Genomic DNA, 57671 nt, shown 5'->3' on the forward strand with positions numbered 1-57671 from the left:
TCAAGGCACTCAACGACTCGATTTGATCAGCGATCAGACGATGAGTGACATCCCGACCCCGCTGGCCGTCCCGATGGTCTATGGCGTGTACACCGGGGTGAAGCTCGATGTGCAGGACCCCGATTCGATTCCGCGGGCGGCCCAGCTCGGACTCGAACCACCCCGCTACTGCGGACAGTGTGGCCGCCGGATGGTTGTTCAGGTTCGCCCGGACGGCTGGTCGGCACGCTGTTCGCGGCACGGTACCGTCGATTCGGTGGAGCTGTATAAACGTTGACCGACAGGGTTCGGTCTGCAGGTTTTGTTTCGGCGGGTGTGGTGCTCGTCGGGGTTTTGTGGGGTCTGATCTGGGGTTTTCTGACCCCGGGCATCGAAGGCCGGGTGGTCGCGCCGGATCGCGCCGTCGCCTCGGGTGACGGCACCGCCGAGTTCGCGGCCATCGGCCTGTTCTTCTCGGTGGCCCTGATCGCCGGTGTGGTCCTGGCGGTGCTCTTCTGGATGCCGCCGCGATTTCGGGGTCCGGCCGGTGTCGCCGGTTTGGCGTTCGGGACGATCGCGTCCGGTGTGGTCGCGGTGTGGGTCGGCGACCTGGTGGCGCGTCTGCGTTTCCCGGGGCGCGACGGGGTGGCCATCGGCGACGGGTTCACGCAGGCACCGAGCCTGCGGATCACCGGTGCCTACCTGGACTTCGGGAGCGGGATCGGATTCTCCTGGGCCTTGTTGGTCGTCGCGCCGATGGCCGCAATGCTGACCTATGTGGTGTTCGTGGTGATGAATCGGTCCGGTGATCTGGGATTCCCGGACGAGGTGGTCCCGGTCCAGACGCCGCCCGCCCGGGTCGGATGAACCGGGCGGATAGGTGACCCGCCGCACTCGCACCAGCTGAGCAGCAGCACAATTGTCGGGTGACCTCAGCAACGGTGCTCAGTCCCCGCCGGAAGACCGCAATTCTGGTCACCTGCTGTCTGAGCTTGTTGATCGTGTCGATGGACGCGACCATCGTCAACGTGGCGATCCCGTCGATCCGTGCGGATTTCGATGCCAGTGCCTCGCAGCTGCAATGGGTGATCGACGTCTACACCCTGGTGTTGGCCAGTCTGCTGCTCCTGTCCGGCACGATGGCCGACAAGTTCGGTCGTCGCCGTGTGTTCCAGATCGGCCTGGCAACCTTTGCGCTCGGTTCACTGCTCTGCAGTCTCGCGTCCAGTATCGAGGTGCTGATCGCGGCCCGCTTCGTCCAGGCCATCGGTGGCTCGATGCTCAACCCGGTTGCGATGTCGATCATCACCAACACCTTCCCCGGGCGGGTGGAGCGGGCCCGCGCTGTCGGCGTGTGGGGTGCGGTGGTGGGCATCTCGATGGCGCTGGGGCCGATCGTCGGCGGGACCGCGATCAACCTGTTCAGCTGGGAAGCGGTCTTCTGGATCAACCTGCCGATCTGCGTCATCGCAGTCGTCGCAACGGCACTTGTTGTGCCCGAGTCGAAGTCGCAGCATGTGCGCAGTCTCGACCCGGTGGGTCAGACACTGGCGGTGGTGTTCATGGCAGGTTTGGTCTTCGGCCTGATCGAGGGTCCCTCGATGGGCTGGACCGATCCGGTGACGATCGGGATCTTTGCGATCACCGTCGGGGCGTTCGGGGCGTTCTGTCGGTACGAACTGCGGCACCACGACCCGTTCATCGACCTGCGATTCTTCCGCAGCATCCCGTTCTCGGCCGCCACGGTGACCGGTATCTGTGCGTTCGCGGCCTTTGGGGCCTTCCTGTTCGTGGTGTCGATCTACCTGCAGAGCATTCGCGGCTACAGCCCGATCGAGACCGGGCTGATGTTCCTGCCGCTGGCCGCCGGAACACTGCTCTTCTCGCCGCTGTCCGGACGACTCGTCGGGCGCTACGGCACCCGGCCCTCGCTGGTCGTGGCCGGGACGCTCCTCGCGATTGCGTCGATGCTGTTGTCCACCGTCGACGACGTCACCCCGAACTGGCAGCTGCTCATCATTTTCGGGATCTTCGGTATCGGTTTCGGAATGGTCAATGCGCCGATCACCACCGGTGCGGTCAGTGGCATGCCGCGGGACCGGGCCGGGGCCGCTTCGGCGATCGCATCCACGAGTCGGCAGATCGGCGTCAGTATCGGTGTGGCGTTGTCGGGTGCGATGGCGGGTTCGGTGATCGCGGCCGACCAGGGAACGTCGTCGGCTTCGGACATGGCGCCGCTCTGGTGGGTTGCTGCCGGCCTCGGTGTGGTCATCCTGCTGGGCGGGATCTACTCGACCACGAAGAAGTCGTTGGCGACCGCATCGAAGGTCGCCGACCTGTTCGCAGAAGCGGGGGAGAAGCCGTTGACCCGCCCGGTCGGCAACTGACCCAAAGTTGGCAACCGTTGACCGTGCCGAAGTTGCTTGTGGTCCAGCATTTTCGGCACGCTCGATGGGTAGATTCCAGTGATCGTCGCAACACCATCAATCCGCTGAATCTAGCAGCGCAGCCATCGCCTCGTTTGGTGTCCTGAAATCGAGCGCCTTCCGCGGCCGATTATTGAGAGCCTCAGCAACCTCATCGAGGTACGCGGCAGAATGAACAGACAGATCCGTACCCTTCGGAAAATATTGGCGTAGCAACCCATTGGTGTTTTCGTTGGTGCCACGCTCCCACGGCGAGTGCGGATTGCAGAACCAGACCGACAGATCATGATCAATAGCGATATCACGATGTGCCCCACGCATTTCCGAACCCTGATCCCACGTGATCGACCGCTTCAACGTCGTCGGCAACTCGCCGATCGCAACGCGCATCGCATCACGCATCTCCTCGCCGGTGCGCGTGTGAGGAAGGTGCAGCAAAATCGCATATCGGGTCATCCGGTCGACCAACGTTCCGATCTGGGACTGATTGTCTTTGCCGACGATGCAGTCGCCTTCCCAATCGCCAGGCAGTGCCCGGTCTTCAACATCGGGCGGGCGATTGGCAATGAGTAGCTCCTTAGGAACTATGTCGCGGCGCCCATCAGCCTGACGATGGGGTTTACGGATCGTCCTGCCGGTCCGTAAACACCGTTTGACCTCAGCTTTAAGTTCCCCGCGGGGGAAAACATAGAGGCTTTGATAGATCGTTTCCGGGCTGATCCGCATAGATTCATCATCCGGGAAATCGAGCACCAGGCGGGTACTGATCTGCTCCGGCGACCAGCGTTGCTGGCAGCTGAACTTCTCCCACACGTACTGCCCCAACCGAGCGTTGGTGACCACTTTGCGGGGTTTCGGTCGCGGTAATCGTTGTTCAGCGAGGCGTTGAGCTGCGCCGGCGGCATACCGTTTATGGCTCATCGTGTTGCGGTTGATCTCCCGGGAAATCGTCGACGGACTACGCCGAAGATCCCGGGAGACCGCCCGAATCGATAGCCCCCCCAGTGCGTTTGCCCGCTATCAAGTCTCGTTCGTCCAATGACAGATAACGTCCAGCAGGACCCGAGCCGCAGTCGGAGACAATCTGAGGTAGCACCACAGTGGGGATCACCCCACCATGCTTGTGCACCAACTTCCCGCCGTATCGGACCGAAAACCCAGCGCGTGTCGCAGCCCGCGCCGTGGACCACCCAGCGGCTTTCAAATGCCAAAACGTTCGAACCTTCAACACCGGCACCGGTGGCGTACCCATCGACATCACCCCATATCGTCAGGGTGTTGCAACGACTCCTTGAGCCCAAGATGGTGATTTCGGCACGCTCGGCGGGGGGTTATGGGGGCGGGCGCAGGGTTGCGAACTCGTCGGTGATGCGGAGTTGTTTGTCGGCAAATCGGTACAGGGCGGGCGGTCGTCCACCCGAGGGGCCGGTTCGGCCGACGGTTCCGGTCGCGGTGATCACGCCGCGCCGCGAGAGGATGCGCAGCAGATTGGTCGAGTCCACCGGATAACCGAGCGCCGCGCAGTAGATGTCGCTCAGGGCTGACATCGAGAACTCGGCGGGGGCGAGGGCGAACGCGATATTGGTGTACGACAGCTTGGCGGCCAGTCTGGAGCGCGCTCTTTCGACGATCCTGGAGTGATCAAAACTGATCTCCGGCAGGTCTGAGACCGGGTGCCAGCGGGTGTCGGGCGGCAGGTTGGGCTGCGAATCCGACGGCACCATGCCCAGGTAGGACGACGCGATCACCCGAGGGCCGGGGATGCGATCGGGTTCGGAGAACACCGACAGCTGCTCGAGGTGGGCCACCTGGCGAAGGTCGACCTTCTCGGCGAGTTGCCGCAAAGCCGACGACTTGAGGTCCTCGTTGTCCTGCAAACTGCCGCCCGGCAACGACCACGAACCGGCCTGTGGATCAAAAGCGCGCTGCCACAACAACACCGAGAGGACCGGCGGCTCGCCGACCTGGTGTTCGCGAACCTGGAACACGGCACAGAGGACTTCGTGGAAGACACTCGGCGACGGCATGGCTGCGAGTGTAGTGGGTGGGCGCGCGGGCGCCGGACCAGGCGCGAGGAGGCCATCGCGGGCCGGAGTGTGAGGGCGCGCACATGCCGGGTGCTAGGATCAGACGAGGTTTTCGATCTACAGTCGAAAACCTCTCAGCCCATAGCCCAGGCCGGCCATCGACGACCGGCGCCACGAACAGGAGGTGGTTGTCATGACAACCACGTCACTCACTCTCGGATCGACCGAACCCCTGTACACGGGGGTCGAGCCGACTCCGGAATGGTTCGCCGAGATCAAGAGTCTCGCCAAGAAGCGCAACGCCACGTTGCTGGCGCACAACTACCAGCTGCCGGCCATCCAGGATGTCGCAGATCACGTAGGGGATTCGCTCGCTCTGTCGCGGATCGCGGCAGAAGCCGAAACCGACGAGATCATCTTCTGCGGTGTGCACTTCATGGCCGAGACCGCCAAGATCCTGAGCCCGGACAAACGGGTGCTCATCCCGGACGAGCGGGCCGGCTGTTCGCTGGCCGACTCGATCACCGCCGATGACCTGCGGGCCTGGAAGGCCGAATACCCCGATGCGGTGGTCGTCTCATACGTCAACACCACCGCCGAGGTGAAGGGCCTGACCGACATCTGCTGCACCTCGTCCAACGCGGTGGACGTGGTCGCCTCGATCGATCCCGACCGGGAAGTCCTGTTCCTGCCGGACCAGTTCCTCGGCGCTCACGTCAAGCGCGAGACGGGTCGCGAGAACATGCAGATCTGGGCGGGCGAATGCCACGTTCACGCCGGCATCAACGGCGACGAACTGACCGCCAAGTCGCGGTCGCATCCCGACGCCGAACTGTTCGTCCACCCCGAATGCGGTTGCGCCACCTCCGCTCTGTACCTGGCCGGCGAAGGCTTTGTGCCTGCCGACAAGGTGAAGATCCTCTCCACCGGCGGCATGCTCGACGCCGCGCGGGCGACCGGGGCCAAGCAGGTGCTGGTGGCCACCGAGGTCGGCATGCTGCACCAGTTGCGCAAGGCTGCACCGGATGTCGACTTCCAGGCGGTCAACGACCGTGCGTCGTGCCCGTACATGAAGATGATCACGCCTGCGGCGTTGCTGCGCTGCCTGCGTGAGGGCAAAGACGAGGTCCATGTGGCCCCCGAGGTGGCCGAGAAGGCGCGTCGCAGCGTTCAGCGGATGATCGAGATCGGCAACCCGGGGTCGGGGGAGTGACCGGCAATCCGGCCGGTACCGCCGAGGTCAAGGCGCTGATCGCCACCGCGCTCGATGAAGATCTGCGTTACGGACCCGATATCACCACGGCTGCAACGGTTCCCGAGGGAGCGGTGGCAACCGCGGTGCTCTCGAGCCGCCGGCCCGGTGTGCTCGCGGGTCTCGATGTGGCGCTACAGGTGTTCGATGAGGTCATCGGTGCCGGTGACTACGAGGTCCTCGACCGTCTCGACGACGGCGCACAGCTCGAGGCCGGTTCTGCGGTAGCCACGTTGCGTGGGCCGGTCGCCGGATTGCTGGTGGCCGAACGTACCGCATTGAACCTGCTGTGCCATCTGTCCGGGATCGCCACCGCCACTGCGGTGTGGGTGTCCGAGGTCGAGGGAACGAACACCAAGGTCCGCGATTCGCGAAAGACGCTGCCGGGCATGCGGTCTCTGCAGAAGTACGCGGTGCGCTGCGGTGGTGGACAAAACCATCGGATGGGTCTCGGTGACGAGGCTCTGATCAAGGACAATCACGTGGCGGCCGCCGGGTCGGTCACCGCGGCACTCAACGCAGTACGTGCCGCAGCACCGGACATCGTCTGCGAGGTCGAAGTCGACAGCCTCGAGCAACTCGACGAAGCGCTGGCGCTGAACGCCGAACTCGTTCTGCTGGACAACTTTCCGCTCTGGCAAACCCAGATGGCCGTGCAGCGGCGCAACACCAGGTCGCCGTCCACCAAACTCGAGAGCTCTGGTGGACTGACCATCGACGTCGCCGAGGCGTACGCCCGCACCGGTGTCGACTACCTCGCCGTCGGCGGACTCACCCATTCGGTGACCGCCCTCGACATCGGGTTCGACTGGATCGGCGACTGACCGTCGACAAACCCGCGTGGGCGGGGACTGTGGTGCACGTCGCATTCGTTAGCCGAGGACATATGCGTATGTACGCTTGAATACGCGGTTCAACACCGTGATCCCCACATTCTCGGAGGTATATTTTGCCGACCATCAACGCCTACGCCGCTCCGTCCGCGAAGGGTGCGCTGGTCCCGATGACGATCGAGACCCGTGACGTGGGCCCGGCCGACGTGCGGATCGCCATCGCTTTCGCCGGTATCTGCCACTCCGACATCCACACGGTGCGCGACGAATGGGGACAGGCGCAGTATCCGGTGGTACCCGGTCACGAGATCGCGGGCACCGTCGCCGAGATCGGCTCGGAAGTGACGAAGTACAAGGTCGGCGATCATGTCGGCGTCGGTTGTTTCGTCGATTCCTGCCGCGAGTGCGAGCCCTGCTTGCAGGGAGAGGAGCAATACTGCGACAAGGGCATGATCGGCACCTATAACGCTGTCGGCCGCGACGGAAAGGTCACCACCGGCGGCTACGCCCAGGAGGTCGTGGTCGACGAGAGCTATGTCCTACGCATCCCCGAGGGGCTGCCGCTGGACGTCGCGGCGCCGCTGCTGTGCGCAGGTATCACCACGTACTCACCGCTGCGTCATTGGAACGCCGGACCCGGCACGCGGGTCGCGATCATCGGACTCGGCGGCCTGGGCCACATGGGTGTGAAGATCGCCCATGCCATGGGTGCCGAGGTCAGCGTCATCTCGCAGTCGCTGAAGAAGATGGAAGACGGACTCCGGTTCGGTGCGCGGAACTACTACGCGACCGACAATCCCGCCACCTTCACCGAACTCCGGGGGAAGTTCGATCTGATCCTGAATACGGTCTCTGCCAACTTCGACATCAACAAGTACCTGTCGATGCTTGCTGTCGGCGGCACTTTGGTCGAGCTGGGCCTGCCCGAGAACCCGATTTCGGTCGGGGCCATGTCGTTGGTATCCAAGAGGCGTTCGCTGGCCGGGTCACTGATCGGCGGGATCGCCGAGACCCAGGAGATGCTTGATTTCTGCGCCGAGCACAACCTGGGTGCCGAGATCGAGGTGATCAATGCCTCACAGATCAATGAGGCCTATGAGCGGGTGGTGGCCTCGGACGTGCGGTACCGGTTTGTGATCGACACCGCAACACTCTGACCGCACGCGAGGCCTCAACGATCCTGACGGTCGGGGACCAGTGCCCCGAGCAGGAAGTTGACGATCGAGATGACGATCGAGCCACCGACCGCGGTCCAGAATCCGTCGACGCTCAGACCGAAGTCGGTGGTCTCCGTGACCCAGGCCGTCAGTAGCAGCATCAATGCGTTGATGACCAGGGTGAACAGGCCCAACGTGAGGATCAGCAGGGGCAGTGACAGCAACTGCACAAACGGCTTGATCGCGGTGTTGACGATCGTGAAGACCAGTGCGATGAACAGCACCACCAGGATCTGAGCACCGGTGTCGCGGCCGTCGGTGGCGATCGAGATCCCGTTGATGAGAGCTGCCGCGATCCAGATGGCGACAGCGTTGATGAGGAGGCGTGCGGCGAAGACCATGATCAGATCCTAGGGGCGCTGGTAAAAACTGCTGGCCGGAACGCATATCCTTAGAAGTAAGTCCGCAGCGGCCAATCCAGGGGCGTCTGCGGATCGCCAACGATTCGTCAGGAGTTCGTGCTCATGCTTGCCCGCACCGACCTTCGCGGTGCTGATGCCACCACCGCTCAACTACGCCGGACCCTTCCGCGCGGCGCCACCGACGTCGACACGGTCTTGGGCCAGGTCAAGCCTGTGATCGACGCGATCCGCGAGCATGGTGCCTCCGCGGCGCTCGATTACGGCAAGAAGTTCGACGGGGTGGCACCGGAGACCGTACGGGTCCCCGGCGAGCAGATCGAGAAGGCCCTGGCCGAGATCGATCCCGACGTGCGCGCCGCGCTGACCGAAGCGATCGACCGGGCCCGACGGGTCCACGCCGATCAGCGTCGTACCGACGTGAGCACCGAGGTCAGCGCCGGCGGAACCGTCACCGAACGCTGGATCCCCGTCGGCCGGGTCGGGCTGTATGTGCCCGGTGGCAACGCGGTCTACCCGTCGAGCGTGGTCATGAACGTGGTGCCCGCCCAGGTCGCCGGAGTTGATTCCCTGGTGGTCTCGTCGCCGCCGCAGGCACAGTTCGACGGTCTTCCGCACCCGACGATCCTGGCGGCGTGCGCGTTGCTCGGTGTCACCGAGGTCTGGGCGGTGGGTGGCGCACAGGCCGTCGCGCTGCTGACCTACGGCGGCACCGATACCGACGGCGCCGACCTCGACCCGGTCGACCTGATCACCGGTCCGGGCAACATCTACGTCACGGCGGCAAAACGGCTGTGCCGCAGCGTCGTCGGCATCGACTCCGAGGCCGGGCCCACCGAGATCGCGATCCTGGCCGACAGCTCGGCCAGTCCGGTCAACGTGGCCGCCGACATGATCAGCCAGGCCGAACACGACGTGATGGCCGCATCTGTCCTGGTCACCGACAGCCCCGAGCTCGCCGACGCCGTCGATGCCGAGATCGAGGTCCAGGTGTCCCGGACCAAGCACGCCGACCGCGTCCGCGAAGCCCTGGCCGGCCCGCAGTCGGGAATCATCTTGGTCGACAACATCGATCAGGGTCTACAGGTGGTCAACGCCTACGCCGCCGAACACCTCGAGATCCAGACCAGGGATGCCGCTGCGGTGGCTGCCCGGGTCCGCAGTGCCGGTGCCATTTTCGTCGGCGACTACTCGCCGGTGAGCCTGGGCGATTACTGCGCCGGTTCCAATCACGTTCTGCCCACCTCGGGTTCGGCGCGATTCAGCTCCGGTCTGTCGGTTCAGACGTTCCTGCGCGGCGTCCACGTCATCGACTACGACGAGGCCGCGCTCAAGGAGGTCTCCGGGCACGTACAGACATTGGCGAAGGCGGAGGACCTGCCCGCGCACGGTGAAGCCGTCCGGCTGCGGTTCGCCGGTTCGGAGGACCTTCGGTGACTTCATCGACCCCCACCTCCTCGACCAGAAGGATCGGGCTTGAGGACCTGCCGCTGCGCGAGACACTGAAGGGCCAGTCGCCTTACGGCGCACCGCAGCTCGACGTGCCGCACCGCCTCAACACCAACGAGAACCCGCACCCGCCGTCGCAGGCATTGATCGACGACGTCGCGGCGTCGGTGCGCGAGGCCGCCGCGCAGCTGCACCGGTATCCCGACCGGGACGCGGTTGCCCTGCGCACCGATCTCGCCTCCTACCTGAGTTCGGCGACAGGCGTCGCGCTCAGTGCCGAAAACCTCTGGGCAGCAAACGGTTCCAACGAGATTCTGCAACAGTTGTTGCAGGCCTTCGGTGGTCCGGGCCGTAGTGCGATGGGATTTGTGCCGTCGTACTCGATGCACCCGATCATCTCCACCGGCACCGACACCACCTGGATCGAGGGCAAGCGCAACGCCGACTTCTCCTTCGACCTCGACGGCGCACTCTCGGCCATCGCCGAGCGCCGGCCCGATGTGGTCTTCCTGACCTCACCCAACAATCCGACCGGCGGATCAATCCCACTCGACGACGTGCGCGCCGTCGCGGCGGCGGCCCCCGGCATCGTCATCGTGGACGAGGCCTACGGGGAGTTCTCCGCGGCGCCGAGTGCGGCCGAACTGATCGAGGAGTTCCCCGCCAAGGTTGTCGTCAGCCGGACGATGAGCAAGGCGTTCGCCTTCGCGGGCGGTCGTCTGGGCTACCTCGCCGCCGATCCGGCCGTGATCGATGCGTTGTTGCTGGTACGACTGCCATATCACCTGTCGGTGGTCACCCAGGCCGCCGCCCGCGCGGCACTGCGGCATGCCGACGACACACTTGCCGGGGTCGCCGCGATCGTCGCCGAACGGGGGCGGGTCACCGCAGAACTGACCCGGCTGGGCTACTCGGTGGTCGACTCCGACGCCAACTTCATCCTGTTCGGCCCGTTCATCGACGCCACTGCGAGCTGGCAGAACTACCTCGACGGTGGCGTGTTGATCCGGGACATGAAGATCGAAGGCCATCTACGTGCCACCATCGGATTGCCCGCCGAAAACGACGCGCTGCTGGCCCGCAGCGCCGAGTTGGCCCGCACTGACCTAATAGGCCCGACAGACTTGATCGGAGAGCAGAAATGAACACACAGCCGCGCGTGGCCCGCATCGAGCGGACCACCCGGGAGTCCTCGATCGTCGTGGAGATCAATCTCGACGGCACCGGGCGCACCGACATCTCCACCGGCGTGGCGTTCTACGACCACATGCTCACCGCATTCGGTGCGCACGGCAGCTTCGACCTCATGGTGGCGGCCAAGGGCGATGTCGAGATCGAGGCCCACCACACCGTCGAGGACACCGCGATCGTGCTCGGTCAGGCCATCGCAAAGGCTCTCGGTGACAAGAAGGGCATCCGCCGTTTCGGCGACGCCTGGATCCCGATGGACGAGACCCTGGCCCAGGCCATCGTCGATGTCTCCGGTCGTCCGTACTGCGTGTTCACCGGCGAACCCGAGCACATGCTGACCACAACCATCGGCGGCAACCCCGGTGTGCCGTACCACACGGTGATCAACAAGCACGTCTTCGAGACGCTGGCGATGAACGCACAGATCGCGCTGCACGTGCGCACGATCTACGGCCGCGATCCGCACCACATCACCGAGGCCCAGTTCAAGGCCGTCGCGCGCGCACTGCGGGCGGCGACCGAATCCGATCCACGTGTCAGTGGTGTGCCGTCGACGAAGGGAGCCCTATGAGTGAGAGCAACGGAGATCGCACAGTTGCGATCCTGGACTACGGCTCGGGCAACCTGCGTTCGGCGCAGCGCGCCCTGGAGCGGACCGGTGCACAGGTCACGGTCACGTCCGACCCGGCTGTGGCATTGGAGGCCGACGGTCTCGTGGTGCCCGGCGTCGGCGCCTTCGCGACCTGCACGGAAGGTCTGCGGGCAGTCAAGGGTGACCGCATCATCGACGACCGGCTGGCCGGTGGACGCCCGGTGTTGGGCATCTGTGTCGGCATGCAGATCCTGTTCGAGCGCGGCGTCGAGTTCGGTGTCGAAGCGCAGGGCTGCGGACAGTGGCCGGGCACGGTCACTCAGCTCCAGGCCGAGGTGCTGCCGCATATGGGCTGGAACACCGTTGAGGCAGAACCTGATTCGGTGCTCTTTGCGGGCATGCCCGAAGACGAGCGTTTCTACTTCGTGCATTCGTATGCCGCGCAGAGCTGGGAGTTGCCTGCGGATGCACTGTTCAAGGCGCCCAAGTTGACCTGGGCCACCCACGGCGGACGGTTCCTCGCCGCGGTGGAGAACGGCCCGTTGTGTGCCACCCAGTTCCATCCGGAGAAGTCCGGTGATGCCGGAGCCCGGCTGCTCAACAACTGGGTCGGGTCATTGACGTGACCGTCGCGACAAGCCCTGCGCCACAATGGTGACTGCACCGCGGTTCTCGTTTGCCCGGCTGGCTCTGGCCACCGTGGGTGCCGGAGTCGTGGTGCTGGCCGTGTCGGCGGTGATCGTGATCGGACTGGCGCAGGTATCGCCGGTCGCCGCACTGATCGTTGCGCTTCTGGCGCTGATACTGGCAATTGTCGCAATGGGTATTGTTGCCAACCGGATGGTCGACCGCGTGGCCCGCGCGATGCGCGAAGAAGCAGACCAATCAGAAATCGAAGGAGATTGATCCCCAGCATGAGTGCACGACTTGAACTGCTCCCGGCGGTCGATGTGGCCGACGGCCAGGCAGTACGGCTGGTGCAGGGTGCCGCCGGCAGCGAGACCTCTTACGGTTCGCCTCGCGACGCGGCCCTGACCTGGCAGCGCGACGGCGCGGAGTGGGTGCATCTGGTCGATCTCGACGCGGCCTTCGGTCGCGGCAGCAACCGTGAACTGCTGGCCGAGGTGATCGGCGAACTCGACGTGAAGGTGGAGCTGTCGGGCGGAATCCGCAACGACGAATCCCTCAAGGCTGCGCTGGCAACCGGTTGTGCCCGGGTCAATCTCGGCACCGCCGCACTCGAAGACCCGCAGTGGTGCTCGCGTGCCATCGCCGAATACGGCGACCGCATCGCGGTCGGCCTCGATGTTCAGTTGGTCGACGGGTCGTACCGTTTGCGGGGCCGCGGCTGGGTCTCTGACGGTGGCGATCTGTGGGACGTTCTCGAGCGCCTCGAGCGTGATGGCTGCAGCCGGTACGTGGTGACCGACGTGACCAAGGACGGCACCCTCACCGGACCCAACCTGGAACTGCTGCGCGAGGTCACCACCAAGACGAATGCGCCGGTGGTTGCCTCCGGTGGTGTCTCCGCCCTTGATGATCTTGTTGCGATCGCCGGACTGGTGGGCACGGGCGTCGAAGGAGCGATCGTCGGCAAGGCGCTCTACGCCGGACGCTTCACGCTGGTCGAGGCGCTTGCGGCGGTCGCGTCCGCGTCATGAGTTCGGCGCCCGGAGGGACCCTTCCACCCGATCTCGATCCGCAGCGGCTGCTGGCCGACGCTGCCGCGATCCTCGATCAGAGCACCGACCGGTTCCTGTCGGGTGTCGGTGCACCCAGCGCGGTGTCCAAGGGCCACAACGACTTCGCCACCGAGTTCGATCTCGAGCTGGAACGCACGATCTCCGCGGAGTTGGAGCAGCGCACCCAGATCGCCGTCCACGGCGAGGAATTCGGTGGGCCGGAGCTGACCGAGGGCACGGTGTGGGTGGTCGATCCCATCGACGGCACCTACAACTACTCGGCCGGACTGCCGATCGCCGGCATGTTGCTGGCGCTGGTACACGACGGCCTGCCGGTGCTCGGGCTGACGTGGCTTCCGTTGTCCGGGCTGAACTACCAGGGTTTCGTCGACGGTGAGTTGCTCTGCAACGGCGTCCCCGTGCCGCCGATGCCCGAGCAGAAGCTCAGTGAGGCGATGCTGGCGTTCGGTGCCTTCAACATCAACGGACGCGGCCGCTATCCGGGCGCATACCGGGTCGAGATGCTCGCTGAATTGAGCCGCCGGACAGCGCGTCTGCGATTGTTCGGCAGTACCGGATTCGACCTTGCGCTCACCGCGGGCGGACAACTCGGTGGCGCGATCAGCTTTGGGCACCACGCCTGGGACAACGCAGGCGGTGCCGCACTGGTCCTGGCGGCCGGCGGTCAGATCAGCGACATCGAAGGCCGGCCATGGTCGGTCACATCGCCGTCGATCGTGGCGGCCAACGCCGGGGTCCACGACGAGCTGATCGATCTGATCGGCCGGCTGGGTGATCCCCGGGCCTTTGAACCTCCGAAGGAGAAGTACACATGACGGTCGCGGTTCGGGTCATCCCATGCCTGGATGTCGACGCCGGCCGGGTGGTCAAGGGCGTCAACTTCCAGAACTTGCGTGATGCCGGAGATCCGGTGGAACTCGCCGCTGCCTACGACAAGGCCGGTGCCGACGAACTCACCTTCCTCGACGTGACCGCGTCGAGCGGCAATCGCGGCACGATGTTGGACGTGGTCAAGCGCACCGCCGATCAGGTCTTCATCCCGCTGACCGTCGGTGGTGGCATTCGTACCGTCGCCGACGTCGACCGCCTGCTCCGCGCCGGCGCCGACAAGGTCAGCGTCAACACCGCGGCCATCGCCAATCCCGACGTGCTCGGTGAGATGAGCCGGCATTTCGGATCGCAGTGCATCGTGCTGTCGGTCGATGCCCGCACCGTGCCGGCGGGTCAGCCCCCGACGCCGTCGGGATGGGAGGTGACCACGCACGGTGGTCGCGAGGGCACCGGTATCGACGCCGTGGAGTGGGCACTGCGTGGCCAAGACCTCGGGGTGGGGGAGATCCTGCTCAACTCGATGGATGCCGACGGCACGAAGAATGGCTTCGATCTGAAGATGATCACCGCGGTGCGCGCTGCGGTGCAGGTGCCGGTCATCGCCAGCGGCGGCGCCGGCGCGGTGGAACATTTCCCGCCCGCTGTGCGTTGCGGAGCAGATGCAGTGCTCGCGGCCTCGGTCTTCCACTTCGGTGAGCTGACCATCGGAGAGGTCAAGGACGCGTTGCGGGCCGAGGACATCCCCGTCCGTTGAGACGGGTTTTCGCCGGTTCGCACTGCACCAACAGTTTTCGTCAACGGGAGTGACAACAATGCCGCTGGACACCGGGATCGCCGAGCAGCTCAAACGCAATGCCGACGGGCTGATCTGTGCCGTGGTGCAGGAAGTCGGTACCGGGCAGGTGCTGATGGTTGCCTGGATGGACGACGACGCCCTGGCCCGCACCCTCGAAACCGGTGAGGCCACCTACTTCTCGCGGTCGCGGGGCAAACAGTGGATCAAGGGTGAGACCAGTGGCCACACCCAGAAGGTGGTCGAGCTGCGCCTGGACTGCGACGGAGACACCGTCCTGATGACGGTCGAGCAAACCGGCGCGGCCTGCCACACCGGCGACCACACCTGCTTCGACGCCAACGTGCTGTACACCGCGCCCACCTGATCACCCCTCCGTCGAGCGTGCCGATATCACCGTCGAGTGGGCCTTTATTACCGTCGAGCGTGCCGAAAATGCTTGCGGTTGACTAGTTTTCGTGGTTTGTCGGTGGGTGTTGATGGAACTGTTTCATGGCGTCGGGGGTGGCAGATCTGATCGACCGTATCGAGGGCATGGCTTTGGATGCGGAAGAGATCGTTGCTGTCCGTGAGGTTGTCCCGCAGGCTCGTTGACGTCTCGTTGACGTCTCGTTGGCGAACTTGCCCGACAAAGACACTGTGGAACTGGCCCAAGTGGTGGAGATGCAGACCCGCCGGGACGAGTTGGTGAAAGTGCGGGTCGCGGTGGAGTTGCGGGAGCGGTCCGTGGCTGCGAAACAGGGGTTGAAGCACAACAAGTTCCTGCGGCATCATCTGCGGATTTTCGCGGCCCAGGCCAGTGCCCGGTCGAGAAGGGCTGAACGCGTCGGCCACTGGCATGCTCCCACCGGTGAGGTGATCGCCCCGATCTATCGGCATACCGCCGCAGCGATGCGTGATGGTGCGATCGGGGTGGGCCATTACAACGTCATCGATGAGGCGCTGCGGAATTTGCCCGGCAGCATCCGCAGCGATTTACCGACCTGGTCTGAGGGTGAACGGTTGATGGCCGAGGCCGCCCGGACGATGGACCCCGACGAGCTGAAACAGGTGGGCCTGCACCTGCATGCGCATCTGAACCCCGACGGTGAGTTCGACGACACCGACCGCGCCCAGAAACGGGAGTTGTCGGTCTCCAAGCAGGGCGCCGACCATATGGCCGGGATCAAAGGCACCCTGGATCCGGCGACCAAAGCACTGTGGGAATGTGGTCGCGGCGAAGTGGGCGGCCAAGGGGATGAACAACCCGAACGATCCGGACTCACCGACCGGCATCGCCGACAAGGCGGAGAAGGAGGCCCTACGTGCGGCGGCCGAGCGCGATACCCGCACGGCTGGGCAGCGTAATCATGATGCGTTCAAGAAGTTGATGGAGATGGTGGTCGGGCAAGGCAAGCTCGGTACCCACCGCGGGCTGCCGGCGCAGGTCATCGTGACGATGACGTTGGAGCAGCTCGAACAGGAAACCGGTCTGGTCACCACCGCCTCCGGCGGAGTCGTGAGTATCAAGGATGCCTTGACGTTGGCTGGGGTGAGCCGGAAGTTTTTGGCGTTGCTCGATGACAAACACCGCCCGCTGTATCTGGGTCGGGAACAACGCCTGGCCACCGCCGATCAGCGACTCGCTCTGACTGCCGCCGAGCGGGGCTGTTCACGGCCGGGCTGTGATGCCCCGGCCTCAGAATGCGCGGTCCACCACATCCGGGAGTGGGCCAAAGGCGGACGTACCGATATCACCGTGTTGACCCTGGTTTGTGGACCTGATCATGCCCAGGTCACCGACGGTGATACCGGCTGGATCACCGAGATCATCACCGAAGGCAGCGGCCCGCCGGGCTGGCAGGGCCGGGTCGGGTGGCGTCACCGCGGATCCTTGGAACCTTTGCAGCCCAACAACACTCATTTCCCGGACAAATACTTCACCAACCCGGAAATGTGGAATCCCGACAGCGACGCCGACGCCGAATGGTTCCTGCAACACGCACGGTCAGTCTTGGAGGAAGAGACCGTCCAGGCACAGGTATTCGCCGTCGACTTCGGCTGGAAGAAGGCGACCTACCACGCTGCCTGACAGGTGTCACCGCTCGCGCCACGAGGACGATCTGTCGCACCGACCATCTCCGATGACGGCCCGGTTCGTGCACTCCGGTAACCGTGCACCGCGCGTGGCAGAGTTGTTCTTATGCCACTCATCCAGATCTCCCAGACACCCGGCCTCAGTGACCGGGTCAAGCGTGAAACCATCGCCGCGGTGACCGAGGCCTACGCCCGTGCGACCGGGAAAAACCCCGATTCGGTGTGGGTGACGATCACCGAGATTCCGCGGTCGCACTGGGGTGTGGGTGGGGAGCCGCTGGGTCAGTAGCGAGAGACTGGGACAATCGGAGACGATGGCAAACAAGACCACCGCCGCAGCCACTGCAGGCGACTTCACAGACACCACAACGCTGGCCCAGTTCCTGGAGCTCGCGGCCGACCATCGGGTTGTGCCGGTGACCCGCAAGGTCCTGGCCGATTCGGAGACCCCGCTGGGTGCGTACCGGAAACTCGCCGGTGACCGGCCCGGGACCTTCCTGCTCGAGTCCGCCGAGAACGGCCGCTCCTGGTCCCGATGGTCGTTCATCGGCGCCGGCTCGCCCGCTGCGCTGACCTCGGTTGATGGTCAGGCGCAGTGGTGGGGGACCCGGCCTGCCGGCGCACCGTCGGGAGGCGACCCACTCGTCGCACTCGCCGAGTCGTTACGGATCCTGGCCACCGATCGGCTGCCGGACCTGCCGCCGCTGACCGGTGGTTTCGTGGGCTTTCTGGCCTACGACGCGGTCCGCCGCCTCGAACGATTGCCCGACACCACGGTGAACGATCTCCAATTGCCGGAGATGCTGATGCTGCTCGCGGCCGACATCGCCGCCGTCGACCACCACGAGGGCACCATCACCCTGATCGCCAACGCGGTGAACTGGGACGGCAGTGCCGATCGAGCCGACGAGGCGTACGCCGATGCGGTGGCCCGCCTCGACACGATGACGGCCGCCCTGGCCGCGCCCGCTCCGTCCACCGTCTCGACGTATCACCCCGCGGAACCGGACTTCACCGCTCAGCGCACCCGCGAGGAGTACGGGACGATCGTCACCAGCCTGGTCTCGGAGATCGAGGCCGGTGAGGCGTTCCAGGTGGTGCCGTCGATGCGATTCGAGATGCAGACCGACGCTGATCCCATCGATGTCTACCGCGTGCTGCGGACCACCAACCCGAGCCCGTACATGTACCTGCTGCGGGTTCCGGGTAACGGTGGACCGGACTTCACGATCGTCGGATCGAGTCCTGAAGCGCTTGTCACCGTGAAAGATTCGGTGGCCACCACCCATCCGATCGCGGGCACCCGCTGGCGTGGGGAGACCGAGGCGGACGACCTGCTCCTCGAAAAGGATCTCCTCGCCGACGAGAAGGAGAACTCCGAGCACCTGATGCTCGTGGATCTCGGGCGTAATGATCTCGGCCGGGTGTGTGAGCCGGGCACGGTGAAGGTGTCGGACTACCGGCACATCGAGCGCTACAGCCACGTCATGCACCTGGTGTCCACGGTCTCGGGGCAACTACAGGACGGCAAGACCGCCCTCGACGCGGTGAATGCCTGCTTCCCGGCCGGCACCCTGACCGGTGCGCCCAAGGTGCGGGCGATGGAATTGATCGACGAACACGAGAAGACGCGGCGCGGCCTGTACGGCGGCATCGTGGGTTATCTCGACTTCGCGGGCGACGCCGACACCGCCATCGCGATCCGTACCGCGGTCCTCAAAGAGGGACGTGCGTACGTGCAGGCCGGCGGCGGGGTGGTGGCCGACAGCGAGGCCGACTACGAGTACAACGAGGCCAGCAACAAAGCGCGAGCGGTCCTCAAGGCGATCGCGGCGGCCGAGACGATGACACCGATCGCGGGTACCGATGATGAGTGAGAGCAGGTCCGAAGACCAGGCCGCGACGGCCGGTCGGGGAGCGAGTGGTCGCGGCCGGCGACTGGCGGTCATCACCGTCCTGCTCGGGCTCGGTGCCCTGGCCTTCTGGGCGGCCTCCCGGATGACCTGGGCCGAACTGATCGCTGCCGACGGCATGGCGCCGCCGCGGACATTCACGGTCAAGGGCTCGGACTGGACCCCGCTGTTGACCCCGCTGGCGATCGTGTTGCTGGCCGGCATCGCGGCCGCGGCATCACTGCGCGGCTGGGCCCTGCGGATCACCGCGTTCGTCGTCGCGGCAGTCGCGATCATCGGGATCCTGCCCGCGTTGACGTTGCTCACCGGAGACGACCACGTCAGCTACGCGGTCGACGTGATCGAACTGCCGTCGCGGTACGAGGCACTCGAGGCCGACACCAACACCTTGCCGGGGCTGCTCGTGATCGCCGGAGCGCTGGCCGCTGTGCTGGGCGCTGTGGCGATGCTGCAGACCGCCTCTCGCGATGCGCCGATGTCGTCGAAGTACAAGTCGCCTGCGGCGCGTCGTGCCGAGCTCGAAGAAGAGGTCTTCGCCAAGCGCGATGCCGAACGGAAAGCAGCTGAAAGCGGCCGCGAGGACGCCGGCGCCCCGGCCCCAGGAAAGACGGGTTCGACACCGGGGGACGGCAACGAACGGATGCTGTGGGATGCCCTCGACACCGGGGACGATCCGACGATAGACCCGTCGGATCGCGAAAAGTGACGGTTCTCACTTCGGTTGGCGGTACCCCGAATCCGGCGCCTACCGGGTCGCGGCTACCCTTTGCTTACTGAAACACGAGCTGCTGGGGTCTCGCGCTACCGACAACATCCTCGTCAGTGGCGTGAGAAAGGGGTTGATCATGAGCAAGCAAACCGTCCTTGATTCGATATTGGCCGGGGTGAGGGCCGATGTGGCAGCACGCGAGTCTGTGATCGACTTCGCAGCCATCAAGGCGGCCTCCGCAGTGGCACCGGAGCCCATCGACGCAACCGCCGCGTTGCGTGAGCCCGGTATCGGTGTCATCGCCGAGGTCAAGCGCGCCAGCCCGTCGAAAGGCGACCTGGCCGACATCCTCGATCCGGCCGCGCTCGCGCAGGCCTACGAGGCCGGTGGCGCACGGATCATCAGCGTGCTCACCGAGGAGCGCCGGTTCCGCGGCTCGCTCGCGGATCTCGATGCCGTGCGCGCAGCCGTTCAGATCCCGGTCCTGCGCAAAGACTTCATCGTGGGCCCGTATCAGATCCATGAGGCCCGTGCCCATGGCGCGGACGTCATCCTGCTGATCGTCGCCGCCCTGGAGCAGAACGTGCTCAGCGCACTACTCGACCGCACGGAGTCCCTGGGGATGACCGCTCTGGTCGAGGTGCACACCGAGGAAGAAGCAGATCGAGCGCTGCAGGCCGGGGCATCCGTCGTCGGCATCAACGCGCGCAATCTCAAGACCCTCGAAGTCGACCGCGACAGCTTCGCCCGGATTGCACCCGGATTGCCTTCCAAGGTCATCCGGATCGCTGAGTCCGGGGTTCGCGGAACTGCCGATCTGCTGGCGTACGCCGGCGCCGGCGCCGACGCGGTCCTGGTCGGAGAAGGCTTGGTCACCGCTGGTGACCCTCGTGCAGCCGTCTCGGAACTGGTGACCGCCGGAACCCACCCGTCCTGCCCCAAACCAGTCCGTTAGGCCCCTGCCTCCACCATGACCTCGCCGTCCGCCGCATCAGCTTCCTTCTATTCCGAACTCCCACAGGCCAGTGCCGGTCTGGTCAACAGGACATCGGTCGAACCCGATCGCGGTGGACACTTCGGTGTCTACGGCGGACGTCACGTACCCGAAGCCCTGATGGCCGTGATCGAAGAGGTCACGGTGAACTGGGAGAAGGTTCGTACCGACGACGAGTTCCTGCGTGAACTCGATCGGCTCCAGCGTGACTACAGCGGACGCCCGTCACCGCTGTACGAGGCCAAACGCCTTTCCGAGTACGCCGGTGGCGCACGGATCTTCCTCAAGCGAGAAGATCTGAACCACACCGGATCTCACAAGATCAACAACGTTCTGGGCCAGGCGCTGCTCGCCAAGAAGATGGGCAAGAAGCGCATCATCGCCGAGACCGGGGCCGGTCAGCACGGTGTGGCAACAGCCACCGCGTGTGCCATGTTCGGTCTCGAATGCATCGTCTACATGGGCCGGGTCGACACCGAACGCCAGGCACTCAACGTCGCGCGGATGCGTCTGCTCGGCGCCTCCGTTGTCGCCGTCGATACCGGTTCGTCGACGCTGAAAGACGCGATCAACGAGGCCATGCGCGACTGGGTCACCAACGCCCACAACACCTATTACTGCTTCGGCACCGCCGCCGGTCCGCACCCGTTCCCGGTGATGGTCCGCGATCTTCAGCGGGTGGTCGGTCTCGAGGCCCGTGAGCAGATCCTGCGCTCGGCCGGCCGACTGCCCGACGCGGTGGTCGCCTGTATCGGTGGCGGCTCCAACGCGATCGGCATCTTCCATCCGTTCATCGATGACAAAGACGTGCGACTGGTCGGCTACGAGGCCGCCGGTGACGGTGTCGAAACCGGGCGTCATGCCGCGACGTTCACCGGTGGAACACCGGGTGCGTTCCAGGGTGCCTACTCGTACCTGCTGCAGGACGAAGACGGCCAGACCACCGAATCCCATTCCATCTCAGCCGGTCTCGACTATCCCGGTGTCGGACCCGAGCATGCGTACCTCAAGGACATCGGTCGCGCCGAGTACCGTCCGGCCACCGACAGCGAAGCCATGGACGCACTTGCGCTGCTGAGCCGGAAAGAGGGCATCATCCCGGCGATCGAGTCGGCGCACGCGCTTGCCGGTGCGCTCCAACTCGGTGTCGAGCTGGGGCAGGGCGCGATCATCATCGTCAACCTCTCCGGGCGCGGCGACAAAGACGTTGACACCGCGGCCAAATGGTTCGGACTCCTAGACGAGGATGCAGACAATGCCTGAGGCCGAATCCCGGCTCGGACCACTGTTCGACCGCTGCCGTTCCGAAGAGCGCAGCGCGCTGATCGGGTACCTGCCCGTCGGTTACCCGGACCTGCCCGGGTCGCTGGCATCGATGCGGTCGATGGTCGAATCCGGTTGCGACATCATCGAGGTCGGGGTTCCGTACTCCGACCCGGTCATGGACGGCCCGACGATCCAGGACGCCGCCGAACAGGCGCTGCGCGCGGGGATTCGAGTGCGTGACGTGTTCACCGCGGTCGAGGCCATCGCCGACGCCGGCGGCAGTGCTGTGGTGATGACGTACTGGAATCCCGTGCTGCAGTACGGGATCGACCGCTTCGCCCGCGATCTGGCCGGTGCAGGCGGCCTGGGACTGATCACACCGAACCTCATCCCGGAGGAGGCCGACGAGTGGATGGCGGCCTCCACCGAACACAAGCTCGACCGGATCTTCCTGGTCGCTCCGTCGTCCACGGAAGAGCGGCTGGCGATGACCCTCGAGGCGAGCAGTGGATTCATCTACGCCGCATCGACGATGGGGGTGACCGGCGCCCGCGACAACGTGTCGTCGATGGCTCCGGAGCTGTGTGCGCGGATCCGTACGCACTCGGACATCCCGATCGGTGTGGGTCTCGGCGTCCGTAGCAAGGCGCAGGCGGCGGAGATCGCGGAATACGCCGATGGCGTCATCGTGGGCTCGGCACTGGTCTCGGCCGTCGCGGAGGGTGATGCCGCCCTACGCGGCCTGACCGCCGAACTGGCCGAGGGCGTGCGGGCTCGCTCCGGGGTTCGTTCGTGAACCGCGAGGTACTCGCTTACATCCCCAGTCCCTCGCAAGGGGTCTGGGATCTGGGGCCCTTCCCCGTCCGGGCGTACGCGCTCTGCATCATCGTCGGCATCATCGTGGCGATCTACTGGGGCAACAAGCGCTGGATGGCCCGCGGTGGCCGCGACGGTGAAGTCCTCGACGTGGCGATCTGGGCGGTGCCGTTCGGCCTCATCGGTGGCCGCATCTACCACGTGGCAACCGACTGGAAGACCTACTTCGGCGACGGACCCAAAGACCCGATCGACGCCCTGAAGATCTGGGACGGCGGTCTGGGCATCTGGGGTGCTGTCGCCTTCGGTGCGCTCGGCGCCTGGATCGGCGCCCGCCGGGCCGGTATCAAGTTGCCGCCCTTCGGTGATGCGGTCGCGGCCCCGATTCTGCTGGCACAGGCCATCGGCCGCCTCGGCAATTATTTCAACCAGGAACTCTACGGCGATGAGACCGACCTGCCGTGGGGCCTGAAGATCTACGAACGCGTCGACTCCTCCGGTTTCGTCAGTCCGGGTCTGGTCGACGGCAAGTCCAACGGCGTCGTCTATGCGATCGTGCAACCCACGTTCCTGTACGAGATGCTGTGGAACATCCTGATCGTGATCGCGCTGGTCGTCATCGACCGGCGGTTCCGGATCGGTCACGGTCGACTCTTCGCGCTGTATGTCGCCGGATACTGCGTCGGCCGGTTTGTGATCGAGACGATGCGCACCGATGCCGCCTCACTGATCTGGGGTGTGCGGGTCAACCTGTTCACCTCTGCCGTGGTGTTCGTCTGTGCGGCGATCTATGTGGTGATCGCTCCCAAGGGCCGCGAAACCCCGGTGGAGATCTATCACCCTGGCGCCGGACCCGATGCGGAGTCCGGACCGAGCGAGGATCCGGTCGACGGCTATGTCGAAGACGACCCGGAAGACGCGCAGTCGGGGGACCGGATGGACTCTGCCGACAAGGAACGTAAATCCAAGCCGGACACCGAAAGCGAGACCGGCGATCGTCAGGCCTGACGACAGGTGTGAATCGGCCGTCCTCCAGCACAACTGCTAGCATAGGCAGTCGCACCAACGTCAATTCTCAGGTGCGTGTTCATGCCACGGGCCAGTGACGTCCTGAGGATTGTTTGCTGGTTCCCTCGGACCTCCGAGGGCTAGGCGTGGAGGTTGGATTTGCTGTTCTCTCAGCTCCCCGAAGCCCAGGGTCTATACGACCCTGACTCAGAAGTCGACTCGTGCGGTGTTGCAATGGTCGCCGATATCCATGGGCGTCGAACCCACGAAATCGTCTCAGACGGCTTACTCGCGCTGGAGAACCTCGACCACCGCGGCGCTGCCGGAGCCGAGACCAACAGCGGCGACGGTGCCGGGATCCTGATCCAGGTGCCGCATGCATTCCTGCGCCACGTGGTCGACTTCGTCCTACCGCCCGCCGATCCGATCGCCGGCAACACTTTCGCCGTCGGCAACTGCTTCCTGCCCATCGAACCGGAGGCCCGGGCCCGCGCGGTGGCCCGGGTGGAGGCGATTGCCGCCGAAGAGAACATCACCGTCCTGGGCTGGCGTGAATCCCCGGTCGAGGTCGACGCGGCCGACATCGGCGGTACCGCACGCGCCTGCATGCCGTACATGAGCCAGCTGTTCGTCTGCGCTCCGCTGCGCGCCGACGGCACCGCGCCGGCCGGACTGGATCTCGACCGCATGGTCTACCCACTGCGCAAGCGTGCCGAACGGGTCACCCCGGAGATCGAGGCAGAGGGCAGCGGGCTGTACTTCGCGTCGCTGTCGAGCCGGACCATCGTCTACAAGGGCATGCTCACCACCAAGCAGCTGCCGCTCTTTTATCCGGACCTCCGTGACGAGCGCGTCTGCAGCGCCATCGCGATCGTGCACTCACGTTTCTCGACCAACACGTTCCCGTCCTGGCCGCTGGCGCATCCCTTCCGTTTCGTCGCCCACAACGGCGAGATCAACACCGTGCGCGGCAACCGGAATCGGATGCGGGCACGGGAGGCCATGCTGGCCACCGATCTGATCCCCGGCGACCTGACCCGTCTCTTCCCGATCTGCAGCCCCGACGCCTCGGATTCGGCATCCCTCGACGAGGTGCTCGAACTGCTGCATCTCGGCGGTCGTAGCGTTCCGCACTGCGTGATGATGATGGTCCCCGAGGCATGGGAGAACGTCACCGACATGGACCCCAAGCGCCGGGCGTTCCTGCAGTTCCACGCCTCGCTGATGGAGGCGTGGGACGGCCCCGCGTGCGTCACCTTCACCGACGGCACGCTGGTGGGTGCCGTGCTGGATCGCAACGGTCTGCGCCCTGGCCGGTGGTGTCAGACGGCCGGCGGCAAGGTGGTGCTGGCCTCGGAGGCCGGCGTGCTCGACATCCCGAACGACGAGATCGTTGCCAAGGGACGGCTCGAGCCCGGCAAGATGTTCCTGATCGACACGGCTGCCGGACGGCTGATCCCCGACTCAGAGGTCAAGGGGCAGTTGATCGGCGAGAAACCCTATGAGGAATGGCTGCACGCCGGCCTACTGGAGCTCGCGCGCCTGCCCGAACGGCCACGGTTCGTCCCGAGCCACGAATCGGTGGTCCGCCGCCAGGTGACATTCGGGTACACCGAAGAAGAGTTGCGGGTGCTGATCACGCCGATGGCCGCCTCGGGATACGAGGCGCTCGGGTCGATGGGCACCGACACCCCGATAGCGGTGCTCTCGCAACGGTCGCGTCTGCTCTACGACTACTTCGTGGAACTCTTTGCGCAGGTGACCAATCCGCCGCTCGATGCCATCCGCGAAGAGATCGTCACCTCGATGGCCCGGGTGATGGGACCGGAGCAGAACGTGCTCGACCCCACCGCGGCCTCCTGTCGGCAGATCCTGTTGCCGTGGCCCGTCCTGAACAACGACGAGCTCGCCAAGATCGTGCACATCAACGACGAGGGCAACCACCGTGGCCTGTCGGCAAAGGTGCTGCGCGCGCACTACCCGGTGGCCGAGGGTGGCCGGGGCCTCGAACGGGCGCTGGCGGATCTGCGGGCCCGCGCCAGTGAGGCCATCGCGGCCGGATATTCCACGCTGGTGATCAGTGACCGCGAGACCACGCGGGAGAATGCGCCGATACCGTCGCTGCTGGCGACCTCCGCGGTCCATCACCACCTGGTGCGGACCAAGGAGCGGACCCGGGTGGCGCTGGTCGTCGAGACCGGCGACGCGCGCGAGGTCCACCACGTCGCCTTGCTCATCGGCTTCGGCGCCGCCGCGGTCAATCCGTATCTCGCGTTCGAGACGATCGAAGACCTTGTCGCAGAAGGTGAACTGACCGGCGTCACCCCGTCCCAGGCAGTGCGCAATTATCTGCAGGGCCTGGGCAAGGGGGTGCTCAAGGTGATGAGCAAGATGGGCATCTCGACTGTCGGTTCCTACACTGCCGCACAGTGTTTCGAAGCCGTCGGCCTCGCGGGCGATCTGGTGCAGGAATACTTCACCCGGACCAAGACGCGGATCGGCGGCATCGGTCTCGACGAGATCGCCGAAGAGGTCCGGATCCGTCATCACCGGGCCTACCCACCGAACGAGACAGAGCAGGCCTATCGCCGGCTCGAGGTCGGTGGCGAATACCAGTACCGGCGTGAAGGCGAACTCCACCTCTTCAGCCCGGAAACGGTGTTCCTGCTGCAACATGCGGCCAAGTCCGGCAAGACCGAGGTCTACCGGAAGTACACCGACGAGGTGAACCGGCTCTCCCGTGAGGGTGGCACCCTGCGTGGCCTGTTCGAGTTCGATTCCGACCGCGAACCGGTTCCGCTCGACGAGGTGGAACCGATCGAAGAGATCATGAAGCGGTTCAACACCGGTGCGATGAGCTACGGCTCGATCTCGGCCGAGGCCCACGAGACGATCGCGATCGCGATGAACACCATCGGCGGACGGTCGAACTCCGGTGAGGGTGGCGAGGACACCGACCGGCTCTATGATCCGATGCGTCGCAGCGCGGTCAAGCAGGTCGCCTCGGGGCGGTTCGGTGTCACCAGTGACTATCTGATCAACGCCACCGACATCCAGATCAAGATGGCCCAGGGCGCGAAACCCGGTGAGGGCGGGCAGCTTCCGGCGTACAAGGTGTATCCGTGGATCGCCAAGACCCGGCATTCGACGCCGGGTGTCGCGTTGATCTCGCCACCGCCGCATCACGACATCTATTCGATCGAGGATCTGGCCCAGCTGATCCACGACCTGAAGAACGCCAATTCGCAGGCGCGGATCCACGTCAAGCTGGTCAGTGCCATGGGAGTCGGCACAGTGGCCACCGGTGTCTCCAAGGCGCATGCCGATGTGGTGCTGATCTCGGGCCACGACGGTGGTACCGGTGCCTCGCCGCTGACATCGCTCAAACATGCCGGGACGCCGTGGGAGATCGGTCTGGCCGACGCCCAGCAAACCCTCATGCTCAACGGGTTGCGCGACCGCATCACCGTGCAGTGTGACGGTGCGCTGCGGACCGGTCGTGACGTGATGGTGGCCGCGCTCCTCGGCGCCGAGGAGTACGGATTCTCCACTGCGCCACTGATTGTCGCGGGTTGCATCATGATGCGCGTGTGTCACCTCGATACCTGTCCGGTGGGCGTGGCGACCCAGAATCCGAAGTTGCGCGCACGGTTCACCGGTCAGGCCGAGCACATCATCAACTTCTTCGAGTTCGTCGCCGAGGACGTCCGCGAGCATCTGGCGATGCTCGGTTTCCGTACCCTCGATGAGGCGATCGGCCATGCCGAGGCGCTGCACACCGCACCTGGTGTGGCGCACTGGAAGTCGAAGGGGCTCGATCTGTCGGCGATCTTCGCCGTGCCGGAGACGACCTCCCCGAAACGGCGGACGCGGGGTCAGGAACACGCGCTCGACAAGGCGCTGGACCAAACGCTCATCCAACTGGCCGAGGGTGCCCTCGAGGACGCCCACCGGGTGACCCTGGAGCTTCCGGTCCGCAATGTCAACCGAACCGTCGGCACGCTGCTCGGTTCAGAGGTGACCCGACGCTACGGGGCGGCCGGACTGGCGGAGGACACCATCACGGTGGCACTGTTCGGCTCAGCCGGCCAGTCGCTCGGCGCATTCCTGCCGCCGGGCGTGACGCTGCTCCTGACCGGTGATGCGAACGACTACGTCGGAAAGGGCCTGTGCGGCGGCAAGATCGTCGTCCGGCCCGATCCGGACGCCCTGTTCATCGCCGAAGATCAGGTGATCGCGGGCAACACCATTCTCTACGGTGCCACCAGCGGCGACGTGTACCTGCGGGGCCGCGTGGGGGAGCGCTTCTCGGTCCGCAACTCGGGTGCCACCGCGGTGGTCGAAGGTGTGGGTGACCATGCCTGCGAGTACATGACCGGTGGCCGCGTGGTGATCATCGGGCCCACCGGACGCAATCTGGCGGCCGGTATGTCCGGCGGCATCGCCTATGTCTACCAATTGGATCCGTCCAAGGTGAACACCGCGATGGTCGACCTGCAGAGCCCGGATCCCGACGACCTGCTCTTCTTGCACGAACGCATCACCACGCACGTCGAACTGACCGGTTCGTCCGTCGGGGCCTCGATGCTCGCCGACTGGCCCCGGCGCAGCCGAAAGTTCACCAAGGTGATGCCCACCGACTACCAACGCGTCCTCGACGCGGCCCGGATGGCGGAAGCCGAAGGCCGAGACGTGGATTCGGCGATCATGGAGGCAGCTCGTGGCTGATCCGCGCGGATTTCTCGAGGTCGACAAGGCCGAGACGCCAACCCGGCCGGTATACGAGCGGGTCAATGACTGGCGTGAGGTATACGCCGACAGCGACCCACTCATCGAGATCGAAAATGTCTCCGAACAGGCACGTCGGTGTATGGACTGCGGGATCCCGTTCTGCCACTCCGGGAGTGCTGGATGTCCACTGGCCAACCTCATACCGGAGTGGAACGATCTCGTGCGCAGAGGGCGGTGGGATGCGGCCAGTGATCGGTTGCACGCCACCAACAACTTCCCGGAGTTCACCGGGAAGGTCTGTCCGGCACCGTGTGAATCGGCATGTGTGCTGTCGATCTCTCATGCGACCACCGGTGGCAGCGTCACCATCAAGCGTATCGAGAAGACGATCGCCCAAGAAGCCTGGCGGGAGGGTTTCGTCCGGGCGCAGCCGGCGAAGATCACCTCGGGTAAGTCGGTCGCGGTGGTCGGGTCGGGGCCGGCCGGATTGGCCGCGGCCCAGCAGCTCACCCGGGCCGGACATGCGGTGACCGTCTACGAACGCGATGACCGCCTCGGTGGTCTGCTGCGGTACGGCATCCCCGAATACAAGTTGCAGAAGTCCGACGTCGAGCGCCGTCTGGCACAGATGCGGGATGAGGGCACCGAGTTCGTCGTCAACTGCAATGTGGGCGTCGACGTGACCGTCCCCGAGCTACGGGAGCGCCACGACGCGGTCGTGCTGGCCGTGGGTGCGCTCAAGGCCCGCGACAACACCGCGGTGCCCGGACGTGGGCTCGGTGGCGTACACCTGGCGATGGAGCATCTGGTGCCCGCCAACAAGGAGTGTGAGGGCGACGGTCCCTCGCCGATCTCGGCGCAGGGCAAGCACGTCGTGATCATCGGCGGCGGCGACACGGGTGCGGACTGCCTCGGCACGGCCCACCGACAGGGCGCGGCCTCGGTGACCCAGCTCGACTACAACCCGGAACTGCCCGAAGAGCGGGACGAGGACCTGTCCCCGTGGCCGACGTGGCCGTTGATCCTGCGTAGCTCGTCGGCACACGTCGAAGGTGGGGAGCGGCGGTACCAGGTGGCCGTACAGCGGTTCATCGGCGACGAGAACGGCAATGTGGCCGCGATGGTTCTGGCCGAGGTCACCGTCGAACGCGACGAGGACGGCCGCCGCACCATCGTCCCGGTCGGTGACGAGTTCGAATTGCCCTGCGAATTGGCGCTCTTCGCAATCGGCTTCGAAGGTGTCGAGGACATGCAGTTGCTGAGCGATCTCGAACTCGCGCCCAACCGCCGGGGCGCGCTGGGTTGCGGCAGTGACTGGCAGACCGACGCCCCCGGGGTGTTCGTCTGTGGCGATGCGCACCGCGGGGCCTCACTGGTGGTGTGGGCGATCGCCGAAGGTCGTGCGGCCGCCCGCGGGGTCGACGAGTTCCTGATGGGTGAATCCGATCTGCCGTCGCCGGTGCACCCGGCAGCCCTGCCCTTGTCGGTCCGGTGATCGCCGGATCAGTGTCCCGGTGACCGGGCTGCGGAGTTGACAGCGCGGGTGAACGGTGTGGACGCTGAGGCGTTTTGCCCGAAAACAGGCGTGTGCAGAAAACAACTCGTGACGTTCTGGTGGCTCACGTAGAGCTGTTCGACCGTGCGGTCTAGGCTTGTAGGAGTGAATCGTCGTACCAAAATCGTATGCACCCTCGGACCCGCAACCGACACCGATGAACGCGTTCAGGAGTTGGTGGAAAGCGGCATGGATGTCGCGCGACTGAACTTCAGTCACGGCAAACATGAAGACCATCTGGCGATGTACGAACGAGTACGGCGGGCCTCCGACGCCACCGGGCGTGCGGTCGGCATCCTCGCCGATCTGCAGGGGCCCAAGATCCGCCTCGGCACGTTCGCCGACGGCCCGGTGCTATGGCCTGCGGGCAAAGAGGTCCGGATCACCGTCGAGGACTGCGCCGGAACCGCGGAGCGGGTCTCGACCACCTACAAACAACTCGCGGCCGATGCACAGCCCGGTGACCGTCTGCTGGTCGACGACGGCAAGGTCGGCCTGACGGTTCTGAATGTCGAGGGCAACGACGTCATCTGCACCGTCACCGAGGGCGGACCGGTCAGCAACAACAAGGGTGTCTCCCTGCCGGGTATGAACGTCTCGGTCCCGGCGATGTCGGAAAAGGACGTGGCCGACCTCGAGTTCGCCCTGGCCCTGGGTGTCGACCTGATCGCGCTGTCGTTCGTGCGGTCGCCTGCCGACATCGAGCTGGTGCACGAGATCATGGATCGCGTCGGCCGCCGCGTCCCGGTCATCGCGAAGCTCGAGAAGCCCGAGGCCATCGACAATCTCGAAGCGGTCATCCTGGCATTCGATGCGGTGATGGTGGCCCGTGGCGACCTCGGTGTCGAACTGCCGCTCGAAGAGGTCCCGCTGGTGCAGAAGCGGGCCATCCAGATGGCCCGCGAGAACGCCAAGCCGGTGATCGTCGCCACCCAGATGCTCGAATCGATGATCGAGAACTCGCGTCCGACGCGCGCCGAGGCCTCCGACGTGGCCAACGCCGTGCTCGACGGCGCCGACGCCGTGATGCTGTCGGGAGAGACCTCGGTGGGCAAGTACGTGATAGAGACGGTCCAGACGATGGCGCGCATCGTCTCGGCGGTCGAGAACAGCCCCCGCACGGTTCCGCCGCTGTCCCACGTACCGCGCACCAAGCGGGGGATCATCTCCTATGCCGCCCGTGACATCGGTGAGCGTCTGGACGCCAAGGCCCTCGTCGCCTTCACGCAGTCCGGAGACACCGTCCGTCGGCTGGCCCGGCTGCACACGAAACTCCCGGTGATGGCATTCACGCCGCTGCCCGAGGTCCGCAGCCAGCTCTCGATGAGTTGGGGCACAGAAACCTTCATCGTTCCCGCATGCGACTCGACCGACGCGATGATCCGCCAGGTGGACAAGGCCCTCCTGGAGATCGGCCGGCTCAAGGTAGGCGATCAGGTTGTCATCGTGGCCGGTGCCCCTCCCGGCACCGTCGGCAACACCAATCTGATCCACGTCCACCGGATCGGCGAAGACGACCACTGACCCGGGTGACCGGGCGGGGCATCCTCTACAGTCTGAGCCTGTGAGTGATGCCCCGGGTACGTCGTCGGATCTGTCCAAACTGCTGTCGCTGTTCGATCTCGAGGAACCCGAGCCGGATCTGTACATCGGTGTGCATCCGACTCAGGTCGGTGCCCGGACCTTCGGCGGACAGCTCCTGAGCCAGGGTGTGATCGCCGCCGGCCGGAGTGTGCCGCGGCCGACACCGGTCCACGCGCTGCACGCGCATTTCATCCGCGGTGGTGATGTCACCAAACCGCTGGAGTATCACGTGACCCGTCTGCGCGACGGTAAGCCGTTCGCCAACCGGTTGGTGAGCGCGATGCAGGAGGGTGAAGAGATCTTCTCGATGCTCGTCGCCTTCCAGGACAACAAAGCCGGGCTCGAGCATTCGGTGCAGATCCCCGAGGTCGAGTACCCGGAGGATCTGCCGGCGCTCGGCGAGCACTTCAAGGGTTATGAGGACCGCGTCGCGACGTTCGTGAACGCGATGCATCCCATCGACATCCGCTTCGCCAACGATCCGAGCTGGAAGGCCCGCGAAACCGGGGAACGCCTCGAGCACAACCGGGTGTGGATGAAGACCGACGGCCGGATGCCTGATGACCCGCTGCTCCATATCGCGGCGATGTGTTACGCCTCCGACACCACGGTGCTGGACTCGATCATCACCACTCACGGATTGTCGTGGGGTATCGACCGGTTGTTCGCGGCAACCGTGAACCATTCGATGTGGTTCCACCGCGAGTTCCGCTTCGACGACTGGATGCTGTACGCCACCGAGTCACCCGTCGCCGCCGGATCCCGTGGGCTCGGAACCGGCCGCTTCTTCACCCGGGACGGCGTGCTGGCGACGACCGTCGTCCAAGAAGCGCTGATCAAGTACTTCCCGCCCCGCAACTGATCGACACGGACCCAACACCGCCACCGAACCGGCACCTCGATCACCGATCAGGCAGACTCGGTGCCATGCAGCCTGTGCAATCGGAGCCCCGGTATTGGCTGGATCCGGGGAGTGATCTGGAGCCGCGCAGCTGGCAGCGGCGCACCCGCGGGCCGGTCATCGTCATCAGCACGATCGCGGGCCTGCTCTTCGCGGTTCTCGGGATCGGTGCGGTCGTGATCGGTTCGCAGTCGCGAGATTTCACCGCCGAGGGTGCGGTGGTCCTCACCGCCGACCAGTACGAGGTGTCCGCGGACGACATCTGTGGTGGCACCGGTGAGTTCGAGGACATCAGAGCCGGTGCCCGGGTACGGATCCTGGACGCCGACCTGACCATCCTCGACCAGTCCTCGCTGACCACGCCGCAGTTGTCGGCCGAATACTGCCGGTTCGAATTCTCGGTCGCCGGCATCCCCGAGGACCGCGACCGCTACGTCGTCGAGATCGGCGACACCTTTCGGTACGAGACCACTGAAGACGAACTCGAACGCGGGCTCATCTTCGAACCGTGAGTCGGGCCGGTCTCAGACCTGGCGGTCCTTGAACACCGGGGTCTCCCGCTTCATCCCGGCTTTACGGGCTATCGCGTGGTTCACCCCGCGCAGCAGTCGGAGCTGCAGGACCTGCTCGACGGGGAACGAGAAGCGCGGTGAACGTGACCAGGTCTTCTCGAACAGGCGCTTGGTCGAGGTCACCGAGTCCGGCGAACGGGCGGCGATCTTCTCGATCAGATCCATGGCGGCGGCGTGCGGATCGTCGGCCACACCGGTGACGAGCCCGATCTCCTTGGCCTCGGCGGCCGAGAGCATCTCGCCGGTCATGGTCAGACGTTTGGCGATGTCGATGCCGGTGAGCTGCGACAGCGATGCCGATGCCGACATGTCCGGGATCAGCCCCCACTTGGCCTCGAGAACGGAGAAGTCGGCATCCGGGGAGGCGAACCGGAAATCGGCTCCGAGTGCGATCTGCAGTCCACCGCCGTAGCAATGGCCGTGCACCACGGCGATCACCGGTACCGGAACCCGGCGCCACTGCCACGCCGGATTCTGAAATCCATTGGAACCCAACAGAATATTGGGTACGAACGTGCGGTAGATGCTCTTTTCCTTGCCGGCCAGGCCGGCGAAGTCGAGGCCGGCGCTGAACGACTTGCCGGCGCCGCTGATGACGACCGCACGCAGTGTCTTGTCCTGTGCGGCCATCTTGGCGGCCTTGGTCAGTCCGGCGAGCAGGGTGAGGGTCAGGCCGTTGTGCTTGTCGGGACGATTGAGTTGCACATGGGCGACGGGTCCGAAGGCGGTTTGTTCGACCCGGTAGGTGACCGAACCGTCCGCGGCGGGGCTCGTCGCCGGGTCGGCAGCGATGGTCAGAGGTGTCGGTCCGGACGTGGCGTCTGGAGTGGACATGACGTGCTCCTTCAGGTCTGCGGTGCGGCGGTCTGCCAGGTCTGCGGTGCGGGGGGTCTGCGCTGTCGGTTCATGCCTGTGGTGACTGCGGGCAGCGCCCACGCGTCCTATGTTACCCACGGGTAACCGCGGTCGGTGCGCGCGCGGCCGACTTTGTGTCGGTAACCCGAAACCGGCGCCGTCGAGGAGTCGGCGGGGCTAGGTTTTCAGTACAGACATGTCCGACATCGCATCGCTGTATGCGGTGCAGGGTCAGCTGTCCGGTCGACCGGACCGTCAAGGAGTTCAGATGAGCGAGAACACCACAGACACCGTCTTCCAGCACGAGTCGGGGGTCGCTGTCCGCACCACAGTCGAAGCATTCCAGGAAACGGCCAAGATACACCCCGATCGGGTGGCGCTGCGCACCCCGGGAGGTATCCAGGAGATCACCTGGCGGGAATATGCCGAGCGGGTCGAAGCGATAGCGCTGGGACTGGCGCGATTGGGCGTCGGACGTGGTGACACCGTCGGCCTGATGCTGGCCAACCGGCCGGAATTCCACCTCGTCGATACCGCGATAACGCATCTGGGGGCAGTTCCGTTCTCCGTGTACAACACCAGTGCGCCAGAACAACTCTCATACCTGTTCGCCGATTCCGAGACCCGGATTGTGGTCACCGAACGGGCATTCCTGCCGGTCGTCAAACAGTCCGGCGCGAAACTCGACCACATCATCACCGTCGACGGGCCGGCCCAGGGGGCACTGGAACTACGGGAGGTCGAAGCGCGGCCCGACGAAACCTTCGATTTCCAGGCTTCCTGGCGCGCAACCGAACCCGATGATCTGGTCACGTTGATCTACACCTCGGGGACAACCGGTCCGCCCAAAGGTGTTGAGATCACCCATCGCAACGTGATCGCGGCTGCCGCGTCGGTGACCGAGGACGTCGATGCGGGATTCGACGACCGGATCATCTCGTACCTGCCCGCGGCGCACATCGCCGACCGCGTGTCGACGCACGGATCAAATCTGTTGCGCGGCGTACAGATAACGTCGGTGGCCGACCCGCGCGAGTTCGCCTCGGCTCTCCCGGATGTGCGTCCGACCATCTTCTTCGGTGTGCCGCGGGTGTGGCAGAAGATCAAGGCCGGGATCGAGGGCAAGATCGCCGAGGAGACCAGCCCGGTCAAGTCGAAACTGGCGGCGTGGGCACTGGATGTGGCAGCCCGCGCGGCCAAGGCCGATCTTGCCGGTGAGCCGCGCGGCAAGGCGCTCGATGTGCAATATCAACTCGCGGACCGGCTGGTGCTGTCCAAGGTACGGTCGGCACTCGGACTCGATGAGATCAAGGTCGCCATGTCGGGAGCGGCCTCGATACCGGTCGAGGTCATCGAATTCTTTGTCGGACTGGGCATACCGGTCACCGAGGTCTGGGGTTTGAGTGAGACCACCGGGGCGGCCACCAAAACCTCGGTCGACAATCTGAAGGTGGGGTCGGTGGGCAGGCCCGTCGGCGGGGTGGAGCTCAAGATCGCCGAGGACGGCGAGGTGCTCGTTCGGGCCCCGATCGTGATGCGGGGTTATCGCAACAATCCGGAGAAGACCGCTGAATCCATCGATGCCGACGGCTGGTTCGCGACCGGCGACGTGGGCACGATCGATGGCGACGGGAACCTGACCATCGTCGACCGCAAGAAAGAACTGATCATCAACGAGGCCGGCAAGAACATGTCGCCCAGTTCCATCGAGAACGCGGTGAAGGCCTTCTCCTCATTGGTGAGTCAGGTGGTTGCGGTCGGCGACAACAAGCCCTATGTCACCGCGCTGGTGGCACTCGATCCCGACGTGGCCGCATCACGGGCAAAGTCTCTGGGGGTCCCGGACGCACGGATCGCGGACCTGGCCAACCATCCGGCGATCATCGACGAGGTGACCGCGGCGGTCAAAACCGGCAACGCCAAGCTGTCTCGGGTCGAACAGGTCAAGCGGTTCGCGGTCGTACCGACTGCATGGGATCCCGGCGGTGACGAGCTGACCCCGACGATGAAGTTGCGGCGCAAGCCGATTGCTGATAAATATGCCGAAACCATCGTCGACCTGTATGCCGGTGAGCCGGGTCGGGGCGTCGTCGATCTGGCCGATTCCTGACCACGCGGGGCGCCCGCTCCGCACATCGGATCGGTGGTCGGGAGATGATGGACCGGTGATCGAAGCAGTGGTGTTTGACATGGACGGTGTGCTGATCGACTCCGAGCCGATCTGGGAGCAGGTCCGGCGGGGTGTGGTCGCCGAGTACGGCGGGACGTGGCTTCCGGAGGCGCAGACGGCGTTGATGGGTATGAGTACCCCGGAATGGGCCGCGTACCTCAGTGACGACCTCGGGGTGGGGAAGCCGCCGGACGAGGTGGCGCAGATCGTCATCGACCAGATGGTTGCCCGATACGAGGGGCACCTGCCGGTGCTGCCGGGTGCCGATGAGGCGGTTCGCCGATGCGCCGACCGGTGGCGACTGGGCCTGGCGAGTTCATCTCCACGCAGGTTGATCGATGCGGTCCTGCACACCGCTGGATGGACGGACCTCTTCGCGGTGACGGTCTCCACGGAAGAGCTCGATCGGGGCAAGCCGGCACCGGATGTCTATCTGCATGCGGTGACCGCGCTCGGGGCTGATCCGGCGGCTTGCGCCGCCATCGAGGACTCGTCGAACGGGATGCGTTCGGCGACCGCGGCCGGACTGGTGCTGATCGCCGCCCCTCGCCCGGAATATCCGCCCGCCGACGACGCTCTCGAGCCGGCCGCATTGGTGATCGGCGGGATCGGCGAACTCGACGTCGACGCGGTGGCGGCGTTGGGCTGATTACCTCGGTGTGATGGGTGGCATCGTCGACCAGGGGAAATTGATCCACTTGTCGGTGTGGCGCCAGGTGTAGTCGGCGTGGATGACCGATGCCGGCTTCTCGTAGAGCACCGCTGTGCGGACCTCGGACGCGTGGTCGCGACAGAAGCCGTGGACCAGTTCGAGTGTCTTTCCGCTGTCGGCGACGTCGTCGACCACCAGAACACTGAGCCCGTCGAGTTCGGTGGCATCGAGGATCGGTGGCAGGATCACCGGACTGTCCAGCGTGGTGCCCACACCCGTGTAGAACTCGACGTTCATCGTGAACAGTGCTTTGCAATCGAGTGTGTAGGCCAGTGCTCCGGCCGGGAGCAGCCCGCCGCGCGCGATCCCCAGTACGACCTCGGGGACGAACCCGGAGTCGGCAACCATCTGGGCCAGTTCGCGGCTCGCCTGCCCGAACAGTTCCCATGTCAAGACTTCTCGATCCGTCATCGAGCCATCGTTGCACGCCCGGCCCTTTTCGTGATCTGTCGGGCCCGGTTTTGAAATCGGCCACGCGTGCTTCCGTCGCCGACCACGTCCACCTGGACCAGACGCCATCCGAAGTGGCAGTGTGCCCGGGCGGAAAGGCTTAGTGGCGCAGCGAATTGACGTCGAAGAGCTTGCCGAGGGCGACGAGTTCGGTGGTCAGGACCAGCGCGGTCGAGCACACTGCGAGCAGGGAGATCAGTACGAACAGTTGCATGACCGCGGCATCGGCCGGGGACGCGCCGCCGAGCACCATGCCGACGAACGCGCCGGGAATCGTCACCAGCCCGACGGTTCGGGTCTGGTCGATGGCCGGCACCAGCGCGGTGGCCGCCGCGGTGCGGCAGATCTCCATCCGCGCGTCGTACGTGGAGAACCCCAGGGACAGTGCGGCTTCGACTTCGCCGTGACGAGACTTCAATTCGTCGGCGGCCCGGCGCCCGGTCAGCGACGTGGTGTTCATCGCGCCACCGATCATGATGCCGGCACTGGGGATCACGGCCAACCCGGATGCCGGCAGTACCCCCACCAGGACCAGCGCGCCGACCACAACGATCGTCATCACTGCCACCGGCAGCAAGGTCCGCCAGATCTCGCGAAGGGTGGGACGGTGACCGGTGACCCGGCCGGCCGCGGTCCACGACGCGATGATCGCCATCAGGAGAACGAATCCGGCCGATGCCCACAGATTGCGCACCAGAAACCCCAGGATCAATGCCAGGATGCCCAGCTGAACCGTTGCGCGCACCGACGCCCTGGCGATTGCCCATTGCAGGCGGGTACGTCCCGCGTAGGCGACGATCATGGCGGTGACGGCCAGCAACCCGATCGCAACCATGAGCATGGGCCCGATGCGAACGACCGTTTCCGACATCAGACCTCCTGGACTTTCGACGGGATACGCCGGCGCCCGAGCCGGTCAGCGGGTTGTATCCGACCGTAGCCCCTCGTGATCCCGATGCGTCCGAGCCCCTTCGGCCGGGCCGAACTCCTCGTGAAGGTCCTATGACACTTGGCATCGGGGGCTCGACCGCAGACACTGAATGGACGAGGCTAGATACACACGCGCGAGTCACACATTGTGCTCGTCTGAAAGGTGCTGTCATGTCGCAGGTTCAGCGAATCATCGTCGGTGTCGACGGATCGGAGCATTCTCTCGAGGCGGTGCGCTGGGCCGCTTTTGACGCCGCACTTCGGGGCTTGCCTTTGACCATCGTCACGGTGATGCGGGAACGACTGCCCAGCTTGGCCGATGCGATCAATCTGAGATCTGACCGTTCGGAGATTCTCCGACGCAAGACCGAGCAGACCCTCGAAACGGCGACTGCGGCGGCGCGGCAGGCTGCCGGTGCCGCTGATCTCGAGGTCAACACCGCGATCGAGGTGGGCGAGACCGCGGACGTGATGCGAAAACTCGGCGAGCAGCAGGTGATGCTCGTGGTCGGCTCCCGTGGGCTCGGCGAGTTCGCCGGCGGACTCATCGGATCGGTCAGTACCGAGGTCGTCACCCACGCGCGGTGCCCGATCACCGTCGTGAAGTCGGGTGACCACACCGCGCTGCCGTCGATGTTGCCGGTGGTGGTCGGAGTCGACGGCACCGACCACAGTGAGCCGGCGCTGGCCCACGCACTGACCGAGGCATCGATTCGCGGCGTCGAATTGGTTGCGGTTCATGCCCTGATCGATTTTGATCCCGCTCATGCCGGCTCGGGTGGATTGGCCGACCCGAAGCTGCCCACCGACCCCGTCGACGATGTGGTGCTCGCCGAGAGTCTGGCCGGGTGGCAGGAGCAGTTCCCGGATGTGCGGATCCGTCGGGAAACCGTGCGGGACCGACCGGTACGCCATCTGGTGCGTGAAGCCGATCAGGCGCAGTTGATCGTGATGGGAAGCCGTGGCGGTCGGGGATTGCCGACGATGCTCTTCGGTTCCACCAGTCAGGCCGTGCTCCACACAGTGCAGACGCCGGTCATGATCGTGCCCACGGCTCGATGAATGCGTTGCCGCCGGGCGGCATAGGAGGTCGGTCTAGTCCTGGTGCAGCGCCGGTTGCAGCACGGCTGCGCCGGCGAATCGTCCGGCCTTGAGGTCTCGTAGCGCGGTGGGCGCCTGGTCGAGTGGGTATTCGGTTGTCTCGATCTGCAGTTCGTATTCGTCGGCGAAGTTGAGGAATTCGCGGGCGTCCGCCCGAGTGTTCGCTTCGACGCTGTGAATGTTCTTCTCGTGGAAGAGATGTCGCTGATAGTTGAGGGCGGGTGTGTCGCTCATATGGATGCCGGCCAGTGCCAGGGTTCCGCCTCGGTCGAGCGCCTCGAGCGCAGTGGGAACCGTGTCGCCGACGGGAGCGAACACGATTGCGGCGTCGAGTGGTTCCGGTGGCTGGTCATAGGCGCCCTGGGCCGAGGCGGCTCCGAGTTCGAGAGCGAGGTCGCGTGCCTCCTGGCCACGGGTCATCACGTGCAGGGTCGCGCCCAGGTGCAATGCGACCTGCGCCACCAGGTGGGCGCTGCCGCCGAAACCGTACAGACCCAGACGTCCACCCGGTGGCAGTGTGGCCCGTTTCAATGCCCGGAAGCCGATGATCCCGGCACATAGCAGCGGGGCCAGTTGGGTCGCGGTGTAACCCGTGGGTAGCGCAAGGGCGTAGTCGGCGGGGGCCACCACGTACTCGGCATAACCGCCGTCGCGGTCCCATCCGGTGTACAGCGAACTCAGACAGAGATTTTCAGAACCTCGGCGACAGTAGTTGCATATCCCGCACGTGTATCGCAGCCATGGGACTCCGACCAGCTGGCCGACTCGGAAGTCGGTGGCGGTGTCGGGGGCGATCTCCACGACCCGTCCGACGATCTCGTGACCGGGGACGACGCCGGGCCGATGCACCGGTAGGTCTCCTTCGGTGACATGGAGATCGGTTCGGCAGACCCCACAGGCCTCGACCGAGAGGAGGATTTCACCGGTGATCGGGGTCGGCCGGGGCTCGTCCACCCATTCGATCGGTGAATCGTCGACAGGGCCCGGGGTTCTGACTCGCCACGCGCGCATCTGGTCTACCTCCGGCCCCGAAGGGCTTGTCGGTGGGGGAGCTACAGCTTGTCTGCGATCGTACGCGCGGCGATGTGCTGATACGACTGTGCCGCCCGGACCTCGGGAGGATCCGGGCGGCACAGCCTGCGGAGGTATATGAACAGACTTATTCGTCGCCGGTCATCACACTGGCCCACCAGTTGTCCAGAGGACTGGGATCAGGCCACACGACCGTCTGTTCGGTTGGATTCAAGGCGTCTCCTCTCAGTTGAACCGGTTTGCTTCACGACCCCCCGGAAGTTCGGGAACGCGGACTGCCCAGCGCGAGAGAGTGTCTCAGCCGGAGGACCTGGCCTCGATGGACTGTTGGGAATCCGAATGACCGATCTCGATACGGCGGGGCTTGGCCTTTTCGGCGACCGGGATCGTGAGCGAGAGGACGCCGTTGTCATAGTGTGCGGTGATGCCGGCCGCGTCGATACCGTCACCCAGAGACAGTTGGCGGCGGTAACTTCCGAAGAATCGTTCGTTCGTCAACCACTGGGTTCCGTCCCCGGAACTGGCCGACCGCTGCGCCGAAAGGGTCAACACCCCGTTGTCGACGCTGACGTCGATTGATCCCGGGTCGACACCGGGAAGGTCGGCGGTCAACAGGTAATGGTCATCGATCTTGCAGAGATCCATCGGCATGAATCGTGGTGTGCGAGGCGAACCTGCCTGAGTTCCCAACAGCCCACGGGTCAATGCATCGAGATCGTTGAAAGGATCAAATCGGAGCACAGCAACCCACCTCCTACATCATCGCGGCCCGCCTCCCTGGCGGGCGTCCAAATCACTGTGCTCTTCATATTTAGCACTCGGCCCGCCAGAGTGACAAGACCCAATTTCGGCGAGTTATGTACCCGCGCACCAGGTTCGGTCCGAAGGTTTCGAAATCACCACCGCTGGGCATCCTTCGAAACGCCGGCGGGACGCCGACGAGAAGGCACTGTTCGTCAGGAGTCAGTCGAGGAGAGTCATGAAGCCAGCTGATCTGGCCGCGCTCCCGATCAGGGTGGGCGCCGCGGCCCGCGGTGCACGGCTGTTCCACCCGCGCGGCGTGCTCGCCACGGGCACATTGGTCAGGCGTACCGATGACGATGTCGGACTTCCCCTGACGACCGGGGATGTGCTGGCTCGCATTTCGAAGGGCGTCGGAACCCCGGGTGCCCTTCCCGACGTACTCGGCTTGGCATTCCGCATGGAACCCCGTGAGGGCGACCAGTTGCCCTGGGACGTACTTCTGGCCAGCGCCCTCGGGCGTACCGGTTGGTCGAAACTCGTTCCGTTTCCGGCGCGTTCGCTGGACACCGCCGTCTTGACGACGTTGCAGCCGCTGGACCACAAGTCGGGCAGCTGGTGGCTGCGGGCGCGGGTGCAGTCGCCGGCGCCGGAACCGGAATCGGGTATGTCCCTCGACCGATATGCGGATCGGATAAACCGAGATGGCCTGGTCTTCGACATCGAACAGGCCCGATTCCGGAGCCGGTTCACGCCGCTGGCGCAGCTGACCCTGACTGCCACGGTGGACCCGGCGGCTCATCCCGATGTCGGCTTCGATCCCACGGTGAACACCACGCACGGCGTGCGCCTCGGGCCCGGCTGGCTGCGTCGGCTCCGAGAAGTGGCCTATCGGCAGAGCCGGGAAGGGCGCCGGGGTCAGGGCGACTGAGTGTTTTCGGGTTTGCCGTCGCCACCGGCATCGCCGTGGGTGGCGCGCAAGTGCCTTCCGCGCTCGACGAACTTCGCGTCGGTCTCGGCGTTCTTGTCGGACACGGTGGTGTCGCGGGGCGGAAGCTGGATGGATTCCTCGGCTGCCAGTCCGGCCTGCAACTGCCTGCCACGCTCGAGTTCGGCGTCGACCTCGGCTCCGAACAGCAAGGCCAGGTTGGTGATCCACAGCCACAGCAGGAAGACGATCACTCCGGCGAGTGCGCCGTAGGTCTTGTTGTAGCTGCTGAAGTTCGACACGTAGAGGGCGAAGAGCACTGAGGCGACGATCCAGGTGAGGATGGCGACCCCGGCTCCCACACTGATCCACCGGAACTTCGGCTGTTTCACGTTCGGCGTGGCGTAGTAGAGGATCGCCACCGTCAGGACGACGAACACCAGGACCACGGGCCAGCGGGCGATGTTCCAGATCGTCAACGCGGTGTCACCGAGCCCGATGGTGTCCCCGATCGCGGAAGCAACCGGACCGCTGATCGCGAGCATCAGACCAACAGCTGCCGCCATGAGCAACGCCACGAGCGTCACCAGCAAGATCCACGGCCGCAGCTTCCAGATCGGTCGTCCTTCTTCGACCTCGTACATGCGATTCATCGCCCGGCCGAACGCGCCGACATAGCCCGACGCCGACCACAGGGCACCGAGTAGACCGATGACCAACGCGAAGCCGGCGGAGGGGGCGTTGACGAGCTGCTCCACCGGACCCCGCAGCGTGTCGACCGCTGACGAGGGCCCGAGGTCATCGACCATCTGCAGGACGGAGTCGACCGTCTTCTGGCCCTGCCCGAAGATGCCGAGGAGTGAGACCATGGCCAGGAGCGCTGGGAACAGCGACAGAACCGCGTAATAGGTCAGTGCCGCCGCGAGGTCCGTGCACTGGTCCTTCGAGAACTCGCGGATCACCTTCCGCAGAACAAAGAGGAACGACGGTTTTGTCAGATCCGTCGGCGAATCCGGTTTGCGCGGATCGTCGGGATCAGGTGTCGAGGTTGCGAACGGTTCGCGATCGCGTGTGTTGGCCATGCCCACAGATACCCGCGCCGGGGGCTGATGAAACCGCGGACCCTCAGAGCAGATCGAGCTCGGTCAAGGCGGTGAACGCTTCGTCGGCGGTGAGCCACAGCGCCGTGATGGTGTTGCTTGCTCCCGGAGCTGTGGCGGGGTTCTGCAGATTCAACCCGTTGGTGAACGTCAGCACGTTGTAGCCGATGTCGGCAGCACGCAGCATCGGATCAGTCGCGACGCCTGCGCCGACGATACGGTCGAGACCTTCGCCGACGAAGTAGAACCGGAACAGGGGACCGAGGTCGGCGGCCGGTCCGTAGGCCGCTGTGGTGTCGTTGACGATCGAGTCGCCGTGGATGGCTATGGTGTCCACGATGGTGAAGTAGTCGCGGGCCTGTGCCGGCGTGGAGCGTGCATCGGCAACGGCGTAGGCGAGATCCACCGTCAGGTGAGCGTTGTAACCGACCATCGCGGTTCGCGCGGGTGAGGCGGAACAGTCGCGGGTGAGGTCGAAGTAGTGCTGCCATTTGGGCGGCGCGACCGCGCCGGTGAACTCCGCGTGCAGGGCGTCGAGGAACCGGTTGAGCAATGCCAGGCTGATCACCGGTGCCCATCGGGGATGGTCGAAGGCGTTCTGGCTGTGCTGTAGCGGGGTGACGGCATCACGTTCGACGCTGTACAGCCCCACCGCGAACAGGCCCCGACGATCACCGCGCTCGGTCAAGATCTCGGTGATCGACCGAAGGTCGGCGATTGCGCCGTCCAACCGGGCCAGGGGCGTGGGCTCGTTCTGATCTGCGGTGTCGGACAGCTCCGTGATCCGGCGGATATCGTTGTCCGACAATGATTGTCCGCACGCGGTGCTCGGCGAGGCGGACGCCACGCCCGCTCCGAGTGGCATGATCGATGTCGCGACTGCAACCACAAGAGTGCTGATGGCAACGCCGAACCGTCGTGTCATGGGCTGCGCTTACCCATCTGAGATGTGGCTCAAACGTGGTGCGGTGAACGACATGAGGCGTGTAGTACCCCTGCTTTAGACTCAAATGTATGTTCGAGGGGGAGTTCGAAGATGCAGGTGGGGACGATGAAATCGGTCCTGTCGAGTCGCTGGGTGTCAACGAGTTGTTGCGTAACACTGAACTCGCGATGGCTCAGCAGTCGCGGATGGAGTGGGAACGGTATGCCGCTGCGGCGATGCTGCACCGGCACCTCGTTGAGCCGACTGCCGGGTCTGAGGCGGAGATGCGGGCCCTTGATCCGTTCGCGCAGTGCGCGGCGAGATTGTCTGCAGCACAGGGCCTGACGCAACGGACTGCGGAGTTGCAGATCAACCGTGGGGTGGCGCTACGCGATCGACTGCCTGCGGTCAATGCGTTGCTGAAGGCCGGCCGGATCGCTGCGCACCATATTCCGGACATCATCGCCCGCACGGAGTTGATCGAGGGCTCGGCCCATATGGCTGATATCGATCGGGGGATCGCCGAGGCGCTGGGTCGGCGGGGGTCGTGGTCGAAGTCCCGGATGCGGGACATGGTCGATGCGATCATCTTTCGCCGGGATCCGGATCTGGTTCGTAAGAACCGGGAGGATGCGAAAAACAATCGTGGGGTGTGGGCCAACAACACCGAACACGGCATGGCGGTTTTGGACGCGCATTCCACCGCTGAGGAATTGACGTTGATCATGGCGCGGTTGGAGAAGCTGGCGATGGCCACGTGTAAGGCTGATCCGCGGCGCAAGTCTGATCGGATGGCCGATGCGTTGTTCGCCACGGTGATGGGCCGTGAGTTCATGTGTGAATGCCCGAATGATCCGAAGCATCCGTGCACCGCTGAGATCATCACCGTTCCTGCCGGACAGGTGGTTTCGGGTGTGGATGTGAAGATCGTGCTGCATGTGATCGCTGATCAGGCCACCGTCGATGGTCGCGCCGAGAATCCAGGCTTCATGGACGGACACGGTGTCATCTCCGGCGATTACGTCCGTGATATCGCGGCTCGTCCCGAGACAGTGCAGCGGCCGATGGGCAACAAACCTGCACCCGCGCCTGAGCCTCAGCCCGAACAGGAGACGCCAAAACCGAAGCGGCCGAGGTTATACATGCGCGGACCGCAGCACCCGCCAGCCGAGAGCGGCAGCAACGACAGCACGATCGTCACCGCCCCGTTCCCGCAGGTGATTCCGCTGCCGGCGACCCAACCGGGTGACCGGTACCGGCCCTCGGTTGTCTTGGACACCTTTCTTCGGATCCGGGATGTCTATTGCATGTGGCCTGGCTGTGAGCACAAGGCCTGGGGTGCTGATCTGGACCACACCTGCGAGTACAACCACAACGATCCTGAGGCCGGTGGCTGTACCCATCCGTCAGAGATGAAGACCCTCTGCCGTTTTCATCATCTGCTCAAGACCTACTCGGACTGGCTTGATGATCAGTACCCCGACCCCGCGACCGGACGGACGCGGCTTGTCTTCACCACCCCCGAACGCCGGCACTATCACGGCCCGGGCTGGACCGGCGATGACCTGTTCCCGACGTTGAGGTTGATCGTCTTCGACGACCAACGCGGCTCACCGAGAACATCGCCGCCAACATCACCGCCAAGATCGCAGCCGCGCACCGCTGCCAAACACGCACGCCGACAGAACGAACGATTCGCCAACCGCCGGCAGCGCGAACTGGCAGAGCAACTCAACCGGGAACGCCGCGAAGAGCGAGGAAGGAACGAACCACCGCCGACCTACTAGGCGACGAGGGTCCGGTTTGGTCGAATCGCGATTTCGGCGTTCTATAACGCGTTACAGTCTTGCCCAGAGCTCGTACGGCCGTCCCATTCCTCGGCCGTTCGATTTCTTGCCGACCCCGAATAGCCCTGGTCAGCTGCGGTTTATCTCTGAAGGGACCTCACTTGAAAACCACACGGTCACGACGGCGCAACGTTCGCAACGTTGCCCTCTACGGCGCAGCCTCCCTACTTTTGCTGGGGTTGGTCACGGCCTGCAGCGACTCGTCATCCGGATCGACTGACGCGGATGCGGCGGCCGTTTCACTGCCGTCGAATGTGCCGGAGGGCGAGCCGATCAAACTCGGATTCATCGCGCCGGAAGGCGGCACCGTCAATCTGCCCATGGTTCGTGAGGGTGGTGAGGCCGCCGCGGAGTACCTGAACAACAACGGTGGCGGTATCGGCGGACACAAGGTCGATCTGGTCGTCTGCGAACAGGCAGAGGAGCCGGCGTCGGCGACCAAGTGCGCCAACGAGATGGTCGAGCAGAAGGTTGCCGCAGTCGTCACGCCGCTCGGTGCACAGGGGGCCGTGATGTTGCCGATCATCACCGGCGCGGGCATTCCGTACGTGGCGCAGGCCCCGGTCTCGCAGGTGGAGATGGTTTCGCCCGGTTCCTTCATGCTCTCGGGCGGGATCATCGCGGTGATGACCGGTCAGGCAACCGTCGCCGCCCAGGAAGGCGTGAAGAAATTCACCGTCTTCGTCGGCGACAGCGGCGACGCGGCTGCATCGGTGAAGGCCCTCGGCGATCCACTGTTCGGTCGGGCAGGAATCGAGTTGGACGTCGTCACGATCCCGACCGGAACCGCCGACCCCACACCGCAGATCACCGCCGGCCTGCAGAACAAGCCCGACGCCGTCACCATCCTCGGCGACTCGTCGCAGTGCATCACCGGGCTCAAAGCCCTGCAGACCGCGGCACCGACGCTGCAGAAGTACCTGATCGCCACCTGTGTCGACCAGGAGGTGACCGAAAGTGTTGGTCTGCAGACGATCACCGGGGCAAAGGCCTTCACCACCGTCAACCTGAGTTCAGATGATCCGTCGGTCAAGCTCTACAAGGACGTGATGGCGAAGTACGCCCCTGAGACCGATCCCGCCGGCATCGGTTACACCGGTTACCAGGTGGTCATGTCGATGGCAGAGGTCGGCAAGTCGCTCACCGGACCGGTCACCGCCGAGCAGTTCACGGCAGCACTGGCATCGGCACAGAATCTTCCGTTCCCTGCGGCACCGGGTTTGACCTTCACCTGCGATGGGAAGGCGTTCCCGCCGCTTCGGGCGCTGTGCAGCAAGGGAATTCTCGTCAGCGACGTCACCGCTGAGGGGACATTCGAAAACACCGTCGCAGTCAACACCGGCTAGATCTAGCGGATCGGGGGTCGCGTCTGGTTCTGCGGCCCCCGATCGAGGACATCTGATGACACAGCACTTCTCGTTCCTCCTTCTCGGCCTGGGTAACGGAGCGGTTTTCGCCGCTCTGGGGCTCGCCCTCGTCATGACGTTCAAGAGTTCCGGAGTGGTCAATTTCGCCACTGGCGCGGTGGCCCTCTATGCGGCGTACACCTACGCCTTCCTGCGAAAGGGCGAGCTGCTCAACCCGATTCCGGGTCTGCCGGCAAGGATCGATCTCGGCGGTGAGTGGAGTCTGCTTCCCGCGATGGCGTTGTCGGTGGTCATCTCGGCGATTCTGGGAGTCATCCTCTACCTCATCGTGTTTCGTCAGATGCGCGCCGCGCCGGCGCTGGCAAAAGCGGTCGCGTCCATCGGCCTGATGCTGGTGATCCAGGCGTTGATCGCCCTACGCGTGGGTACCAATACACCGACCGTGGGTCCCATCTTCGAGCTCGACACACTGTCGATCGGCGACAACGTGGTCCCGACCGACCGCCTGTGGCTGGCCGTGGTGGTTGTGTCCTTGGCGGTCTGCGCCGGGCTTGTCCTGCGCTACACCAGGTTTGGACTGGAGACCGAGGCGGCGGCCGAGTCGGAGAAGGGGGCGCTGGTCACCGGACTGTCTCCGGACCGGATCGCGGTGAGCAACTGGGCCCTGTCATCGGCGGTCGCTGCGATCGGTGGTGTGGTCATCGCGCCGATCGTCCCGCTCAATCCGGTTGCCTATTCGATGTTCATCGTTCCGGCGCTCGCCGCGGCACTGGTGGGCAATTTCTCGAGTGTGGCACTGACCGTGGGCGCCGGACTGGTGATCGGGATGGTGCAATCCGAGGCGACCAATCTCCAGGCGACGATCGACTGGTTCCCTCAGGCCGGCGTGGCCGAAGCCGTTCCGTTGCTGCTGATCCTGGTGTTCCTTCTGGTCCGCGGGCAGCCGCTACCGGGTCGGGGTGCGGTGACTCGGCAGGATCTCGGACGGTCGCCCCGTCCGCGGCGCCTGCTGCTGGGCACGGCCGCCGGTCTGGGGGCCGGCGTGATCGCGCTGCTGCTGACCTCGGGGAGCATCCGGCTGGCGGTGGTCTGTTCGATGATCTTCGGCATCATCGCGCTGTCCCAGGTGGTGATCACCGGGTATGCCGGACAGGTCTCGCTGGCGCAGCTCACCCTTGCCGGCGTCGGCGCATACAGCCTGACCCGGTTCACCACCGACCTCGACATCCCGTTTCCCATCGCCCCGATCCTCGCGGCGCTGGTCGCGATGGGCATCGGAATCGCAGTGGGGCTTCCGGCGCTCCGGGTCCGCGGCCTGCCGTTGATGGTGGCGACGCTTGCCCTTGCGGTCTTTCTCGAGGCCTTCTGGTTTCGCAATCCGACCTTCAACGGCGGTATGCAGGGCGCTGCGATCAAACCACCCACACTGTTCGGCATCGACCTCGGGATCGGGGCCGGTGAAGGCTATCCGCGGTTCGCATTCGGACTGGTCTGCCTGGTCTTCCTCGTCCTGGTTGCGCTCGGCGTCGCGAGTCTGCGGCGCAGTGGGCTCGGTGCCTCGATGCTGGCCGTCCGTGCGAATGAACGGTCGGCAGCCGCTGCGGGAATCAACGTCGGGATGACGAAGCTCCTTGCGTTCGCGGTCGCATCCTTTGTGGCCGGACTCGGTGGAGCGCTTCTGGGTTATCAGCAGACGCTGGCCACTGCGGGCAGCTTCGGCGTGTTTGCCGGTATCGGTCTGTTCGCTGTCTTCTACGTGGCCGGCGTGACCTCGGTGTCGGGTGCTCTGCTCGCCGGGATCCTGGCGCCCGGTGGCCTCATGTTCTACATCTCGGACCGCTATCTGAGCTTCGGCGAGTACTACATGCTCACGAGCGGCATCTTGCTGGTGGTCGTCGTGGTGACCACACCCGACGGGCTTGCCGGGTACCTGCATCGGATCCGGATCCCTGGTTTGGCAGAGCGGGTTCCGCGGCTGCCTGCAGATGATCCCTCGTCGTCGCAGGACAAGGAGAGTGCCCTGGCACCTTCCACCCGGATCGGTGACGAGGTGGTTCTGGCGGTCGAGGGCGTGAGTGTCCAATACGGTCCGGTGCGCGCCGTCGACGACGTCGGCTTCGAACTCAGGTCTGGTGAAATCGTCGGCCTGATCGGACCAAACGGTGCCGGAAAGACCACGCTCATCGATGCCATCAGCGGATTCGCCGCTTCGCGCGGTCGAGTCACCTTGAAAGGCAATCAGATCGAACGCCTCGCGCCGCACCGCCGAAGCCGCCTCGGACTGAGTCGCACATTCCAGGACCTGGAACTCTACGACGAACTATCGGTTGCGGAGAACGTGACGGTCGGCGCGGTCCGCGGTGACGGTGACACGTCGGAGACCGTGGGCGCGGTTCTGCGGTTGCTGCAGATCGAACACCTGGCCGACGTTGCGGCGGCGGATCTCTCACAAGGCCGGCGGCAGTTGGTGTCGGTGGCCCGGGTGCTCGCCGGTCGTCCGGCCGTCGCACTGCTGGACGAGCCGGCAGCGGGGCTCGACACCACCGAGAGCAGATGGCTCGGTGAGCGTTTGCAGGCGGCTCGTGCGATGGGAGCGACGATGCTGCTTGTCGATCACGACATGGAATTGGTGCTGAGCATCTGCGATCGCGTCATCGTGCTCGACCTCGGCAAGGTCATCGCCACCGGGACGCCCGACGAGATCAGGGCTGACGATGCGGTGATTCGCGCCTACCTCGGCTCTCCGGCCGGGGAAACCGACGAATCGGTGGAGGCCCAGGGCTCGACCGCAACCGATGAGGTGTCAACATGAGCGTCCTGTCCTGTCACGGTCTGAATGCCGGCTACGTCAGGTCGAGCCCGTGCGTGCGTGAGCTGGATCTGGCGCTGTCGGAAGGGGAGATCGTTGCTCTTCTCGGACCGAATGGTGCGGGCAAGACGACGTTGCTGATGACGTTGGCCGGGTTGTTGCCCAGACTCGGCGGCTCGGTGACGTTGGCGGACGAAGAGCTCGGGTCCGGCAATCCGCGTGCCGCGGTGCGCCGGGGAATGGTTTTGGTGCCCGATGATCGCGCGTTGTTCAAGAAGTTGTCGGTTGAGAAGAACCTGCGGCTTGCCATCCGGGAGCGGGGCCGACCGGCGAGAGCCGCCATCGATGAAGTCCTGCAATTCTTTCCGGCCCTCGAACCTCGTTTGAACCTCGCGGCAGGTCAGCTCTCGGGCGGTGAGCAGCAAATGCTCGCGATCGGCCGGGCGCTGGTGCAGCGCCCCAGGGTCCTTCTCATCGACGAGCTGAGTATGGGGTTGGCGCCCGTTGTCGTCGATTCGATACTGGCCGTCCTGCGGGACGTCGCGTCGACCCAGCGGACTGCGGTGATGCTGGTCGAACAGCATGTGCGTCTTGCACTCGGGATAGCTGATCGAGCTGTTGTCCTGGTCCATGGTCGGGTGAACCTGGAGGACGACGCCGCCGTGCTGTCACAGGATGTGGGCAGAATAGAACGGGCCTACCTCGGACAATCGCCCGCGCGGTGACTTCGGCATTCGGTGTTTGGCGCGCATCGGGGCGGGGCACTTCTCGAGTGTCGGCGTCACGTCACCGTCCACCAGCCCGAGGAGATCTCACATGTCCACAGATGCAATCGTCATCCTCAAAGAGGACCACAAGGCGATCAAAAAGCTGTTCAACGACTTCCGGAATGCCGGTCCGAATGCGGCCAAGACCAAGGCCGACATTGTCTCCAAGATCATCGAGGCGCTGACGGTTCACACCTACATCGAGAACGAGGGGATGTATCCGGCGGTGCGCAAAGCGGTTCCTGATGTCGAGGACGACATCTTGGAATCGTACGAGGAGCATCATGTGGCGGATCTGCTGGTGATGGAACTGGCCGGCATGACCCCTTCAGACGAGCGATTCGACGCCAAGACGACGGTCCTCATCGAAATCGTGGAACACCACATCGAGGAAGAGGAAGACGAATGGTTTCCGGAGGTCCGAAAGGCCCTTGGACGCAAAGAATTGCAGGAGATCGGCGAGCAACTCCTCGAATTGAAGGAGAAGGCTCCTCATTCGCCTGCCCAGCCGTCCGCGCTGAAGAAGACCATCGACGCCGTGATCAAATGATGTCGTGAGCGGCCGAGCCGGCGAAAACCTTGTCAAGGACGCTCATGTCACCGGGACGTGTTTCGGCACCCCGTTGTCCATGGTGATGAGGCCGAGTTCTACGAACGCATCCAGCCAGCCCTGCATGGGCCACCAACCCCACCGGTCGTAGAAGACGGCGCCGTTGGTCAGTATGTCGTCGAGATGTTCGACCGGGGGATCGGAGACGGGGTGGTGTTGGTGCAGCGCATGGGCTCCGCCGACCCAGCACAGCGGGATCCCTTCCCGTGCAGCCAGTTGTCCGAAGTCGGTGTCCTCTGCTCCGTACCCGGCATAGCCGGTGAAGAACCCGCCGATGCGTTGCCAGGTTGCCGGGGTCACGGCAAACGACAGCGACCAGAAGAGGGTGTGATCGTCGGTCTCGATCAGTGCGCCCGGCTCGGGATCGGGGCGGGCGGGGTGGGGGCTCACTCGGGAGTCGAGTCGATCGAGACGGTAGCCTTCTGGTCCGGCCGGCGGCAGATATGTGACCGGCCCGCAGAACAGTGCACCGGTGGGGCGTCGCGTTGCCGCGGCGATGTAGTGCTCGATCATGGTGTCGACGGGCAGGCAGTCGACGTCGAGGAATATCAGGAGGTCGGCGCCGAGCGCCATCGCGGTGGCAGCGCCCACATTGCGCGCGGCGGCGACCGGGAGGCGATGATCGGGGTCGTCGACCTGCTCGAGGTGAATCGAGTCATGTTCGGCGACAACGGCTGCCGCCGAGGGGTCGTTCATCGCCACCACCACATGGATGTCCGGCTTCACACCGCTGCGATCGAGTGCGGCGAGCTGCCGGCGTAGATGGCGTTCGCGTCCTGACACGGGAGTGATGATCGCGGTTCTCACCCGGCGCTCACCCCGTCGCCGGCACGATCGGCCACGCTGTCAATGATGTGGGCGGCTCGCCGCGCGGCGCCGCGAGTCTGCCAACGTTGCCATCTCCGAGAATCCAAACCCCTTGCCTCCGTCAGTATTTCGGACCATTCATGCGGCTCTGGCCATGATGATCTCACGACGCCGAGTCCGTGACGCTCGATGACACCGGCGGTGGCGTCCTGCTCTCCGAACGGACGCGGCTGCGGAACGATCACTGCCGGACGACTCGCAGCGGCGATGTCGGCGATGGAGTTCTGTCCGGCGCCGGAGATCACCACCGCGGCCTCGGACAGCTGTGCCCAGGGGTTGGCGATCCATGGCGTTCCGGTGACGCCCAACGCCTGCCAACGGTGGTCGGGGTTGCGCTGTTCCCATCTCGCGACCGTGTCGATCGTCAGATCCGAGCCACCGGCTCCGCTGAGTACCAGCGCCAGGGGACGGTCATCGGTACGCGTTTCCGGAACCGGGCAACCGTCGAATCGACTCACCCCACCGACGAAGGTGGTCTTGTGCGCATGTGGCTTCAGCCATTCGGGGACGTACAGATCTCCTGGCCAGGCGGCGATGATGTGGTCGGCAAGCCCGTACACGAGTTCATGGGGTGGGTCGGTTCGTTCCCCGGGCATGGCGATGACGATGACCGGTATGCCGAAAAGCCTTGCAAGAGTGGCAACCTCCACTGACACGTCCACAACGATGGCCGCCGGTCGACGGTCGCGTATCCAGTCGGCGAGCGTATGCATGCGCTCGGCCAAACCCCGATCGTGTAGGGGTGCCCAGTGCAGGCGTCCCCCTGCGCTCGGTCTGATCGGCGAGGGGTCGGTGTCATCCCGGGGTAGCTGCACGACATCGGTGAAGACGGGATCCGCCGGGAAAGGCATCGAGGTCAGCGCGGTGACCTCGTGTGTGATGTGTGCGGCGATGGCCCCGGCGCGGGTCAGATGGCCCCGACCATGGTGATGGATGTAGTAACCGATCATGCCGGCTGCTTCGCTTTGTCTTCGAGACCTCGGTCGGCCGCGATCATGCTTCGGTACCGGTTGATGTATGCGGTCACCATCCCATCGGCCGAGCAGTGGCGCCGGGCATGCTCCCGGACCCGGTCGCGACAGAGCCCGGTGGCCGCGGGAATGGATTCGGCCATCGCGATGACATCGTCCGAGGGAACCAACGCGCCGCAGTCCGCCGAACTCAGGATCTCGGGGACACCGCCCCTGGCAAATGCGACCACCGGTGTCCCGCAGGCCAACGACTCCGCGACGACGAGTCCATACGGTTCGTCCCACCGCGGTGTCACCAATGCAGCGGCGCTTCTACCGATCAGCTCCGCGAGTGCAGGCTGCGTCAGGTGGCCGGCGTATCGGATCGATCCGCCGAGTCGTGGCTCGATCAGGTCCCGGAAGTAACTCTCGTCTGGGATGGGCCCGGCCAGCACGAGCGGCATATGCGCTCGGCGGGCGGCCTCGATGGCAAGATGCGGGCCCTTCTCGGGCGTGATCCGGCCGAACCAGATCAGCTCGTCACCCCCGGGACCCATGGGCCAGGTGTCGAGGTCGACGCCGTTCCTGATGACGTCGACATCCCTGATGATGGGACGCCACGCGCCTGCCGTGTGATCACTGACCGCGACGAACTGGCCACCCTCCCCTCCGGTGGTGACGATCGCCGACTCCAGCCACGGCGTCGGCGGGGTATGCAGTGTCGACAGCATCGGGGTGCTCAACATCGGCGCCATGGCGATCGGGAGATAGTGCAGGCAATGATTGTGAATGACGTCGAAGTGGCGGTCCCGGGCAAGTTCGATCATGAGATTCAGGTACGCGTGATGATCGGCCATGAAATAGGCGGAAGGCATCGACGGGTCAGAACGTGCAGATGGACTCAGATGCAGTTCTCGAACCCGTAGTTGTTCGGTCGGTGCCTCCCGATCGGAGCCCGGAGCGGCGAAGAGTGCCACGTCGTGGCCTCGGCTTGTCAGCGCTCGGGCCAGATGCCAGACATGGGCCTCGAGACCGCCGGCGAAAGGCTGACTGATCGGGAATCGGTTCGAGGCGATCAACGCGATCCGCAACGAGGATGAGCTCATGCCAGGACAGCTTTGTACAGGGCCGCGTGGGCATCGGCCACTTCGGTTCGTTGTGTCTGTCGACTGCTCCACGTCGCGCGGGGCATGGGCGTCCCGTCGATCCAGCGGGCATGGAGATTCTCGACCGCGGCGCGAAGAGTGTCGGCGTCGAAAACGTGCTCGTCGAAACCGAAGACCTCACATGGCTGCTGCTGGTCATAGAACCCGCAGCTGGGCGCGATGACGGCGGTTCCGAGATCATGGCAGGCCTCGAGCCAGCCGGAGTGGGTACCGAATCGGTACGGCAGTACCGACACCGTCAATGACTGGAGGTAGTCCCACAATTCGTCATCAGAGAAGTACTGGTGGACGTGGACGTCGACGCCCTGCCGTTCGCCGTGGTCGAGTATCCGGCGGCCCATCTCCGGCGCGTACCAGTGGTTGTCGGGGTCGAAGATCTCGTCGTGGACGTTGATCTGCAATCGCGCCTTCGGCAGGTCACGTACTGTCTCGGCCAACACGTCCAGGACGGGCAATGGATCCATGTTGGCGCGCAGACTTTTTGCGTGAAGCCCGACGACGAACTCCTCCGACGGATCTCGGGGAGCCGCGATCCGCGGACCGTCGAGCACGTGTGGGTGGGGAAGCACGGTGGCCTCGCGGTTCCAGCGCTTCGAAATATGCTCGGCGGCACCGGGGGTCAGGGTGATCAACGCGTCGGCAGCGTTGATCAGGACATCCTGCTGTGCAATGTGCGCGTCAGGCTGGGGATGGTGGGGGTTGCGGAGATCGTGAACGGTGTAGACCAACGGGATCTCGTGCGTCTTCAACTCGTGTATGAGCGATTCGAGGGCCATGGGGTCGATGGCATCGAAACCGAAGTGAATATGGAACACGTCGAATCCCTTGTGGTTACGCGTAATCCATCCCGGATCGAGCATGAGAGGCGGCCACCAGCCGCCGGGAACCTTCCGTCCGTCGGCCGGAACGGGATCGGGTAGACGCTCGACGTCGCCCTCGGCGTTCAGGTGGGACAGATGCCGAACATAGACATGCGAGGACGGCACCGACGCGACACGCAACAACTCAAGACTCCTAGCATGGTCTTCTTGTCGGGGGTGTGGGCCCACAAGATCATCGAAAATGCGGCGTCAGCGCCGCTGACGCTGTATACCCAGATTTCACATTTGTAAGCCTGGCCTGGTCAGGTCAGGTCGGCGACTCGGGGCTCACGTGATCGTCGGGGTCCGGCGCGACTGTGGGTGTCAGCTCAGGTGATGTGGTTGTGGATGCGTTTTGTGATCCCAGTCGGATCCGGTCGCCTGCTGACTGCCGGTGTGGGACTCGACGCGGCCTTGGCCCGCCGGTACCAGCGATACGATGATCGATTTCGACGTCGGACAGTTGCTCTTGAGCGCGGTGGAGTCCAGTGGTACGAGAGGGTTGGTCTCCGGGTAGTACGCCGCCGCACTGCCCCGCGGGGTGGCGTACTCCACGATCCGAAAAGAGGGTGCGCAGCGCAGCTGGTCGTCGTCGTCCCAGCGGGTGACGATGTCGACGATGTCCCCGTCGCGATAGCCGAGGGCGGAGATGTCCTCGCGATGCGCGAAGATCACCCGTCGACCGCCCTCGATACCTCGGTACCGGTCACTGAAACCGTAGATGGTCGTGTTGAACTGGTCGTGGCTACGCAGCGTCTGCAGGATCAGATGATTGGCGGGAACCTGCAGAACGTCGATCGGGGACACCGCGAACTCTCCACGGCCCGAGTCTGTCTCGAACGTGCGGGAGTCCCGGGGCGGGTGGGGGAGGATGAACCCGCCCGGCCTGCGGACGTTGACCTCGTATCCCTCACATCCGGGGACCACCCGGGAGATGTGGGCCCGGATGTTGCGGTAGTCATCGCGCATCGCGGCCCAGTCGATGCCGTGCCGATCACCGAGGGTGGCTTCGGCGATCCCGGTGATGATGGCGACCTCGGACCGCAGGTGTGGACTGGCCGGGGTCAGCGGACCCCGTGACGAATGCACCGAACAGGTCGAGTCCTCGACCGAGATGTACTGGGGGCCACTGGCCTGGATGTCCTGCTCGGTCCGGCCCAGGGTGGGCAGGATGAGAGCGGTGTGTCCGCAGACGAGGTGGGAGCGGTTGATCTTCGTGGAGATCTGGACGGTCATCCGGGCATTGCGCAGTGCCTCGGCGGTGACATCGCTGTCGGGGGTCGCCTGAGCGAAGTTGCCGCCGAGGCCGAGGAAGAAGTGGACTTTGCCGTCCCGCATCGCCCGGATGGAGTCGACGGTGTCCAGTCCGTGCTCGCGCGGCGGGTCGAAGCCGAACTCTCGCGAAAGTGCGTCGAGAAAATGCTCCGGTACGCGTTCCCAGATACCCATCGTCCGGTCGCCCTGGACGTTGGAATGTCCGCGGACCGGAAACAGGCCTGCGCCGGGCTTGCCGATGTTGCCCTGTGCGAAGGCAACATTGGTGAGTTCCTTGATGGTCGCGACCGCGTTGCGATGCTGGGTCAGGCCCATCGCCCAGCAGAACACGGTGGCCTTCGAGTCACGCAGGAGTTCGGCGGCACCGGTGATCTGTTCCCGGGACAGTCCGGTGGTGGCGGTGACCACATCCCAGTCCACGTTTCGGACGTGATCGCGCCAGGCGTCGAATCCGGCGGTGTGCTCGTCGATGAACTCATGGTCGAGGGCATCCCATTCGACGAGCAGCGAGCCGAAGGCCTGGAACAGGGCGAGGTCGCCGTTCAGCGCGATGGGCAGATGCATGTCGGTCAGGTCGGTACCGGGTCCCACGACGCCGCGGGGTGTCTGGGGGTTCTTGAAGTTGACCGATCCGGCCTCACGGAGGGGATTGATGGACAGGATCTTGGCCCCGTTCTGCTTGGCCTTCTCGAGCGCCGAGAGCATCCGGGGATGGTTGGTGCCGGGATTCTGCCCGGCGATGACGATCAGTTCGGCCTGGTAGACGTCGTCGAGGGTGACGCTCGCCTTACCGATGCCGATGGATTCCTGCAGGGCGATCGACGTGGACTCGTGGCACATGTTCGAGCAGTCGGGCATGTTGTTGGTGCCGAAGGCGCGGGCGAACAGCTGGTACACAAAGGCCGATTCGTTCGACGCCCGCCCCGATGTGTAGAACGTGGCCTCGTCCGGTGTGGCCAGTCCGTTCAACTCCTCGGCGATGAGTGCGAACGCGTCGTCCCAGTCGATGGGTTCGTAGTGGGTTCCGCCGGGCCGTTTGACCATCGGGTGGGTGATCCGGCCCTGCTGCCCGAGCCAATGCTCGGTGCGACCGTTCAGATCATCGATGCTGTGTTCGGCGAAGAAGGCCGGCGTCGCGCGAGTGGTCGTGCCTTCTTCCGCCACGGCCTTCGCACCGTTCTCACAGAACTCGGCAGTATGCCGGTGTCCCGGATCGGGGTCGGGCCAGGCGCAACTCATGCAGTCGAAGCCCTCGGTCTGATTCAGCTTCAGCAGGGTCTTCGCAGTCCGGACGGGCCCCATGTGGCCGAGCGCGCGCTTCATGGACACGGCGACCGCGGTCGGCCCGGCCGCGTGGGTTTTGGGCTTTTCGATGTCGAGGTTTGCCAGGTCGCGTTCGTTTTCGCGCGTGTTCTCTTCAGACATGAAAACC

Annotated in this window: 52 protein-coding genes and 2 pseudogenes (1 of these 54 cut by a window edge); 39 read left to right on the plus strand and 15 right to left on the minus strand. The window is 64.9% G+C overall.

The genetic code is table 11. The features are described from left to right. The 4 genes in view from bioB to AC51GR_RS07080 are tightly spaced (at most 59 nt apart) and all read left to right on the plus strand, a layout consistent with a single transcriptional unit that may run on beyond the window. On the plus strand, nt 1–26 hold the final stretch of the coding sequence (gene bioB / locus AC51GR_RS07065; RefSeq protein WP_496323875.1) for a biotin synthase BioB. It extends 988 nt beyond the left edge of the window; the window shows 26 of its 1014 coding nt (coding positions 989–1014); its start codon lies beyond the left edge, outside the window; the stop codon is at nt 24–26. A 14-nt stretch (nt 27–40) separates the two neighbouring features. Continuing rightward, on the plus strand, nt 41–277 hold the full coding sequence (bsaP, locus tag AC51GR_RS07070; RefSeq protein WP_496323876.1) for a biotin synthase auxiliary protein BsaP: 237 nt from the start codon (nt 41–43) through the stop codon (nt 275–277). After that, complete coding sequence (locus AC51GR_RS07075) at nt 274–846, plus strand: DUF2567 domain-containing protein (RefSeq protein WP_496323877.1); 573 nt, start codon at nt 274–276, stop codon at nt 844–846. The genes bsaP and AC51GR_RS07075 overlap by 4 nt, the downstream gene beginning before the upstream one ends. A 59-nt stretch (nt 847–905) precedes the next feature. Next, nucleotides 906–2366, plus strand: coding sequence for a DHA2 family efflux MFS transporter permease subunit (locus AC51GR_RS07080; protein ID WP_496323878.1), 1461 nt, complete (start codon nt 906–908; stop codon nt 2364–2366). Between the two features lie 77 nt (nt 2367–2443). Here AC51GR_RS07080 and AC51GR_RS07085 read toward each other — a convergent pair. Together AC51GR_RS07085 and AC51GR_RS07090 are read right to left on the minus strand one after the other, a co-directional pair. Next, nucleotides 2444–3663: pseudogene (locus tag AC51GR_RS07085) on the minus strand (IS30 family transposase); the annotation flags it as partial. A gap of 73 nt (nt 3664–3736) precedes the next feature. Then, a complete protein-coding gene (locus AC51GR_RS07090; protein ID WP_496323879.1) occupies nt 3737–4432 on the minus strand; it encodes an NUDIX hydrolase in 696 nt (231 codons plus the stop codon). A gap of 193 nt (nt 4433–4625) precedes the next feature. Between AC51GR_RS07090 and nadA the strand changes: the two genes are divergently transcribed. From nadA to AC51GR_RS07105, 3 genes are all read left to right on the plus strand, one after another. Beyond that, the gene (nadA, locus tag AC51GR_RS07095) at nt 4626–5645 is read left to right on the plus strand and encodes a quinolinate synthase NadA (protein WP_496323880.1); all 1020 of its coding nucleotides are present in this window, start codon (nt 4626–4628) and stop codon (nt 5643–5645) included. Further along, complete coding sequence (gene nadC, locus AC51GR_RS07100) at nt 5642–6508, plus strand: carboxylating nicotinate-nucleotide diphosphorylase (RefSeq protein WP_496323881.1); 867 nt, start codon at nt 5642–5644, stop codon at nt 6506–6508. Before nadA ends, nadC begins: the two co-directional genes overlap by 4 nt. 125 nt (nt 6509–6633) lie before the next feature. After that, nucleotides 6634–7674, plus strand: a complete 1041-nt coding sequence (locus AC51GR_RS07105) for an NAD(P)-dependent alcohol dehydrogenase (protein WP_496323882.1) — start codon at nt 6634–6636, stop codon at nt 7672–7674. A 14-nt stretch (nt 7675–7688) separates the two neighbouring features. Here the strand turns inward: AC51GR_RS07105 and AC51GR_RS07110 are convergent, their stop codons facing one another. Further along, nucleotides 7689–8075: a phage holin family protein gene (locus AC51GR_RS07110; RefSeq protein WP_496323883.1), complete on the minus strand. Its 387-nt coding sequence runs from the start codon at nt 8073–8075 to the stop codon at nt 7689–7691. Nucleotides 8076–8198: 123 nt separating this feature from the next. Here AC51GR_RS07110 and hisD point away from each other — a divergent pair, with 123 nt between their 5' ends. The 23 genes and pseudogenes from hisD (at nt 8199) to AC51GR_RS07225 (ending at nt 32717) form a co-directional block, all read left to right on the plus strand. Then, on the plus strand, nt 8199–9530 hold the full coding sequence (gene hisD, locus AC51GR_RS07115) for a histidinol dehydrogenase (RefSeq protein WP_496323884.1): 1332 nt from the start codon (nt 8199–8201) through the stop codon (nt 9528–9530). Next, nucleotides 9527–10687 (plus strand): histidinol-phosphate transaminase, encoded by a 1161-nt coding sequence (locus AC51GR_RS07120; RefSeq protein ID WP_496323885.1) that lies wholly within the window; start codon nt 9527–9529, stop codon nt 10685–10687. The genes hisD and AC51GR_RS07120 overlap by 4 nt, the downstream gene beginning before the upstream one ends. Then, the gene (gene hisB, locus AC51GR_RS07125; RefSeq protein WP_496323886.1) at nt 10684–11304 is read left to right on the plus strand and encodes an imidazoleglycerol-phosphate dehydratase HisB; all 621 of its coding nucleotides are present in this window, start codon (nt 10684–10686) and stop codon (nt 11302–11304) included. The genes AC51GR_RS07120 and hisB overlap by 4 nt, the downstream gene beginning before the upstream one ends. After that, on the plus strand, nt 11301–11951 hold the full coding sequence (gene hisH / locus AC51GR_RS07130) for an imidazole glycerol phosphate synthase subunit HisH (protein WP_496323887.1): 651 nt from the start codon (nt 11301–11303) through the stop codon (nt 11949–11951). Before hisB ends, hisH begins: the two co-directional genes overlap by 4 nt. A 25-nt stretch (nt 11952–11976) precedes the next feature. After that, nucleotides 11977–12231, plus strand: coding sequence for a hypothetical protein (locus AC51GR_RS07135; RefSeq protein ID WP_496323888.1), 255 nt, complete (start codon nt 11977–11979; stop codon nt 12229–12231). A gap of 8 nt (nt 12232–12239) precedes the next feature. Continuing rightward, nucleotides 12240–12986 carry a bifunctional 1-(5-phosphoribosyl)-5-((5-phosphoribosylamino)methylideneamino)imidazole-4-carboxamide isomerase/phosphoribosylanthranilate isomerase PriA gene (gene priA, locus AC51GR_RS07140; protein ID WP_496323889.1) on the plus strand — a complete coding sequence of 249 codons (747 nt, stop codon included), beginning with the start codon at nt 12240–12242 and terminating at the stop codon, nt 12984–12986. Next, the gene (locus AC51GR_RS07145; RefSeq protein WP_496323890.1) at nt 12983–13843 is read left to right on the plus strand and encodes an inositol monophosphatase family protein; all 861 of its coding nucleotides are present in this window, start codon (nt 12983–12985) and stop codon (nt 13841–13843) included. The genes priA and AC51GR_RS07145 overlap by 4 nt, the downstream gene beginning before the upstream one ends. Continuing rightward, entirely contained in the window at nt 13840–14613 is a 774-nt protein-coding gene (gene hisF / locus AC51GR_RS07150; RefSeq protein ID WP_496323891.1) for an imidazole glycerol phosphate synthase subunit HisF, read from the plus strand. Before AC51GR_RS07145 ends, hisF begins: the two co-directional genes overlap by 4 nt. 58 nt (nt 14614–14671) lie before the next feature. Then, complete coding sequence (gene hisI / locus AC51GR_RS07155) at nt 14672–15019, plus strand: phosphoribosyl-AMP cyclohydrolase (protein WP_496323892.1); 348 nt, start codon at nt 14672–14674, stop codon at nt 15017–15019. A gap of 272 nt (nt 15020–15291) precedes the next feature. After that, entirely contained in the window at nt 15292–15999 is a 708-nt protein-coding gene (locus AC51GR_RS07160; protein WP_496323893.1) for a DUF222 domain-containing protein, read from the plus strand. After that, nucleotides 15890–16723: an HNH endonuclease signature motif containing protein gene (locus tag AC51GR_RS07165; protein ID WP_496323894.1), complete on the plus strand. Its 834-nt coding sequence runs from the start codon at nt 15890–15892 to the stop codon at nt 16721–16723. Before AC51GR_RS07160 ends, AC51GR_RS07165 begins: the two co-directional genes overlap by 110 nt. A gap of 111 nt (nt 16724–16834) precedes the next feature. Then, on the plus strand, nt 16835–17017 hold the full coding sequence (locus AC51GR_RS07170; protein ID WP_496323895.1) for a tautomerase family protein: 183 nt from the start codon (nt 16835–16837) through the stop codon (nt 17015–17017). A gap of 25 nt (nt 17018–17042) precedes the next feature. Beyond that, nucleotides 17043–18605: an anthranilate synthase component I gene (locus tag AC51GR_RS07175; RefSeq protein ID WP_496323896.1), complete on the plus strand. Its 1563-nt coding sequence runs from the start codon at nt 17043–17045 to the stop codon at nt 18603–18605. Beyond that, nucleotides 18598–19347 carry a TIGR02234 family membrane protein gene (locus AC51GR_RS07180; RefSeq protein ID WP_496323897.1) on the plus strand — a complete coding sequence of 250 codons (750 nt, stop codon included), beginning with the start codon at nt 18598–18600 and terminating at the stop codon, nt 19345–19347. The genes AC51GR_RS07175 and AC51GR_RS07180 overlap by 8 nt, the downstream gene beginning before the upstream one ends. Before the next feature lie 139 nt (nt 19348–19486). Further along, the gene (gene trpC / locus AC51GR_RS07185) at nt 19487–20305 is read left to right on the plus strand and encodes an indole-3-glycerol phosphate synthase TrpC (protein ID WP_496323898.1); all 819 of its coding nucleotides are present in this window, start codon (nt 19487–19489) and stop codon (nt 20303–20305) included. Nucleotides 20306–20320: 15 nt separating this feature from the next. Next, the gene (gene trpB / locus AC51GR_RS07190) at nt 20321–21607 is read left to right on the plus strand and encodes a tryptophan synthase subunit beta (protein WP_496323899.1); all 1287 of its coding nucleotides are present in this window, start codon (nt 20321–20323) and stop codon (nt 21605–21607) included. Continuing rightward, nucleotides 21600–22406: a tryptophan synthase subunit alpha gene (gene trpA, locus AC51GR_RS07195; protein ID WP_496323900.1), complete on the plus strand. Its 807-nt coding sequence runs from the start codon at nt 21600–21602 to the stop codon at nt 22404–22406. The genes trpB and trpA overlap by 8 nt, the downstream gene beginning before the upstream one ends. Continuing rightward, a pseudogene (gene lgt / locus AC51GR_RS07200) lies at nt 22403–23332 on the plus strand (prolipoprotein diacylglyceryl transferase); the annotation flags it as partial. The gene trpA and the pseudogene lgt, both read left to right, overlap by 4 nt. 261 nt (nt 23333–23593) lie before the next feature. Beyond that, complete coding sequence (gltB, locus tag AC51GR_RS07205; RefSeq protein ID WP_496324116.1) at nt 23594–28162, plus strand: glutamate synthase large subunit; 4569 nt, start codon at nt 23594–23596, stop codon at nt 28160–28162. Beyond that, nucleotides 28155–29660 carry a glutamate synthase subunit beta gene (locus AC51GR_RS07210; protein ID WP_496323901.1) on the plus strand — a complete coding sequence of 502 codons (1506 nt, stop codon included), beginning with the start codon at nt 28155–28157 and terminating at the stop codon, nt 29658–29660. Before gltB ends, AC51GR_RS07210 begins: the two co-directional genes overlap by 8 nt. 165 nt (nt 29661–29825) lie before the next feature. Beyond that, the gene (gene pyk, locus AC51GR_RS07215) at nt 29826–31244 is read left to right on the plus strand and encodes a pyruvate kinase (protein WP_496323902.1); all 1419 of its coding nucleotides are present in this window, start codon (nt 29826–29828) and stop codon (nt 31242–31244) included. A gap of 40 nt (nt 31245–31284) precedes the next feature. Beyond that, on the plus strand, nt 31285–32166 hold the full coding sequence (locus AC51GR_RS07220) for an acyl-CoA thioesterase (protein WP_496323903.1): 882 nt from the start codon (nt 31285–31287) through the stop codon (nt 32164–32166). 65 nt (nt 32167–32231) lie between these two features. Then, complete coding sequence (locus AC51GR_RS07225; RefSeq protein WP_496323904.1) at nt 32232–32717, plus strand: hypothetical protein; 486 nt, start codon at nt 32232–32234, stop codon at nt 32715–32717. 12 nt (nt 32718–32729) lie between these two features. Here the strand turns inward: AC51GR_RS07225 and AC51GR_RS07230 are convergent, their stop codons facing one another. Further along, nucleotides 32730–33611: a crotonase/enoyl-CoA hydratase family protein gene (locus tag AC51GR_RS07230; protein WP_496323905.1), complete on the minus strand. Its 882-nt coding sequence runs from the start codon at nt 33609–33611 to the stop codon at nt 32730–32732. A 289-nt stretch (nt 33612–33900) separates the two neighbouring features. Between AC51GR_RS07230 and AC51GR_RS07235 the strand changes: the two genes are divergently transcribed. Together AC51GR_RS07235 and AC51GR_RS07240 are read left to right on the plus strand one after the other, a co-directional pair. Next, nucleotides 33901–35742 (plus strand): AMP-dependent synthetase/ligase, encoded by a 1842-nt coding sequence (locus AC51GR_RS07235; RefSeq protein WP_496323906.1) that lies wholly within the window; start codon nt 33901–33903, stop codon nt 35740–35742. Nucleotides 35743–35797: 55 nt separating this feature from the next. Further along, nucleotides 35798–36451, plus strand: coding sequence for an HAD family hydrolase (locus AC51GR_RS07240; RefSeq protein ID WP_496323907.1), 654 nt, complete (start codon nt 35798–35800; stop codon nt 36449–36451). On the opposite strand, the gene AC51GR_RS07245 is transcribed toward AC51GR_RS07240, so the two are convergent. Together AC51GR_RS07245 and AC51GR_RS07250 are read right to left on the minus strand one after the other, a co-directional pair. Then, nucleotides 36452–36925 (minus strand): phosphoribosyltransferase, encoded by a 474-nt coding sequence (locus tag AC51GR_RS07245; RefSeq protein ID WP_496323908.1) that lies wholly within the window; start codon nt 36923–36925, stop codon nt 36452–36454. Nucleotides 36926–37064: 139 nt separating this feature from the next. Then, complete coding sequence (locus tag AC51GR_RS07250; RefSeq protein ID WP_496323909.1) at nt 37065–37835, minus strand: ABC transporter permease; 771 nt, start codon at nt 37833–37835, stop codon at nt 37065–37067. A gap of 230 nt (nt 37836–38065) precedes the next feature. On the opposite strand from AC51GR_RS07250, the gene AC51GR_RS07255 reads away from it, so the two are divergent. Beyond that, on the plus strand, nt 38066–38956 hold the full coding sequence (locus AC51GR_RS07255) for a universal stress protein (RefSeq protein WP_496323910.1): 891 nt from the start codon (nt 38066–38068) through the stop codon (nt 38954–38956). A gap of 33 nt (nt 38957–38989) precedes the next feature. Here AC51GR_RS07255 and AC51GR_RS07260 read toward each other — a convergent pair whose 3' ends face one another. Continuing rightward, nucleotides 38990–40006, minus strand: coding sequence for a zinc-binding alcohol dehydrogenase family protein (locus tag AC51GR_RS07260; protein ID WP_496323911.1), 1017 nt, complete (start codon nt 40004–40006; stop codon nt 38990–38992). 318 nt (nt 40007–40324) lie between these two features. Continuing rightward, nucleotides 40325–40768: an Hsp20/alpha crystallin family protein gene (locus tag AC51GR_RS07265; RefSeq protein ID WP_496323912.1), complete on the minus strand. Its 444-nt coding sequence runs from the start codon at nt 40766–40768 to the stop codon at nt 40325–40327. A gap of 238 nt (nt 40769–41006) precedes the next feature. Here AC51GR_RS07265 and AC51GR_RS07270 point away from each other — a divergent pair, with 238 nt between their 5' ends. After that, the gene (locus AC51GR_RS07270) at nt 41007–41699 is read left to right on the plus strand and encodes a phosphodiesterase (protein ID WP_496323913.1); all 693 of its coding nucleotides are present in this window, start codon (nt 41007–41009) and stop codon (nt 41697–41699) included. Here AC51GR_RS07270 and AC51GR_RS07275 read toward each other — a convergent pair. Further along, nucleotides 41687–42778 (minus strand): YihY/virulence factor BrkB family protein, encoded by a 1092-nt coding sequence (locus AC51GR_RS07275; RefSeq protein ID WP_496323914.1) that lies wholly within the window; start codon nt 42776–42778, stop codon nt 41687–41689. The two genes, AC51GR_RS07270 and AC51GR_RS07275, sit on opposite strands and share 13 nt — an antisense overlap. Nucleotides 42779–42821: 43 nt before the next feature. Then, nucleotides 42822–43721: a DUF5995 family protein gene (locus tag AC51GR_RS07280; protein ID WP_496323915.1), complete on the minus strand. Its 900-nt coding sequence runs from the start codon at nt 43719–43721 to the stop codon at nt 42822–42824. 89 nt (nt 43722–43810) lie between these two features. Between AC51GR_RS07280 and AC51GR_RS07285 the strand changes: the two genes are divergently transcribed. The 5 genes from AC51GR_RS07285 to AC51GR_RS07305 all read left to right on the plus strand — a co-directional run bounded on the left by AC51GR_RS07285 (nt 43811) and on the right by AC51GR_RS07305 (nt 51061). Next, nucleotides 43811–45508, plus strand: coding sequence for an HNH endonuclease signature motif containing protein (locus AC51GR_RS07285; protein ID WP_496323916.1), 1698 nt, complete (start codon nt 43811–43813; stop codon nt 45506–45508). A gap of 161 nt (nt 45509–45669) precedes the next feature. Further along, nucleotides 45670–46914, plus strand: coding sequence for an ABC transporter substrate-binding protein (locus AC51GR_RS07290; RefSeq protein ID WP_496323917.1), 1245 nt, complete (start codon nt 45670–45672; stop codon nt 46912–46914). 55 nt (nt 46915–46969) lie between these two features. Next, nucleotides 46970–49747 carry an ABC transporter permease subunit gene (locus tag AC51GR_RS07295; protein ID WP_496323918.1) on the plus strand — a complete coding sequence of 926 codons (2778 nt, stop codon included), beginning with the start codon at nt 46970–46972 and terminating at the stop codon, nt 49745–49747. Further along, on the plus strand, nt 49744–50469 hold the full coding sequence (locus AC51GR_RS07300) for an ABC transporter ATP-binding protein (protein ID WP_496323919.1): 726 nt from the start codon (nt 49744–49746) through the stop codon (nt 50467–50469). Before AC51GR_RS07295 ends, AC51GR_RS07300 begins: the two co-directional genes overlap by 4 nt. Before the next feature lie 91 nt (nt 50470–50560). Then, nucleotides 50561–51061, plus strand: a complete 501-nt coding sequence (locus AC51GR_RS07305) for a hemerythrin domain-containing protein (protein WP_496323920.1) — start codon at nt 50561–50563, stop codon at nt 51059–51061. Nucleotides 51062–51103: 42 nt separating this feature from the next. Here AC51GR_RS07305 and AC51GR_RS07310 read toward each other — a convergent pair whose 3' ends face one another. The 5 genes from AC51GR_RS07310 to AC51GR_RS07330 form a co-directional block, all read right to left on the minus strand. Next, complete coding sequence (locus tag AC51GR_RS07310) at nt 51104–51928, minus strand: glycosyltransferase family 2 protein (protein WP_496323921.1); 825 nt, start codon at nt 51926–51928, stop codon at nt 51104–51106. Beyond that, on the minus strand, nt 51925–52938 hold the full coding sequence (locus tag AC51GR_RS07315; protein ID WP_496323922.1) for a glycosyltransferase: 1014 nt from the start codon (nt 52936–52938) through the stop codon (nt 51925–51927). The genes AC51GR_RS07310 and AC51GR_RS07315 overlap by 4 nt, the downstream gene beginning before the upstream one ends. Then, the gene (locus tag AC51GR_RS07320; RefSeq protein WP_496323923.1) at nt 52935–54044 is read right to left on the minus strand and encodes a glycosyltransferase family 4 protein; all 1110 of its coding nucleotides are present in this window, start codon (nt 54042–54044) and stop codon (nt 52935–52937) included. The genes AC51GR_RS07315 and AC51GR_RS07320 overlap by 4 nt, the downstream gene beginning before the upstream one ends. Then, nucleotides 54041–55108, minus strand: a complete 1068-nt coding sequence (locus AC51GR_RS07325; RefSeq protein WP_496323924.1) for a glycosyltransferase family protein — start codon at nt 55106–55108, stop codon at nt 54041–54043. The genes AC51GR_RS07320 and AC51GR_RS07325 overlap by 4 nt, the downstream gene beginning before the upstream one ends. 180 nt (nt 55109–55288) lie before the next feature. After that, a complete protein-coding gene (locus tag AC51GR_RS07330; RefSeq protein WP_496323925.1) occupies nt 55289–57664 on the minus strand; it encodes an FdhF/YdeP family oxidoreductase in 2376 nt (791 codons plus the stop codon). Nucleotides 57665–57671 lie beyond the last annotated feature (7 nt).

The sequence above is a fragment of the Williamsia sp. z71 genome (genome assembly GCF_059553375.1).

Bases quoted from the DNA above. Each gene is read 5' to 3' on its own strand.
- hisB (WP_496323886.1), top strand. From the start codon at position 10,684: ATGAACACACAGCCGCGCGTGGCCCGCATCGAGCGGACCACCCGGGAG.
- trpC (WP_496323898.1), top strand. From the start codon at position 19,487: ATGAGCAAGCAAACCGTCCTTGATTCGATATTGGCCGGGGTGAGGGCC.
- nadA (WP_496323880.1), top strand. From the start codon at position 4,626: ATGACAACCACGTCACTCACTCTCGGATCGACCGAACCCCTGTACACG.
- priA (WP_496323889.1), top strand. From the start codon at position 12,240: ATGAGTGCACGACTTGAACTGCTCCCGGCGGTCGATGTGGCCGACGGC.
- AC51GR_RS07165 (WP_496323894.1), top strand. From the start codon at position 15,890: ATGAACAACCCGAACGATCCGGACTCACCGACCGGCATCGCCGACAAG.
- AC51GR_RS07330 (WP_496323925.1), bottom strand. From the start codon at position 57,664: ATGTCTGAAGAGAACACGCGCGAAAACGAACGCGACCTGGCAAACCTC.
- AC51GR_RS07320 (WP_496323923.1), bottom strand. From the start codon at position 54,044: ATGAGCTCATCCTCGTTGCGGATCGCGTTGATCGCCTCGAACCGATTC.
- AC51GR_RS07230 (WP_496323905.1), bottom strand. From the start codon at position 33,611: ATGTCCACTCCAGACGCCACGTCCGGACCGACACCTCTGACCATCGCT.
- AC51GR_RS07180 (WP_496323897.1), top strand. From the start codon at position 18,598: ATGAGTGAGAGCAGGTCCGAAGACCAGGCCGCGACGGCCGGTCGGGGA.
- AC51GR_RS07305 (WP_496323920.1), top strand. From the start codon at position 50,561: ATGTCCACAGATGCAATCGTCATCCTCAAAGAGGACCACAAGGCGATC.
- AC51GR_RS07280 (WP_496323915.1), bottom strand. From the start codon at position 43,721: ATGACACGACGGTTCGGCGTTGCCATCAGCACTCTTGTGGTTGCAGTC.
- AC51GR_RS07300 (WP_496323919.1), top strand. From the start codon at position 49,744: ATGAGCGTCCTGTCCTGTCACGGTCTGAATGCCGGCTACGTCAGGTCG.
- AC51GR_RS07235 (WP_496323906.1), top strand. From the start codon at position 33,901: ATGAGCGAGAACACCACAGACACCGTCTTCCAGCACGAGTCGGGGGTC.
- AC51GR_RS07175 (WP_496323896.1), top strand. From the start codon at position 17,043: ATGGCAAACAAGACCACCGCCGCAGCCACTGCAGGCGACTTCACAGAC.
- trpB (WP_496323899.1), top strand. From the start codon at position 20,321: ATGACCTCGCCGTCCGCCGCATCAGCTTCCTTCTATTCCGAACTCCCA.
- hisH (WP_496323887.1), top strand. From the start codon at position 11,301: ATGAGTGAGAGCAACGGAGATCGCACAGTTGCGATCCTGGACTACGGC.
- trpA (WP_496323900.1), top strand. From the start codon at position 21,600: ATGCCTGAGGCCGAATCCCGGCTCGGACCACTGTTCGACCGCTGCCGT.
- AC51GR_RS07225 (WP_496323904.1), top strand. From the start codon at position 32,232: ATGCAGCCTGTGCAATCGGAGCCCCGGTATTGGCTGGATCCGGGGAGT.
- AC51GR_RS07090 (WP_496323879.1), bottom strand. From the start codon at position 4,432: ATGCCGTCGCCGAGTGTCTTCCACGAAGTCCTCTGTGCCGTGTTCCAG.
- AC51GR_RS07250 (WP_496323909.1), bottom strand. From the start codon at position 37,835: ATGTCGGAAACGGTCGTTCGCATCGGGCCCATGCTCATGGTTGCGATC.
- AC51GR_RS07285 (WP_496323916.1), top strand. From the start codon at position 43,811: ATGTTCGAGGGGGAGTTCGAAGATGCAGGTGGGGACGATGAAATCGGT.
- AC51GR_RS07295 (WP_496323918.1), top strand. From the start codon at position 46,970: ATGACACAGCACTTCTCGTTCCTCCTTCTCGGCCTGGGTAACGGAGCG.
- AC51GR_RS07135 (WP_496323888.1), top strand. From the start codon at position 11,977: ATGGTGACTGCACCGCGGTTCTCGTTTGCCCGGCTGGCTCTGGCCACC.
- AC51GR_RS07255 (WP_496323910.1), top strand. From the start codon at position 38,066: ATGTCGCAGGTTCAGCGAATCATCGTCGGTGTCGACGGATCGGAGCAT.
- hisD (WP_496323884.1), top strand. From the start codon at position 8,199: ATGCTTGCCCGCACCGACCTTCGCGGTGCTGATGCCACCACCGCTCAA.
- AC51GR_RS07170 (WP_496323895.1), top strand. From the start codon at position 16,835: ATGCCACTCATCCAGATCTCCCAGACACCCGGCCTCAGTGACCGGGTC.
- AC51GR_RS07315 (WP_496323922.1), bottom strand. From the start codon at position 52,938: ATGATCGGTTACTACATCCATCACCATGGTCGGGGCCATCTGACCCGC.
- AC51GR_RS07260 (WP_496323911.1), bottom strand. From the start codon at position 40,006: ATGCGCGCGTGGCGAGTCAGAACCCCGGGCCCTGTCGACGATTCACCG.
- AC51GR_RS07275 (WP_496323914.1), bottom strand. From the start codon at position 42,778: ATGGCCAACACACGCGATCGCGAACCGTTCGCAACCTCGACACCTGAT.
- AC51GR_RS07270 (WP_496323913.1), top strand. From the start codon at position 41,007: ATGAAGCCAGCTGATCTGGCCGCGCTCCCGATCAGGGTGGGCGCCGCG.
- AC51GR_RS07110 (WP_496323883.1), bottom strand. From the start codon at position 8,075: ATGGTCTTCGCCGCACGCCTCCTCATCAACGCTGTCGCCATCTGGATC.
- hisI (WP_496323892.1), top strand. From the start codon at position 14,672: ATGCCGCTGGACACCGGGATCGCCGAGCAGCTCAAACGCAATGCCGAC.
- bsaP (WP_496323876.1), top strand. From the start codon at position 41: ATGAGTGACATCCCGACCCCGCTGGCCGTCCCGATGGTCTATGGCGTG.
- hisF (WP_496323891.1), top strand. From the start codon at position 13,840: ATGACGGTCGCGGTTCGGGTCATCCCATGCCTGGATGTCGACGCCGGC.
- AC51GR_RS07245 (WP_496323908.1), bottom strand. From the start codon at position 36,925: ATGACGGATCGAGAAGTCTTGACATGGGAACTGTTCGGGCAGGCGAGC.
- AC51GR_RS07145 (WP_496323890.1), top strand. From the start codon at position 12,983: ATGAGTTCGGCGCCCGGAGGGACCCTTCCACCCGATCTCGATCCGCAG.